This is a genomic window from Archangium violaceum Cb vi76, from assembly GCF_000733295.1.
Taxonomy (GTDB): Bacteria; Myxococcota; Myxococcia; order Myxococcales; family Myxococcaceae; genus Archangium; species Archangium violaceum.
In genome coordinates this window covers 1-42,799 of record NZ_JPMI01000389.1, presented here as the reverse complement: position 1 = coordinate 42,799, position 42,799 = coordinate 1, and the positions used below count along the sequence as shown (strand labels likewise).

The window sequence follows — 42,799 nt, the reverse complement described above, 5'->3', positions numbered from 1 at the left end:
GCGGTGTCATACCTGAATGCAATCAGGTCCATTCCGCTTGTCACCGGTGACAAGTGAAACCCGCCGAATCGGCGGCAACACCGGACTTTTGTGCCCCTGGCGGCAGGAAGACCCTCACCCCAGCCCTCTCCCAGAGGGAGAGGGTGTCTCAGCTCGCGACGCGCTTCTCTCCACCCGCTCCGGGTGGACCCATCCGCCGGGCGAGTTCCGCTTCCAGCCGCTTCGGCTCGATGGGCCTCTCCCGGTGCCCCACATACCCGTCCGGCCGGACCAGGTAGAAGCACTCCGCCCCCGCCCCGAAACGTCGATGCAGCGCCCCCTCCCCATCGGCCAGCACGAAGGGCCCCGGCTCTCCCTCCCCCGCCACCACCACGCGCGCCCTCAGCAGCGGCCCATACGCCTCCTCCAACCGCCTCGCGAGCGCCACCAGCCCGCTCCGCGCCTTCGCCTCGGGCTTCAGCCCGGTGAACAGCAGCAGCGTGTGCTGGGGGCCGCGCAGTACCTCGTGCAGGCGCTCGACCCCCTCCCCCTTCACCGGCAGCTCCGGCACGCGCTCCCCGGGCGCGGGGCCCTCCTCCAACCGCACACCGCCCACCTCCTCGCCCCAGATGCGCTCGGTGGACAGCGGGCTGCGCCTGTAATGGATGGCGAGCTGCGAGACGAAACGCGCCATGAGCCGCTGGGTGTAGGAGCCCCCCAGCAGTCTCTTCGCCACCCGGGGCACCACGTACGTCCGCAGCAACCGGGAAGGGGTCCCTCCCTGTGCCATGAGGCCGAAGAGCCGATCCGTCCCCCTCAACAACATCTGCCCCACCGGATGGCGCTCCAGCTCGTAGGTGTCGAGCAGCGACTCCGGCGCACGCCCCTTGTTCACGAGCGCCAGCTTCCAGGCGAGGTTGTACGCATCCTGGATGCCCGTGTTCATCCCCTGCCCTCCCGCCGGACTGTGGATGTGCGCCGCGTCCCCCGCGAGGAACACCCGGCCCTGCCGGTAGCGAGGCGCGCCCCGGCGGTGCAGCCGGTAGCGCGTCATCCAGCGAGGCTCGCTCACACGCACCGGCACGTTCGACATGCGCTCCAGGATGCGCTGCATCTCCTCCAGCGTGAGGGGCGTCGTCTCGTCGCCCTCCGGAAGCATGTCCCTCGGCATGACGCAGAACAGCCGGTAGCGGTACTCCCCCGGCATGGGGAAGGCCCCCACCACACCGTGCATGGACGGCATGAGGACCAGCTCACCCTGCCCCAGCGGCCACTCCACGCGCACGTCCGCCAGCACGCACGCGTCGTCATACGTCTCGCCCTCGAAGGGGATGCCCGCCCCCTTGCGCACCCGGCTGCGCGCGCCATCGCACCCCAACAGCCAACGCGCCTTCACCCGCTCCACTCCACCACCGGCCCGCTTCAGCGTGGCCTCCACGCCGTCCGCGTCCTGCCGGAAGTCCTCCAACGCCAGGCCCCGCTCCACCTTCACCCCCAACGTGTCCAGGTGTTCGGCGAGCAGCGCCTCGGTGGCGTCCTGCGGCAACATGAAGATGAAGGGGAAGCGCGTCTCCAACCACGAGAAGGCCTGCATGGGCACCCGCGTGTGCACGCCTCCCGCGCCCACCACGTTGAAGGCCTCGGTCTTGCGCCCCCGCGCGAGCGCCTGCTCGGCGATGCCGAAGTCATCGAAGACCTCGAGCGTGCGCGCCTGCACCGCCAACGCGCGCGACAGCACCGAGGGCGCCTCGAGTTGCTCTACCACCCGGCACCGCAGGCCATGCCGCACCAGCTCCGAGGCCATCGTCAGGCCCGTGGGCCCGGCTCCCACCACGAGTGCGTCCAACATGCCGTCTCCCCCTGCCCGGCTCACACCGCCGGTGTGAGCCACCCTGGCACAGGAGCCCGGCGCGCTCAATCCAGGTCCACGCCGTGGCCCGCCTGGACGTGGCCGATGTCCACCCGCCCGTCCCGCATGCGCAGGCCACCGCGGAAGGAGTGCTCGCGGATGAAGAGGTGCGTGTCCAGGTCCGCGTAGTCGAAGCCGCCCAACCCGGCGGCGAAGTGCGCCGCGCTGCTCATGGCCAGGGTGCTCTCCACCATGCCCCCCATCATCAGCTCCATGCCCGAGGCACGCGCCAGGTTCCACATGGCCAGCGACTCCACCACGCCACTCTTCATCAACTTGAGGTTGATGCCGTGCGCCCCCCCCTCGCGCGCCAGGCGCAGCACGTCCTTGGCCGAGCGCGCCGACTCGTCCGCGCAGATGGGCACCCGGGACGAGCGCGTCAGCTCCGCCATGCCCTCCCAGTCCTCGCGCGGCACCGGCTGCTCGAAGAGCGCCAGCGGCACGCCCTCGGCCTCCAGCCCCGCGAGGAAGGTCCGCGACTGCGCCACCGTGTAGCCCCCGTTGGCGTCCGCGAACAGCCGCGCGCCGGGCGCCTCGCGGCGGATGATGACCATGCGCCGCACGTCCTCCTCCGCCGACAGCGCCCCCACCTTCACCTTGATGGTGCGGATGCCCCTCGCGATGATCGCCCGGGCCGAGGACGCCGCGTGCGCCTCGTCACCCGCCGTCACCGTCATGTCGATGTCCAGCCCCGTGCCCGCCCCGCCGAAGAAGGCGAACAGCGGCATCCGGTGGTGCCGGCCCAGCGCGTCCAGCAGCGCCAGCTCCAGGCCACAACGCGCCGAGGGTGCTCCCGGCAGGGCCTCGCCCAGCAGCGCCGCGAGCGGACGCCAGCCGCGCGCGTCCTTCCCGAGCACCGCCTGACGCACGGAGTGGAGCGCCTCGAGCGTGCTCGCCTGCGTCTCGCCCGACACCGCCGTGAGGGGCGCGGACTCGCCCAGGCCCACCGTGCCGTCCGCCAGCGTCAGCCGGATGAGCACGTTGCTCGCCATGGTGGGCGCCCCGGTCGCGATGGCGAAGGGCTCGGTGAGCGCGAGATCCAACGGCTCGAAGTTCAGGTCGGTGATGAGGGTGGGGAGCATGGGCTTCCAGGGGGGATTCAACGCAGCAGGCGCTCGAAGGTGACCACCTTCATGGCCACGAAGGTGGCGGCCCCAGACCCTACCGCGAACAGCGCCGCGAGCAGTAGCGAGGAGAGATAGGGGCCCGGCACCACCAGCGTGACGACGAAGCAGACGAGGATGGTGGGGCCGATCAGCAGCCCGTTGATGTTGTTGGCCGTGCGGAAGTCACGCGCCAGCAGGCTGACGAGCAGCGCGCTGGTGGTGGAGAAGGTCAGCGACGTCAGCAGCACCGCCAGCAGGGCCAGCACGTAACCGGGCGAGCCGATGCCCAGCCCGAGGATGAGCACGGCGTCCACGGAGAAGAGCACCAGCGTGACGAGCGAGGCCAGCGCGAGCAGGGCCAGCAGCTTGGCGAGCAATATCTGCCCCACGCGCACGGGCAGCGCCACGAGCAACTCGAGCGTGCGGGACTCGCGCTCGGTGATGAGGATGTAGCTGGCCGTCACCGAGGGCACGATGAGCCCGCCGAGCGCGATGAAGGGGACCATCATGGCCCGCATCATCGCCACGGGATCGTCCACGAGCTCCCGCATCCCCGGGGGCAGCGTCACACCGGGAGGGAGGTTCACCGGCTTCGCGGCCCCCGTCTTCATCCCGAGCATCTGCAGCCCCGGGACGATGACCAGCAGGATGATGGGCAACAGCAGCGCCGTGAGCATCGCGCCGCGGCTGCGCACCAACTGGCGCCACTCCTTGCGGAAGAGGATGCGCACCTCACGCGCGAGCATCGTTCGCCCCCACCACATCCAGGAAGAGGTCCTCGAGGCTCGGCGTCACGACGCGGCACTCGTACACGTCCAGCCCCGCGCCGAGCAGGTGGCGCAGCAACCCGGGCGCCTGGGCCGCCGCGTCCGCCACATGCACGAGCACCGCCTCCGCCTCGTGCGTGAACGCGAGGCCCTGTCCCGTGAGTGCCTCGGCCAGCCGCTCGGGGCCCTGGGTGGCGCGCAGCACGAGCACGGGTTGGATGCGCTGGCGCAGCGTGGCGATGCGCTCGTGCAGCAGCACCTTGCCCTGACGGAGGATGACCGCGCTCTCGCAGAGCGCCTCGGCCTCGGCCAGGTTGTGCGTGCACAACAGCACCGTGCGGCCGGGCATCACCTTGCGCAGGAAGGTATGCACCTCGCGCGTGGCCACCGGATCCAACCCCACGGTGGGCTCGTCCAGCAGCAGCACCTCCGGCGAGGAGACGAGCGCGGCGGCCATGGACAACCGGCGCTGCATGCCGCCGGACAACTCCGCCATCCGCCGCGTGCGGAAGGGCGCCAGGCCAAAGGCCTCCACCACCTCGGGGATGTTCCCGCTGCCGTACAGGTCGCGCACCAGTTGGAGGAAGTCATCCACCGTGAGGTCCCGGTACATGCCCGGGGACTGGGGGACGATGCCCACGCGCCGCTTGGCCTGGAGGAAGCCGGGGTCCTCGACGCCGAGCCCGAAGAGGCTCACCCGGCCGGACGAGGGCCGCAGTGCGCCGGTGAGCAGGCGGATGAGGGTCGTCTTCCCCGCGCCATTGGGGCCGAGCAGGCACGCCCGCTCCCCGGGCGAAATCCGGAAGCTCACCTGGTCGAGCGCCTGGACGCCGCCGGGGTACACCTTGGTGACGCTGGAGACCTCCAGCGGTACGTGCTCGTTGGGCGCCAGGCGACCGTCCTCCCACTCACGGCGGACATACCACGCGGGCCCGGCCTTGCATCCCGCCCCGGGCATGGGCAAGAGCAGTCGAGGAGACTCACCGCGTCATGAATCCGTTCCCCTGGCCACGACAGCCTCCCGGAGCACGGTGGCTCAAGAAGGACAGCCCCGCCACTCCCGCCGAGGCCACGCCCGCCCGCCAGGCCGAGGACACGACGGAGACCCGTGAACCGGAGACGCCGCTGTGCTGCGCGCGCTGCGGCCACGTCATCACCCGCGAGCGGGACCGCACCACCGTCAACGGCCGCTCCACACACACCCGCGTCAATCCATCCGGGTTCGTCTTCCACTTCGGTTGCTTCGCGCGGGCCGAGGGTTGTCTCGTCGCCGGCCCGCCCACCGCCGAGGCGAGCTGGTTCCCCGGCTTCGTCTGGCAGTACGCCCTGTGCGCCGAATGCAAGACGCACCTGGGCTGGGCCTTCCATGGCGAGAGCGACTTCCTCGGCCTGGTGCTGGACAGACTCACCGCGCCGAACTGAGCGCCGCCAGCGTCCAGAGCGAATGCCGTTCCATCTCTGTACGATGCCCGCCCCATGAGAACAGAGCACAAACGAACAACGCCCCTCCCCAGGCCCACACACAGCTCGGAACTCATTGAGTCCAAGCACTCGAGATGGGCTCAGCGAGGTTTTCTGCCAACGGCACTCCTGCTCTTGTGTGCCGTCATGCTTGGAGGGCAGGGTCCATGGACCCACGGCGCTCTGCCACCGCTGCAATCAGACCCTGCTCCCACTGGAATACGCTGGGCTGGCAGGCCAAAAGCCGCGAAGAAGGCGGCGGCCCCCGTCACCACGAAAAGCGTCGAATCCCTCGATGAGTCTTCTGCCCGAACAGCCAGGAAGACCGGGGGAGAGACCGAGGCGACGAAGCGTGGGCGGCAGGTGCATACCGACTGGCAGCCGGGAGAGGGGTATGAAAAGGAAGTGCGGCTGCCGAGCGGTCGTCGTGCCGATGCCGTGAACGCCGAGAAGAAAGACGTCAAAGAGCTCAAGCCCAACAACCCTCGCGCCATCAAGCGTGGCGAGAAGCAGGTGGAGACGTATCGGCGCGAGTTGAAAGAATGGCGAGGAGGGGAATGGACAGGCCAGGTCGAGACCTACGAACCAGGTGAGAAGAAATGAAGGCAGCCTCCTCTCCAGTCCGGACAGCGATGGCCCACGAGCTGCGCGGAGCAGGTTTCAAGGCGCGTGGCACGAGTTGGTACAAACATGCGCCGGACTCCCTGCTGGTGGTCAACCTGCAGAAGTCGCTTTATGGGCCCCAGTACTACATCAACCTCGCGGCATGGGTGAAGCAGTTGGGAGAGGCCGAGGCTCCCAAGGAGCACCAATGCCATATCCGTGTGCGCGCGACGTCCCTGCCTACCTCCAATGCGGAAGCGTTGGGGCATGCCCTGAATCTCGAAGATGAGTCCATGGATACGAAGCAGCGCGAGTCCTTCATCGCCCGCTTCATGCGAGAGGACGCCATTCCGTTCCTGCAGTCCCTGGGGACCTGGGAGGGTATCCGCGCGGCGGTGAATGGCGGGAAGTTGAAGAAGGGGCTGATCTACAAAGAGGTCCAAGCCCTGCTGCAAACTCCCGCCTCTCCATAAGGACCGGAGAGGAGGTGCCTGACACCTGCGAGGCACCTCCTCGGAAAGCGACTACCCGCGGACCCGCACCGCGAAACCGCAGGAGTCATGCATGTTGCGGACACGTGCGGACACGCCCACCCGCTGCAGCGCGGCTGCGGCGATTCGCATGTGCCGATGGGGAACCTTGAGGACCTTCTGCGGAGCGCCACTTTCCGCAAGACGCTCGGCGGCACGCATCAACCGCACGAAGTCGCCCGAGGTTTCCACTTCAGTTGCCCAGACGCCATCTCGAGAGAGCGCGTCCAGACGGCTTCCGCTGGGGAGGCGAACCTCGACCTGGCCCCCAGGCCCTGCCGAGCGCCACTTCGTCTGACGGTGAGCCCACGATTCCGCCATGCAGTTCCATCCTTTCGATCAGCGATGCACCACGCACCGCCAGCGAGCGGAACCTATGCAGGAGGTCCGACACGAAGCTCCCGAGGCGGTTCATGGCGCCCCCCGGAGCTCGTCACAACCTCTCTGGTCTCACGAAGACGAACAACCACCGCGGCCCAAAACCACCATGATTTCAAAAGGTTGAGAGTAACCCCCTACATCTGAAGAAGAGCTCGGTAGCGAATCACATGAGGGGCGGCCTCAACAGTTCCGCGCCCACCCGCTCTCCTTCAGAAAGGAGGTACCTCAATGGATCCCGTGACGAAGAAGCTGCTCATTCACTGGGGACTCGGCGGCGGCTCCGCATTGCTGAGCTTCCTCTGGAACGTCTACAAGCTGTACACCACCCGGCCGTAATCACGCATGGAGGGAGGGCTGGAGGTTCAACCGCCTCACCGCCCTGAGCCGAGCGCCGCCAGTGCCGCCGCCATCACCTGCTTGAGCGGCACTCCGGCGGCCTCGGCCACCTTGCGGCAGTCCTCGAACTCGGGGTGGGCGTTGAGCACCACGCCGTTGCGCAGGCCGCGCTTCACCCGCACCTTGCCCCACGGCGTCTCCACCTCCACCCAGTCGCGCTCCAGCGCCGTGCGCTCCACCGCGTAGGAGCGCACCCCGAGCGTGGTGGACTCGCGCATCAGCGTGTCCACCACCGTCTCCTTCTTGCCCCCTTCCACCAGCACGCTCAGCACGTGCCCCGGCCTCGCCTTCTTCATCGTCGCCGGCACCACCCAGGCGTCCAGCGCGCCCTTCCCGAGCACGTACTCCAGCAGGTACCCGAGCAGCTGCGGTGTGCTGTCGTCCAGGTTGGCCTCCACCACCCAGAGGCCCTCGGCCCGTGCCTCCGCCCGGCCCATGGCCGCGCGCAGCACGTTGGGCCTGTCCTTGAAGTCCTTCGTCCCCACCCCGTAGCCGATGCGCTCCACGATGAAGTCCGGCGGCGGCTGGCCGATGCGCGCCAGCACCTTCAGCAGCGCCGCCCCCGTCGGCGTCGTCAGCTCGCCCACGCCCTCGAAGCGCACCGGCACGTCCCGGAGCAACTCCAGCGTCGCCGGCACCGGAATGGGCATGTTCCCGTGCGCCACCCGGATGGTTCCGCTCCCCAGCGGCGGCGGCGCCGCGTACACCTCCGGGTCTCCCAGCAGATCCAACACCACCGCCGCCCCGCAGATGTCCACGATGGAGTCCACCGCCCCCACCTCGTGGAAGTGGATGGCGTCGATGGACACCCCGTGCACCTTCGCCTCGGCCTCGCCAATGGCCCGGAACACCGCCAGCGCCCGCTCCTTCGCCCGCGGTGACAGCGTGTCCGCCGCCTCGATGAGCTGGCGGATGTCCGCGTACGCCCGGTGTGGGTGCGCCTCGCGCTCGTCCAGCACCACGTCCAGGTGCGTGCCGCTGATGGCATGCCGCACCGCCCGGCTCACCGCCAGCCTCCAGCCCGGCACCTTCAGCCCGCTCAGCGCCCGGGCAATGGCCTCCGGCGTCACGCCGAGGTCCACCCCCGCCGCCAGGAACATGTCCCCCGCGATGCCGCCCACTGGCTCCAGGTAGAGAATCTTGCGCACGGTTGGTTCTCCCACGGGGCCCGGATACCCTCACCCCGTCCCTCTCCCGGGGGGAGAGGGGATATTCGCTCAGGTTTGTTGGCTCAGCGCTGGCCCTTGGTGCGCGAGATGAGCGCCGCGTAGAAGCCGCCTCCGAAGCCGTTGTCGATGTTCATCGTCGCCACGTTGGAGGCGCACGAGTTCACCATCGTCAGCAGCGCGGACACGCCCCCGAAGTTGGCCCCGTAGCCCACCGAAGTGGGCACCGCCACCACCGGAATGCCCACCAGCCCGCCCACCACACTCGCCAACGCCCCTTCCATGCCCGCCACCACCACCACCGCGTGCGCGTCCTGAATCTCCTCGCGCCGCCGCAGCAGCCGGTGGAGGCCCGCCACCCCCACGTCGTATACGCGCTTCACCGTGGCCCCCATGGCCTCCGCGGTGATGGCCGCTTCCTCCGCCACGGGAAGGTCGCCCGTCCCCGCCGTCATCACCGCCACCTTCCCCGCCTTCTGCTTGCCCTGCTTCAGGTGGAAGATGCGCGCCAACGGGTGGTACTCGCCCTTGGGGAAGGCGGCCACGAGCGCCTCGGCCTTGTCCGGCTGCAGCCGCGTCACCAGCACCGTCTGCTTGCGCTCCACCAACTTGCCGACAATCCCCAGCACCTGCTCCGCCGTCTTCGGCTCGCCGAGCACCACCTCGGGAAAGCCGAAGCGCAGGCTTCGGTGGGTGTCCACGGTGGCATAGCCGAGCTCGGCGAACGGGAGGTCCTTGAGCTGGCCCACGGCGTCATCCACCGAGACCTTGCCGCCCTTCACCTGCTCGAGCAGTCGGGTAAGCGTCTTCTCATCCATGCCCGCCCCTCTACCCCACTGTGCGCGGCGGTGGAATCACGAGCGCACGGAACCAGGCCACGGGGGCCCGGCTCGAGCGAGCCAGGCCCCTGTGTCCCTGGGGTACTCCTACGGCCTACGCCCGGGCCTGGCGGCGCCGCGACCGCAGCACCCCGCCGAGCAGCATCGCCAGGGTGGCGAAGGCACCGCCGCTCGAGCCCGAGCAGCCGCAGCCCTGCGTGTCACCCTTGCTCGGGGTGTTCACGAACACCGCCGTGGTCCGGGCCGGCACGGTGAACACGCCCTGGGCCTCCTCGAAACCGGCCTCCTGGAGGCGCGCGTCACGCGAGCCCTTCTGCACCGGGTGCAGCTGCATCTTCTTGTCCTTGTACGAGGACAGGGGGAACGCCTGCTTCTCGTTGCTGGCGTTGAAGAGCACCACCACGCGGGTGCGGCCATCCTCGGCCTGCTCGTCGTTGAGCTCCATCACGATGAGGCCGGGGACCTGGCCCGGGCCCTCGTTGTGGAAGCGCAGCTTGGACTGGATGTCCTCGGCGGTGCGCTGGCGGAAGGCCGCGGTGCTCTTGCGGATGCGCAGCATCTCGTGGAAGTGGTCCAACGCCGAGACGATGTGCTCCTGGGACGGCTTGAGCGCCGGGTTGGCGAGCAGCGGGCCCATGGTGGGCCAGTGAGTCGAGTTGTCGCCGGCCGGCGGCAGGCCCACTCCCCAGTTGTTGGACGCGTAGGTGAAGTCGAGCTTGTTGAACCAGTCGCCCGAGTTGTAGCTGTTGCGGTCCAGCGACTTGGAGCGGAGCATCTCGTCACCCGCGTGGATGAAGGGAATGCCCTGGGCCAGCAGCACCAGGTCCAGCGCGAGGTTGTGCATGCGCACGCGCTCCTCGATGCTCGCCCCCGGAGCGGCCTTCAGCTGGATGGCGTCGAACAGCGTCTCGTTGTCGTGCGCCGAGACGTAGGTGATGACCTCCTGCGGGTCCATCGTGTAGCCGGCCGGCTGCCCGTTGTAGTCCACCTCCGAGCCCTTCACGGTCGCGCCCGCCTTGTTGACGTGCTGGAAGTCACGCAGGTTGCCGGCCAGGCCCACGCGAATCTGGTCCGCGTAGTGCAGCAGCTTGCCGCGCGTGTCCTCGGTGTCCTGGGGCGTACCGTTGGGGTCGTGGAAGAGGCCGCTGGCGAAACCCTGGTTCTGCAGGCCGCTGAAGGGGCCACCGCCGCGCACGGCGTCACGCAGGCGGTCGCTGAACGTGCCGATGCCCGTGCCCGCCATGTTCAGCTGCGTCGCGTTCACGCCGCGCTGGCCACCGGACACCTCGCCGAAGTCCCAGCCCTCGCCGTACAGGTAGATCTTCGAGCCATCCACCCCGTCCTTCTCCAGGGTGAGCGCGTCGAGGGCCTCGCGCACCTTCACCATGTTGGACTTCATGTGGTGGCCCATCAGGTCGAAGCGGAAGCCATCCACCTTGTAGTACTTCGCCCAGGTGACGATCGAGTCCACCATGAGCTTCTCGAACATGGCGTGCTCGGAGGCCGTGTTCTGGCAGCAGGTGCTCGTCTCGACGTTGCCGGTGTCCTTGCCGAGGCGGTGGTAGTAGCCGGGGACGATGCGGTCCAGCACCGAGCGCGAGTCCTGGCCCGAGGAGTTGGTGTGGTTGTAGACCACGTCCATCACCACGCGCAGGCCGGTCTCGGAGAGGCCCTTCACCATCTGGCGGAACTCGAGGATGCGGGCGCCGCCGTTGGGGTCCACCGCGTAGCTGCCCTCGGGCACGGTGTAGTGGTACGGGTCATAACCCCAGTTGAAGCCGTCCGCGTCGCGCACCGCGTCCACCGCGGCCTGCTGCTCCTGGGAGTCCGGAGGCAGGGAGACGAGGTCCCCCGCGGGCACGAGCTGATCCGCGCGGCTCTCGTTGATGGTGGCGATGTCGAACACGGGCAGCAGGTGCACGTGCGTCATGCCGGAGCCGGCCAGCCGCGCCAGGTGCTTCATGCCGTTGGAGCTCTTCTCGGCGAAGGCGGCGAAGGTGCCGCGCTTCTCCGCGGGCACGGTGCTGTCGTTGATGCTGAAGTCCCGCACGTGCAGCTCGTAGAGGACGATGTCCTCGGGCGCGTTCAGGAGGGGCTTCTTCAGCGTGCCCCAGCCCGTGGGCGCGAGCGCCGGGTCCTCCAGGTCCACGAGCTGGCTGCGCGTGCTGTTGAGCGCCAGGCTCAGCGAGTACGGATCCGTCACCAGGTTCTTCACCACCTTCTTCTCGGAGCGGACGAACACCTCCACCTCGTAGAGGTAGAACTTGTCCTTCCAGTCCGCCGCGCCGGTGACGCTCCAGACGCCCGTGTTGGCGTCATGCGACAGGTCCGCCACGTGGCTGGCGGTGGCCGCGTCCGCGGAGTCGAACACGTGCAGCCGCACGGAGCGCGCGGTGGGGGCCCAGAGGCGCAGGGTGGGCACACCGCCGCTCCACGTGCTGCCCAGCGGCCCGTTGTAGGTGTACAGCGCGTCCAGCACGCCCGGCATCTGCACCGAGGTGGCGTCCACCAGCTTGCCGTCCTTGTCCGCCAGCGAGAGGGCCAGCTGGCCCTGGAGCAGCTCGGGCACCTTCGACAGCTCCGCCGCGGGAATCCTCAGCGCCTTGTGCGTGGCGAGGTGCGGGAACTTCGCCTTGAGCTCGGCGCTCGGGCCGGCGGGGTCCACCTCGAGGGAGATGGACTGCCCACCCTCGATGCCCGTGGAGCTCAACACCATGGCGCCCGTGGCGTCGTAGTGCAGCTCGAGCCGCGGGGACTCGGGGAGCTCCGACGGCGCCCACAGCAGCGTGTCCTTCGTCACCCAGTGCGCGCGGGCCAGGTTGATGTCACCCGAGGGCGCGCTGTGCACCTTGACTGTCGGAACGAGGGTGTCCGCGTTGAACTGGAAGGTCACCAGGGAGCCCCCCTCCGGCACGCTGAAGGCGACGTCGCTGCCCGGGTAGGCGGTGTCCCAGCCCTCGTTGAGGGCCACCTTGAACGCATACCCGCCCGCGGGGATCGTCGCGGAGTAGACGTAGATGCCATCCCCATCCGGGTCCTGCATCATCGAGCGCAGGCACGACGGCGCCCAGTCACCAGGACATCCCACCTCACTCTGGAAGCTGCCCGCGACGGTGGCGATGACGGCCTTGGGCGTGCTGGACGGACGGCTCGTCGCCCAGTGGCTCTTCGTGTCGAAGTAGAACTTCACGCTGCCCGCCGAGGCGAGCGTCAGGGAGATCTCCGGCCCGTCGAGCGCGGCGCCCGCGCCGTAGATGCCGCCCGTGCCGCCGTCGATGGCCACGCGGTAGGTGTGGGTGCCCGCGGGCAGGTTGAAGGACTTCTGGAAGACGTCGTCCTCGGCCTCGTACGTCAGGTCCGTCGCGGCGCACGCCGCATCGCCATCGGCGCTGCAGCCGAGCTCGGACTGGAAGCTGCCCACGAGCGTGACGCGCGAGGGCTCGGCGGCCGAGGCCACCGTGCTCGACGACAGCAGGCCGAGCAGGCCGAGGGACAGGGGCCGGACCCATACCGGGAGCCGGGAAATGACAGCGAATCGCATCAGCACACCTTTCCTGGAGGCACGGGCCGGCCCTTTCGGGGGGCGAGCCAGTCCGCACCATCGGGTCTTGAGGAAGTGGGAGAAGCCTAGCAGAGCCCTGGCCCCTTCACCCGCGGCGGCTGGCCGGGATCACCGGGGCGCTGCTAAACCAGGGCGCCATGCCGCTCCCGCGCCCCCTCCGCTTCCTCCCCGCCTTGACAGTGCTGGCCTGTGCCCCGCAACCGCCCTCCACCGGCACCCCGCAGGCGCGGCCTCCCGTGGAGCTCGCCGCGCCCGCGGGCGACGAGTGGTACCGGCACGCCGTCTTCTACGAAATCTTCGTGCGCAGCTTCCAGGACTCCAACGGCGACGGCAAAGGCGATCTGCCCGGCCTCATCTCCCGCCTGGACTACCTCAACGACGGGGACCCGGGCACCACCACGGACCTGGGCGTGGACGCGCTGTGGCTGATGCCGGTGTTCGACTCGCCCAGCTACCACGGCTACGACGTGGTGGACTACGAGCGCATCCACCCGGACTACGGCACCGTGGAGGACTTCGAGCGGCTGTGCGCCGAGGCCCACCGCCGCGGCATGCGCGTCATCCTGGACCTGGTCCTCAACCACAGCAGCTCGCAGCACCCGTGGTTCGTGGAGTCCGCGTCCTCGCGCACCTCGGCGAAGCGGGACTGGTACCAGTGGAGCGACACGGACCCGGGCTGGAGGCAGCCGTGGGATCTCTTCTCCAAGGGCGCCACCTGGCACGAGCGCAACGGCGCGTACTACTACGGCGTCTTCTGGGGCGGCATGCCGGACCTCAACCTGAAGACGCCCGCGGTGCGCGAGGAGGTCAAACGCATCGCCTCCTTCTGGCTGGGCAAGGGCGCGGATGGCTTCCGGCTGGACGCGGCGCGCTACCTCATCGAAACCGGCGGTGGACTGTCGGGCCAGGCCGACACGCCGGAGACGCACGCCTTCTGGAAGGAGCTGGCCGCCCACGTGCGCAGCGTGAAGCCGGACGCGGTGCTGGTGGGGGAGAACTGGACCACCACCCCCCTCATCGCCACCTACTACGGCTCCACGGCCCGGGTGCCCGGCGGGGACGAGCTGCCGCTCAACTTCAACTTCCCCCTGGCCGAGGAGCTGCTCGAGGCGGCCCGGACGGGGGACGCGGCGGACGTCACCGTGAAGCTGGCGGAGATGCGCAGCCACTACCCCGCGGGCGTGGCGGACGCGCCCTTCCTCACCAACCATGACCAGGTGCGCGTGGCCACGCAGCTGGGCGGCAAGGCCGGGAGCCTGGCCACCGCCGCCTCGCTGCTGCTCACCCTGCCCGGCTCGCCCTTCCTCTACTACGGCGAGGAGCTGGGCATGGCCAACGGCACCACCCCCAACGACGAGGCCAAGCGCACCCCCATGGCCTGGGACGCCAGCGCGGGCGCCGGCTTCACCACCGGCACGCCCTGGTTCTCCTTCTCCCCGGGCGCCGAGCACACCCATGTGGCCGCGCAGGTGAACACCCCGGGCTCGCTCCTCTCGCGCTACCGCGAGCTCATCCGCGCCCGCCACGCCTCACCCGCCCTGGAGCGCGGTGGCCTCAAGCTGCTCACGCCCACCCAGGGCCGCGCCCCCACGCTCGCCTTCCTGCGCACGGTGGGAGACGAGCGGGTGCTCGTGGTGCACAACCTCGCGGATGTCGCGCTGACGGCGGGCCCCTTCGAGCTGGAGGGCGACTCCTCCGAGGTGCTCTTCGCGGACCCGTCCGTGGGCTCACCGCTGCGGAACGGAGGGGGCTGGAGCGTCACCCTGCCCGGCCGTTCCACCGGCATCTGGCGCCTGCGGTAGGCCGGGCGAGGCCGGCACCACCGCTGGCCAGGGGCGCGCCTGGAGCCCGAGCACCTCCTGCTGTCGCACGCCCTCGGGCACCAGCAGGTCCACCACCGGCGACTGGTTCGTGCCGCCCAGGCGCCCCCCGCCAAAACGCTCGTGCGAGGTGCCCGGACCGATGCCGAGCACCATCAACCCCCGCTGGGCCGGAGCCGTCACCGCGCCCAGGATGGCGGGCAGCTCCACCCGGCGCTCCAACGTGGCCCCGGTGACCGCCACCGCGTAGCCCCACGTGGGCCGCGCCTGGCCACCGAGGAAGGACTCCGGGACGAAGAAGGACACCGTGGGGCCCGAGACGCGCACCCGGGTGGGAAAGAAGACGCTCCGCTCGATGCGCTGCTCCACCTGCGTCTCCAGCGCCCGCGCCGTCGACTCACTCACCTCGCCCTGCTGCCGCTGCAACTCCGCCAGGGCCTCCTGCCGCCACAGCGCGCGCAGCACGTCACGCGCCTCGTAGGGACGCGGGGTGAGGAGGATGACCTTCTCCCACGCACTGCCCGGCGCGAGCGTGAGGTAGCGGCCGGGGAGCGTGTCCGTCCGGCCCGAGCCCTCCTGTCCGTCCTCGTCCACGTAGACGTCCAGGTTGAAGGTGTAGAAGCCGAAGCGGGCCATGTCCGCCAGCGTGGTCCCCGCCGCGTCCATCGTCCGCCGCGCGGGCACGGGAATGGGACGGGCGAAGGCCGCCTCGAAGCGGGTGCCTCCGCTCTCCGCGTACGCGCGGAAGGACAGCACATCCATGGAGCCCGGTCCCATGTCCTGGCGCAGCGGGTAGCGCAGCTCCCCATCCCCATGGTCATCCCCACGCGGGTCCTCCAGGGAGAAGAGCCGCGTGTCACCACGCGTGCCACGGCAGGCGCTGGCACACGTGGCCAGCAACAGGAGCAGGAAGAGACGGCGGAGCGGCACCATACGCGGGGACCTCGGAGCGGGAAAAAAGCGAGGGGCCCGGCGGGCGTCACCGCGCACCGGGCCCCCCTCGGACTGCCTTGGAAACGGTTAGAACTGCGCCTTCATGAACGCCTTGAGACGCACCTGCTCGAAGTTGCGCGTCACCAGCGGGTTCCACCCGTTGTTGCGGTTACGGAAGCCCAGCGAGCCCACCTCGACGCCAAAGTCCCGGGCGGTCGCCTCGTCGGCCGTCGTGGGCACGAAGCCCGTGCCGTAGTCCGGCGTGAAGGTGCCGAAGAGGTACTGGCCCTCGAGACCGAACTCCACACCGGCCAGGATGTACTTGGCCTTCAGGGACACCAGGTTCTTGTCGTGCTTGCCCGACACCATCTGGTGCAGGTTGTAGGACTGGAAGGCCGTGTTGCCGTCCTGCAGGTCCGCCAGGAACTTGGTGTAGCTCAGCGACGCGTACAGGTCGTCCGTCAGCTGGTAGCCGGCGCCGAGGTTGAAGCTGGTGTAGTTCAGCACGCGATCGTCATCGGAGATGTCGTCGAAGGGCTTCCACTGGTAGCCCGTCACGCCATCCTGGGTGATGGTTCCCGGGTTCCGGTAGAGGGTATCCGCGGTGGAGAGCGGGTTGCCGTTGGCGTCCGTGCCGTAGAAGCGCTTGTTGCCGGCGCAGGCCACGCCGCCGCCCGGGCAGTCCCCGTCCTGGTAGGGCAGGTACTTGCTGTCGTTCAGGCGCTTGTCGTTGTCGTGGATGTACTTCACCTTGCCGAACACGTCGATGCCGCGGCCCAGGTCGAGCACGTAGCGGGCCTTGGCCACCAGGATGTGCGTCTGCTTCTCCTGGAAGGGCTGATAGGCGCTGCGGAAGTTGTGCAGCACGCCCGAGTCCAGCTCGGCGCCCGGGTACTGGGTGTTGTCCAGGGCGCGGGAGTCGTTCCCCCAGGCCTGCCAGTTCTGGTTGTAGGTGATGTAGGAGTACTCACCGGCGATATCCAGCGCGCCGTTGCTGTACACCGGGTTGAACGTCACGCCCTTCCAGCCGATGGCCGTCTCGGCCATGGGCTCGTCGAAGTCGGTGAACTCGTTGTCCACGTTGATGGTGGCCAACTGCTGGGCCTCGCTCGTCCAACCGCCGTAGCCGATGACGGAGGGGTTGCCCGCGAAGACGCCGTACTTGGCGTTGTTGGGGCCAGGGAAGGCGAAGGTGGCGTCGTGGCCCTCGGTGAGCAGCACGTCCGACTCGCGGCGGGAGGCCATGATGGCCATGTAGTCCGCGCCGATGCTGAACGCCTGCACGTTGAGCGACAGGCCGATCTCCAGCGGATCGTTCAGCGTGGCGTCCACCCGCCAGGTGTTGTCCTCGTGCTTGCCCGCCATGGTGGGCGAGTAGCCGTTGAGGCCGAAGCTGCTGTGCACGAAGGCGGGGTTGTTGTCCGGGCTGGTCCCGAAGCGGTTGCTCGACTCCGCGTGCATGTACGAGCGGTAGAAGGCGCCGCGCACGTCCAGCACGGAGCCCAGGTGGAAGCCGGCCTTCACACCGCCCACGCCGTTGCGGAAGCGCGGGTAGAGATCCCTGCCGTTGTCCGGGTTGAGGTCCCCGGCGTTGAGCTCGTTGTCGATGGCGTACTGGAAGATGCCGCCGACGTCGAACATGTCATTGAGGGTGTACTTGCCCTGGAAGACGTAGGAGGCGTCCGTGGTGTGGAACGCGCCCGTGCTGTAGTTGGGGCCGGCCCAGAGGCGGGGAAGCGAGATGCCGGCCACGTCGTACGTCAGCTTGCGATCGAACGCCGAGCCCTGGACGAGCACGCCGGAGGCGTTGTCGCGGTCGATGTAGCGGACGCGGCCGACGACGAACGGATCGAACTGACCGAAGTCATTGGCGCCAATGGTGGCCGCGTCGATGAGGTAGCCCGGCGTCAGGGTGACGGCGACGCCACGCAGCTTGATGTACTGATTGGAGCGCGGATCGAACTCGCCGCAGTTGCCAGCGACACAGTCGTTGGTGACCTTGCCGAAACCACCGAAGTTCGACCAGAAGTTCTGGCTGAAGCGGCTGTGGATGCGGCCACGCACCTCGACGGCGCTGGACAGCCGCGCGTTGAGCAGCAGCTCGAGCTCGGTGCCGATACCGTTCTCGCCCGCGCCCTCACCCGGGATGGTGGTGAAGTTGAACATCGCGCCCTGGGAGCGCGAGTTGCCGTACAGCCACTTGGTGTAGGTGGTACCGCCAATCTGGAGCCTGGGACCCTCCTGGGCGAGCGAGGCGGTAGCGGGCAGCAGGGTGGCAGCGGCGGTCAGGGCGAATGCGCCCTTCCGCAGGGACTTCGTCTTCATGGGTGATTCCCCTCCGTTAGGCAGCCGAACCGGGAAGCGGGGGCTTCCCGGCCGCCGGCGCGGACGGCTCATCACCGTCCGCTCGAGCATCCGGCGGAAATGCGTGAACCTGGGTAGGACTACTTCTGCTCCGGAGCCGGAGCCGGGGCGGGAGCGGGAGCGGCCTTGGCCGTGCCACCCACCATCGTCAGCGTGGCCGGCTTCTTCGCCGCGCCATCCTCGGCGCACTCGTAGCTGAGCATGTCGTGCTGGGCCTTCACCTCGGACGCCTCGCCCTTGCCCTCGCCGGCGAGCACGTCGATGGCGTGCGGGTCACAGTCGTTGTCGTTGCCGCCGCCGAAGCGGTGCTGGCCCTCGTACTCGTTCACCTTGCGGGTGAGCAGATCACCGCCCGCGGGGAAGCCCTCGTTGGACTGCACCACCACCTGGAAGCCCCACTGAGAGGGGTCCCCCTCGAGGCCCTCCAGGTCCACGGTGGCGTTGATCTTCCGGCCCGAGCCCTTGGTGCGGGTGGGGACGATGATGTTGTCCTTGAGGGCGCTGGCCTTGTTGCCCACCTCGGCCTTCACGCGGCCGGAGTTCTGCGGGGAGATGATGATGACCTTCTCCCAGGCGTTGTGGGGGGCGAACTTCACGTTGAGGCCCGGGGGAGCGTCGGTGGAGCCGCTGCCCTCCTTGCCGTCCGTGTCGATGAAGATGAAGGCCATCTGCACGGAGAAGCCGCTGCCCATCTTCCAGGGGTCCTCGAGCGTGGTGTTGAAGCCCAGGGTGACGTCGGCCTTCTTGCCCTTCTTCTCGAAGGTGAAGTCCGTCAGGTCGAACGAGCCGCGCTTGTACACGGAGTCGGTCGGGTACTTGTAGGCGCCGGGACCGTTGTCGTCACCGGTGGGGTCCTTGAAGGACACCTTGTCCGCGGCGAGGGCGGGGGCGCCCAGGAGGGCGGCGGCCAGCGAGAGCACTGCGAGACGCGAGGTCTTCATTGCATTCTCCGGGTTGAGGGAACTGCGCTGAGGGACTGCGGACTACCCCTTGACGCTGCCGGCGGTGAGGCCGGAGACGAGGTACTTCTGGAGGAAGAGGAAGAGGACCACCACCGGGATGGACACGATGATGGAGCCGGCGGCGAAGTAGCCCCACTGCTGCGAGAAGCCGCCCACGAAGAAGCGCAAGCCCACCGGCGCCGTGTACATGGTCTCCTGGTCCATGAAGGTGGCGGCGAGGATGAACTCGTTCCACGCCGTCATGAAGGAGAAAAGCGCGGTGACGGCCACCGCGGGCCTGGCCAGCGGCAGGATGATGGTCCAGAAGATCTTCCCCGCCGAGGCGCCCTCCATGACGGCCGCCTCCTCCAGCTCCTTCGGAATGGTGTCGAAGTAGCCCTTGAGCATCCACACGCTGAAGGGGATGGAGGTGGTGGCGTAGACGATGATGAGGCCGAAGCGCGAGCTGCCCAGGCCCAGCCACTGCACGAGGATGATGTAGAGGGGGATGAGCATCAGCGTGCCCGGGAACATCTGGGACACGAGGAAGGCCATCATGCCGGCGCGCTGGCCGGCGAACTTGAAGCGGCTGAAGGCGTAGGCGGCGGTGCAGGCCAGGAAGACGCCCACCACCGTGGTGCCCAGCGCGATGATGGCACTGTTGAGCATCCACTGGGCGAAGGGTTGATCCGTCATCACCGAGCTGAAGTTGGAGAAGGACAGCGTCTCCGGCCACGGCGTGACGGCCCGGACGCGGTCCATCACCGACGGCGCCTCGGGGAGCGTGGTGATGGCCAGGCTCTGCTTGCCCGAGAGGGCGATCGTGATGACCCAGAGGATGGGGTAGAGGGTGAAGAGGGTGAAGAGCACCAGCAGCACGTGCAGCGGCCAGTGGGGAACCCCTTCGCGGCGCGAGAACATCAGGCGGCCTCCGTGGCGCGGGACACGCGATTCTGCACCACGCTGTAGAGCAGCAGGATGCCGAAGATGACGGTGGAGTACGCCGCCGCGTAGCCGTAGCGGTAGCGCTGGAAGGCGTACTTGTACGCCTGGGTGACGAGGATTTCCGTCGAGTTGCTCGGCTCGCCCTCCGTCACCAGGAAGATGACGTTGAACTGGTTGAACGTCCACACCACCGACAGGATGATGGCCGGGACGAGCGCGGGCTTGAGCGCGGGCAGCGTAATCGCGGTGAACTGCTGCCAGCGCGAGGCGCCGTCCACGCGGGCGGCCTCGTAGAGCTCGGCGGGGATGGAGGTGAGCGCGCCGAGCGACACCACCATCATGAAGGGGAAGCTCAACCAGCCGTTGGTGGCGAGCACCGTGAGGAAGGAGCTGACGGGGGTGTCGTACCAGGCGAGCCCCTGGCCGCCGAACATGCGGATGACATGGTTCACCACGCCGAACTGCTGGTGGAACATGCCCTTCCAGATGAGGGCGGTGATGTAGTTGGGCATGGCCCACGGCAGGATGAGCAGCACGCGGTACACCGGGCGCAGCGCCAGCCCCTGCACGTTGAGGATGAGGGCGAGCACCAGGCCCACCGTCACGCCGATGGTGACGTTGGTGACCGTCCACACCACGGTGAAGAAGAGCGTGTAATAGAAGTTGAGGTAGTTGAAGACGATGGAGCCGTCCTGCGCCCTCTTGGCGATGCTGAAGTCGCCGAGAATCTCCACGTAGTTGCGCAGGCCCACCCAGATGTCGGTGATCGACTGCCCCGTGTTGTAGAGGTTGGAGTCGGTGAAGGACAGGGTGATGCCGTAGAAGAACGGGAAGAAGACGAGCACCACCATGCCCACCATCGCCGGGGCGATGTAGGCGTACGCGGTGCGGTGCTCCACCACCGTCTCCACCGTGCGGGCCAGGCCGCCCATGCCGATGAAGAGCAGCACGGCGAGCGCCAGCGCGCCCAGGCCACCCAGGGCCCGGCTCGCGCCCGAGCGCAGCTCGGCGACGCGCGCCGCCACCGCCGCCTCGTTCACCGCGCCCGCGGGCGTGACGAGTCCGAGCGGACGGCGGAATTGATCCGCGTCCCAGTTGCCGGGCTGGAGCGCCGGCTCGGCGGCGAGCTGCCGCTCGGCCATCACCGCCTGGGCGCGCTCGGACATGGCGCGCAGTTGCCCGGCCACGAGCGTCTGCGTCTCACGCACCTGGGCGTCCAGCATGCCCAGTGAATACGAGGCGTAGCCGCCCACGCCGGCCACGAGCGCCACCACCGAGGCGATGACGAGCAGGCCCTGCTTGCGCACCACGAAGGAAGCGCCCGCGCACAGCGCCAGCGGCAGCAGCAGCCACATCGCCAGCGCGCCCTTGCTGGGGACGAGCGGTGCCTTCAGCGGGGGCGTGGCCAGCTCCACCAGGCCCACCACGGAGCCGTCCACCTCCACCGGAGCGCTCAGCAGACGCCCGCCGTTGGGCAGCGCCTCGGCTTCCACCTCCAGCTTGCGCGCGGTGCCCTCCTCGCGGTTGGTCTCCACCGCGGCGCGCAGCCGCTGGCCACGGTCGTAGAGGGGCTTCTCCTCGCGCGACAGCCGGCGCGGCGCCGCGCGGTCGTCCTTGTCCTCGGGGAAGGTGGAGGCCTCGAGCTGGATGCCCGAGAAGGCGATGACCCGCACCGCGCTGCCCGCCGGGAGCTGCTGCTGCCAGGCGGACACCACGGCGCGGACGGAATCACCCTTGCCCCCCGCGCGCTGGACGAGGTCCTCCAGCGCACGCAGGGACACGAAGGCCTGACGGTCCGCGCGCTCGGTGGCGACGGTCTCCAGGGCCTTGGCCAGCAGCCCCTGGGCGAGCACGAGGGACAGGCCGAGGGCGAGGGACAGCCCCACCAGCACCCGCATGCGGCGCGGTGCATGGCCCTGGGCACCCCCGGGGGGAGTGCCCGCGTGGTGAAGGGCATCGGTGGCACCGCGCCCGGAGGACGCGGGGGCGGCGGACTCACCGCCGGAACGCTGGGGGGCCGTCGTGCTCACTCAGTGCCTCACTTCTTGCGCAGACCGGCCACGTCCTTGGCCACGGCCTTCTGGGCCACGTCCAGGGCGGCCTTGGGGGTGGAAGCCTTCTTGAGGATGCCGTTCATCGCCGAGGTGGCCGGCGACCAGACCATCGTCATCTCCGGCACGTTGGGCATGGGCACCGCCACCTCCACCTGGTCGCGGAACGCCTTGAGCTGCGCGTCGCCGGCGATCTTCGGGTCCGAGTACACGCCCTGGTTGGCGGGGCTCTGGCGGCCCTCCAGCGCGAGCACCTTGGCGGCGGCGGAGTCGGTGAGGAACTTCGCCACCTCGAAGGCGGCGTCCTTGTTCTGCGACGGAGCGGAGATGTACACGCCCTCCACCGTCATCCACGGGCGCATGGGCTTGCCACCGGCCTCGTCCAGGGTGGGCAGCGGCGCGAGGCCGTAGTCCACGCTCTTGGCGATCTCCCCGAGGAACCAGGGGCCGGAGAACACCATGGCCGCCTTGCCCTCGTTGAAGAGCGAGGTGATGAGCGCGCTGGAGGGCTCGGCGGGCAGGATGCCGTCCTTCTCCGCCCACTTCATCATCAGCTCCACGGACTTCACGTTCTGCGGCGAGTTGAGCGTGGGCGTGGTGCCCGGGCCGAACACGCCGCCGCCGAAGCCGTTCATCAGCGCCGAGTGGTAGTAGAAGTCGCCGTACGAGTAGGCCAGCCCGAAGCGGCCCGCCTTCTTGTCGGTGAGCTTCTTGGCCATCGTCACCAGCTCGCCGCTCGTCTTGGGCGGCACGGGCACGAGCTTCTTGTTGTAGATGAGCGTGACGACCTTGTAGTTGAGCGGCAGGCCGTAGACGGTGCCGCGGTAGGTCATCGCCTCCATCGTGGTGGGGATGAAGCGCTTGCGGACGGCGTCATCCAGGTAGAAGTCGATGGGCTCCACCGTGTTGCCGGCCTCGATCCACCCCCCCAGACGGTCCTGGGCGAAGATGAAGAGGTCCGGGCCCTTGCCGCGCGGCACCGTGGCGGAAATCTTGTCCGCGTAGGCGTCATACGGCACGGCCAGCGGCTTCACCACGATGCCCTTGTTGGCGTCGTTGAACTGCTTGAGCACCTTCTCCAGCGCGGCCTTCTCCTCGGCGCGGTAGCCGTGCCACAGGACGAGCTCCTTGGGCTGGGCGGAGGCGGGCGTGGACAGCAGGCCGAGGGCACACAGGGCCATGGCCGCGATCATCAGTCGCAGGTTCTTCATGTCGGGAGCTCCTGAGGGGTAGGAGGGACTCGGACTAGACGGACAGACGTTGCTCGGTTTCGGCGTCGAAGAGGTGCAGCGACTCCAGCTCGATGACCACCGCCATCTTCGCGCCGGTCTCCGGAGTGTGCTGGGGCGGGAGCCGGAAGACCAGCGCGTTCTCCGCCAGGCGCGAGTGGACGATGACCTCGTTGCCGAGTGGCTCGACGAGCTCCACCTTCACTTCCAGGGAAGCCGTTTCACCGCGAGCGGTGGCCGAGGGGGAGAGGATGTGGTCGGGGCGGATGCCCACCTTGAGCTCGCGGCCGCCCTTGCCCGCCGTCACCGGGCGCAGGCTCTGGGGGACGGGCAGCTTGAAGCCGTCGCCCTCGAGCACCTCGCCATTGGCCGAGAGCGTGGCGGAGGTGAAGCTCATGGGCGGCGAGCCGATGAACTGGGCCACGAAGACGTTGGCCGGGCGCTCGTACACCTCCAGCGGGGTGCCGAGCTGCTGCAGCTTGCCGTCCTTCATCACCGCGATGCGGTGGCCCATCGTCATGGCCTCGATCTGGTCATGCGTCACGTAGACCGAGGTGACACCGAGGCGCTGCTGGAGCTTCTTGATCTCCGAGCGCATCTGCACGCGCAGCTTGGCGTCGAGGTTGGAGAGGGGCTCGTCGAAGAGGAACACCGCCGGCTTGCGCACGATGGCGCGGCCGAGCGCCACGCGCTGACGCTGGCCACCGGAGAGCTGCTTGGGCTTGCGCTCCAGCAGGTGGGTGATGCCGAGGATTTCCGCCGCCTCGTTCACCAGCCGGTCCATCTCCGGCTTGGGCGTCTTGCGAATCTTCAGGCCGAACTCGAGGTTCTCCCGGATGGTCATATGCGGGTAGAGCGCATAGTTCTGGAAGACCATCGCGACGTCGCGATCCTTGGGCGGCAGCTGGTTGACGACGCGCTCACCGATGGAGAGGTTGCCGCCGGAGATCTCCTCCAGGCCGGCGATCATCCGCAGCGCGGTGGACTTGCCGCAACCCGAGGGGCCCACCAGCACCATGAACTCGTGGTCGCGGATGTCGAGGTCCAACCCCTCGATGACGGACACGTCTCCGTACCGCTTGGCGACATTCTTGAAAACGACTCCGGCCATCTCAGGCTCTCTCCACTCGGGATTGCATCCAGTTCATCGCGCCCGGCCCAGGATGCGGACGGACAGTGGCTCGACGGAGACGTCCAGCGCCGGAGCGGCCGGGAGGCGGCCCCCGTCGAGCAGATCTTCCGCGTCCGCACCGCTCCAGGCCTCGGGCCAGGGGAACGAAGCGGACGCCTTCTTCACACCGCGGTTCACCGCCACCACCACCGCGTCACCCGACTCCGCGTCGTGCCGGAGGAAGGTGTAGACGTCGCCGTCGGTGGCGAGCCCCTTGTGGGTGCCACGCGAGAGCGCGGGGTGGGCCCGGCGCACGGCGATGAGCTTCTGGTAGAAGGCGCGCAGGGCCTCGTCGCGAGGCAGGCCCGCGCCGGGCTGCACGGCGCGCGAGCCCCACGGCATGTCACTGCGGTTGGCGGGCCAGTCACCGCCGGGGCGGCCCACCTCCTCGCCGTAGTAGATGACGGGGATGCCGGAGGTGGTGAGCTGCAACGCCGCCGCGAGCCGGAAGCGCGACGTGTCGCCCTGGAGCTGGAAGAGCAGGCCGGGCACGTCGTGCGAGGACAGGAAGTGCGACAGGTGGTAGCCCTTGCGCACCTTGTGCCGCGAGCGGAGGTACGCGTCGAAGGCCACGGTGCGCCCGCGCCCCAGCGCCCACGCGAGCGCGTTGCCCTGGAAGCCGAAGTCGAAGCCGGCATCCATCTCGTCGTTGACGAACCACGGGTCCAACGACTCGCGGTCCCCGCCCCACACCTCGCCGAGCAGGAAGAAGTCCTTGCCCAGCTCCTCGCGGGTGCGGCGGCGGTGCTCCTGCCAGAAGGGATGGTCGACGTGCTTCACCGTGTCCAGGCGGAAGCCGTCCACGCCCGAGCGCTTGCCCCACGCAATCTGCGCGTCGAGCAGGTACTTCGCCACCTCGGGCTGCTCCGTCTTGAAGTCGGGCAGGCCGGACACGCAGCTCGTCACATCATCCTGCCCGCAGGTGCCCTTCTCCTCCGAGCGCAGCCAGCCCTTCGTCTCGGGGGCCTCGAGGTAGCGCGAGTTGTAGCCGGGGTGGTTGTAGACCACGTCCAGCAGCACGCGGATGCCCCGCTCGTGGCATGCGTCCACCAGCGCCTTGAACTCCTGCTCGGTGCCGAAACGCGGATCGAGCTGGTGGAAGTCCTCCGCCCAGTAGCCGTGGTAGCCCCAGTCCGGGAAGCCGGCGCCGGTGACGAAGCCGTCGATGTTCTTCACCACCGGTGTGAGCCACAGCGCCGTGATGCCCAGGGAGGACAGCTCGTCGAGCTGCTCGCGCAGGCCCTTGAGGTCTCCGCCGTGGAAGGCACCCGGGGCCTTCTTGTCCACCTTGACGTTGTTGGTGGTGTCACCGTCGGCGAAGCGATCCAACACGACGAAGTAGAGGACCTCGTCGGCCCAGCGGCGCGCGGGCGGCTCGGGCGCGGCCACCGGGGCAGGAGCCGGAGCGGGCGGGGGAGCCTCGGGCGCGGCCGGAGCGGGCGCGGCCGTGCTCACCTCCGGGCTGGGCTCCCGGGGAGCCGGCTGCTGCGGGTGAGCGCAGCCCGCGAGCGCCAGCGGGAGGAGCAACAGGGAAGTGACGAGTGAATGACGACTGTTCGCGCGTCTGTCCGGGGGATGACGAGGCGACGACTCAACCATTGCGCGGGACTGTTTCACACCCGCTTTGGAAAGTGAACCCTTACTCCCCGTCACGTCACGTCATGTGCGGGTGACGGGAAGGAGGGTCCGGCGTTTACGGCGCACCGTGTCAATACGGGTTGGGGGTGGTGCGCTCCGGGAGCTGGAGGGGGTCCGCCGTGCCCACGTCGTTCACGACGGTGATCTCCTGGGCAATCATCTCGCGGTAGTTGTCGTCGAAGGAGGCGCGCACGGTGGAGCCGGGGGCCAGGTACTCGCGGCCAATCAGCTTCCCATCCTGGTAGTAGCGCGTCTGGTCGTTGAGGCGCAGGTAGCGGGGCTGGCCCCACTTGTCCTTGATGACGAGCACGTCCGCGTAGTCGCGGGTCACGGTGCCATCGATGGTCAAGCCGCGCTCGAACGAATAGGGATTCGACGCGACGGGGCCCTCGGCGCCCGAGCCGCTTCGCATCGCCACGGTGCTGTCCGTCCTGCAACCCGCGAGCACCAACGCGCCCGCCAACGCGCCCCAGACGATCTTCCTCATGCCCGCCTGCCTCCCCGGGGCGAGTGAAAGGGCGCCCCACGGAGGAAGGTGACGAGGGCCCCTGGGGTCCGCAAGCGGACACGGGAGGAACGGCTGCCCGGTTGCTCTACACGCCGAGGCGGGAGAGCAGCGCCCTGGAGCTCTCGCGCTCGAGCACCAGCAGCACCTGGCCGGACACGGAGGGCACGCCCACCGCGGAGAAGCGCGTCTCCAGCACCACCACGCGATCACCGCCCTGCGCCTCGGTGACGGCCCGCGACACCACCAGGCCCGCCGCGCCGCGCACCAGCTCCGGCACGGAGGGCAGCAGCCTCCAACCCGTCAGCGTCCCGATGGCCGAGAGGCACGCGCTCGCCACGATGTTGGCCGCTTCCGACAGCGCGCTCTCGCGCTCCTCGGCTGGCGCGTCCTGACGCCGGAGCAGCAGCGCTTCCAGGGCGGCGCTGTCCTCGCGGGGCAGCACCAGCAGCAGCACGCCGCGCAGCTGGCCTTCCATGCCCAGCTTCGCCGCCACCACGGGGGCCTCGGCGCCGCCCAGCATCTCGGCCACCTCCGCGGCCGCCGCCAGCAGGGCGCGGGGCACGGACAGGTTCACCGTGCGGCCTCCCACCAGCCGCGCGAGCGCGTTGACGGCGTGCCCGCAGCCGATGTTGGCCACCTCGCGGAGGGCGTCCAGCTGAATGTCGCTCGGGGAAGGGCTCACGCGGACAGTAACCTCGGCACGTCCAGGATGAAGACCGGGCGGCCACTTCCCAGGATGGTCACTCCCGAGAGGCCCGGCAGCAAGTCCAGAGGACGGGACAGCGGCTTGAGCACCGCCTCTTCCTGCCCCACCAATCCATCCACCGCGAGCGCGACCCGACCCGCGTCTCCTTCCATCACCACGAAGGGCCGGACGCCCTTGCGCGGCGGCGCCTGGACGCCGGTCAGCTCATCCAGCCCGTACACCGGCAGGAGTCCCTGTCCGTGGGGCAGCAGCGGCATCTCCCGGCTGCGGTCCAGCCGCTCGCTGTCCGCCTCCATGGCCCCCACCACCTTGGCGATGGGCAGGCCGAACACCTCGTCGCCCACGGCCACCAGCAGCAGGTGCACCACCGCCACCGTCAGCGGCAGCCGCAGCGTGAAGCGCGTGCCGCGGCCCAGCTCGCTTTCAATCTCCAGCGTCCCGCCCACGTTCTCCACCACCCGCTTCACCGCGTCCATGCCCACGCCGCGGCCGGAGATCTCCGACACGTCCTGGGCGGTGGACACGCCCGGCAGGCATGCGAGCATGAAGGCCTCGCGGTCCGTCATCCGCGCCGCCGCCTCCGCGCTGAGGGCGCCGCGGGCCACCGCCGCCGTCTTCAGCTTCGCCGCGTTCATGCCGCGGCCATCGTCCTCCATCTCCACCACGACGCGGTCTCGCGCGCGCCGCACCGACACCAGCACGCGGCCCCGCGCGCCCTTGCCCGCCGCCACGCGATCCTCCGGCGACTCCAGGCCGTGGTCGATGCAGTTGCGCAGCAGGTGCAGCAGCGGATCCGCCAGCTCGTCGAGAATGGCCCGGTCCAGTTCGATCTCCGCGCCGGTGATGACGAGGTCCACCTCGCGCTCGCGGCGCCGGGCGATGTCGCGCGCGGCGCGGGGCAGCCGGTCGGTGATGAGCGACAGCGGCGTCATGCGCGCGCTCATCACCTTGTCGTGCAGGTCCTTCACCAGCGTGTGCAGCCGGTAGACGCCTTCCTCGATGGGAGGACGGGAGTTCTCCGGCAGCACCTTGCCCAGCTCGCGCAGGCGCGCGGTGGCCAGCAGCAGCTCGCCCACGGTGTCCAGGAAGTAGTCCAGCAGCTCCGTGCGCACGCGCACCGTGCGAGCCGTCGCGTCCGCGCTGTTGGAAGCGCGCGGGGCCTCGGCGGGCACGAGGCCGGAAGCCGCGGGGACGGGCGCGGGCGGAGGCGCCACCACCGCCGGCTTGAGCGAGACGAGCTCCACCTCGGCCACGTTGCGCAGCGCCTTGCGGATGGCCTCCTCGCCCTCGGCCGTCTCCAGCTCCACCTGGATGTTGCCCTCGGGGATGCGGCCGGCCTTCAGGTCCTCCAGCGGGGGCTGCAGGCCGTGCAACGTGCCCAGGCCCGTCAGCCGCTTGTGCACCAGGAAGGCGCGCACGCCCGGCGTCTGGCAGGTGGGGGCGATGCGCAACCGGACCGCCCAGCGCTTCGCCGTCTTCGCGGCCCCCTCCTCGGACGGCGGCACCACGGCGGCCACCCGGGCCTCGGCGGCGGGCTCGGACGCGGGAGGAGGCGGGGCCTCGACGGCCTGGGGGCTCACACGCGCGGCGGCGGTCACCGGAGCGGGCGCGGCGGGAGGACTGGCCTTCGCCTGGTTGATGACCCGCGTGGCGCCGGGCGTGCGGCCGGTGACGGCACTCACCTTCTCCGCCAACTGGCCGAGCAGCGACGAGGCGTCATCCGGCGGCTTGCTCTCCGACACGGCGCGCACCTGGGCGAGCATCACGTCGGTGGCCGACAGCAGCAGGTCCACCAGCGAGCGCTCCAGCTTGGCGGGGTCCTGGCGGATGGCGTCCACCAGGTCTTCCACCCGGTGGGCCACCACGGCGATGGACTCGAAGCCCATGGACGAGGCCATGCCCTTCACCGAGTGGGCGTGGCGGAACATGGAGTCCACCACGGCGGGGGCTCCCTCGCGCTCCAGCTGCACGAGATCCCTGCCCAGCCCCTCCAGGTGCTCGCTCGCCTCGGTCAGGAACAGGCCGAGGTAGCGGGACATGTCCATCGTCATGTCCGGCCTCGGTGGCGCACGACAGCTCTCCGGGACGGGGCGCTAGCCCTCGCCCAATACCTTCTTCACGACGGCCAGCACGTCCTCGGCCCGGAAGGGCTTCACGATGAAGTCCGAGGCGCCCGCCTCGATGGCCTCCATCACCAGACTCTCCTGGCCCAGCGCCGAGCACATGATGACGACCGCGTTGGCGTCATACTTGATGATCTCCCGCGTGGCCTCGATGCCGCTCTTGAACGGCATGACGATATCCATCGTGGTGAGATCCGGCTTCAGATCCTTGTACTTCTCCACGGCCTCCAGCCCGTTGGCCGCCTCTCCGACGACCTCGAAGCCACCGGACGCGAAGATGTCCTTGATCATGTTGCGCATGAAGATGGCATCGTCGACGACCAGCACCCGCTTAGCCATGTGCAGCTCCGCCTCCGCGAAAGGCCCCGAGAGGGCCGCGGACACTACCATCCGCCCATTTCAGGCGGCTACTCACTTCTGTTGAGCCGCGGTGAAGAGTCCAACCACCGCGGAATCCAGCCCCTCTGGATCCAACACCGTCACCGCCACACCCTTCAAGCGAGCCACCCCACGCACCGCCGGCACCGCCTTGCCCGGAGCGGCGCTCACCCGCTCCACCGCCTCGATTCCATCCACATCCGTCACCAGCAGGCCCAGGTCCCTCCGCCCCCGCTCCAACAACACCACCCGGCCCGAGGGCGTGGGCCCATCCGGCAGGCCCAACAACTGGCGCAGCTCCACCACCGTCACCACCCGCCCCCGCAGGTTCATCACCCCCGTCACCGCCGCTGGCGCCCGGGGCACCCGGGTGAAGCGCTCCGGGGGCACCACCACTTCCTTCACCGCGGCCAGCGGTAGCCCGTAGCGCTCCTTCTCCACCCGGAAGATGACATGCCGCACAGAGCCGACTTTCTATCAGCAAGCCTGGGGTTCGGGGAAATTCATGGAGAAGGAGGATTCAGGCTGGACGACACTCAGGCGTTCAACCGGAAGCTGCGCACCACGCTCTGCAGCTCGATGGAGAGGTTGGTCAGCTCGCTGGCCAGCGAGGTCATCCGCACCATGGCGTCCGTCTGATCCTGGATGACGGCCTGGATGGCCTCGGTGGAGGCGGCGTTGTTGCGGGCCACCAGGGAGATTTCCTCGGTGGCGTTGACCATCTCCTGGCTGCCCTTGAGCTGCTCGCGGGCGCTCTCGGAGATGAGGTGCACCTTCTCGGCCACCTTGCGCACGGTGTCGGTGATGGCGCTCATGGAGCGGACAATCCCGGTGAGATCCTCACGGCCCTCGGCCAGCTCCTCGATGCCCTCCTTCATGGCGCTCACCACGGAGGTGGACTGGCCGGAGATGTCGCGCGCCAGCCGGGAGATCTGCTCGGCGGAGCGGCCCGCGCTCTCGGCCAGCTTGCGCACCTCGTCGGCCACCACCGCGAAGCCGCGGCCGTACTCGCCCGCGCGCGCCGCCTCGATGGTGGCGTTGAGCGCCAGCAGGTTCGTCTGCTGCGCCACCTGGGTGATGGCGTCGACAATCTTGGAGATTTCCTGCGTCTTCTCGCCGAAGGCGAACACCTGCTGGCTCGCGGCTTCAATCCGATTGAAGACCTTCTTCACCTTCTCGCCGGCCAGGAGCGCCGCCTTGCTGCCGTTCTCGGCCGCGCTGCTCGTCTCTGCGGCGGTGCGGGCGGCGTCCTCGGCGCTGGCCGCGGTGCGCTGGATGCTGCCGGCCATCTCCGTAATCACCTTGGACGTCTTGCCGACGAGCTGCGACTGCGTCTCGGCGCCCTGGGCGATCTTGTCCATGGACAAGCCCACCTCTTCGTTGGTCGCGTTGACGTTCTCGGCCGAGCCCTGCAGGTCCTTGGCGGTGTCGGCCACGCTCTTGGCGGTGTCCTGGATCTTGCCCACCAGGTCGCGCAGGTTCTCCTGCATGCGGCGGATGGCCATGGCCAGCTCGTCGATCTCATCGCGGCGCAGGGCGCGCGGCGGCTCGACGACGAGCGGCTTGGAGAGGTCGCCCTGGGAGATCTCGAAGGCCGAGCGCGACAGCACGCGCACGCGCGTCACGCGGGCCAGGTAGCGCGGGAGGATCAGCGCCAGCCCCAGCGTGAGGCCCAGCGCCATGCCGATGCGCCAGTAGAAGTCCAGCAGCGTCTCGGAGATGAGGAGCGCCGCCGTCAGCACGCAGCCCATCATCAGATAGCCGGTGAGGATCTTCAGCTGCAGGGAGACCTCGTGGCCCCCCGTGCCGGGCTGATCCACGGAGCGCAGCAGCCGCTGCACGGGATCACGGCGGGGAGTGAGGCCGGGAGATGGATCGTCGCGGAGAGGGCGGCGCACGGTTTGGCTTTTCCGGGGGGACGACGACAACGGTGTACGGGTTTAGCCCTCTCGTCCGGAACGGTCAATCCGCCCACCCCCCCGGAAGTGGTCGAAGCCAGCGGGCAGGCGCAGGCTTCGCCCGGCTGCGTCACGGATGTGTCCCGGCCCGCCCCGGGTGAGCCGGCCGATGCGCGTGATGGGCTCTTTCCCTCGGAGACAGGCCCGCTCGAAGGCCTGGGTGCGCTCAGGTGGGACGGCGAGGAGCAGCTCGTAATCCTCTCCTCCCGCGAGTGCCCCCTCGCTCCCCAGGGAGGCACGGACGGCCCGGGAGAGGGGCAGGCGCTCGAGCTCCAGCTCGGCGCTCACGCGCGAGGCGGTGCACAGGTGCCCGAGATCCTGCGCGAGGCCATCGGAGACGTCCAACCCCGCCGAGGCGAAGCGCGCGGCGATCAGACCCAGGGCCACCCTGGGCACGGGGCGCTTCTGGCGGAGGATGGCCGAGGAGCGGCGAGCGCCGGCCAGGAGTTGCTGGAGGCCCAGCCGTGCGTCTCCCAGCGTGCCCGAGATGTACAGCACGTCTCCGGGCCGGCCTCCCGCGCGGGTGATGGGCGCGGTGCCCGGGAGGAGCTCTCCCGCGGCGGTGAGGGTGATGGACAGCTCGCGCGCCGAGGTGAAGTTGCCGCCCACCAGGGTGATGGCGTGTTCGCGGGCGAGGGCGCTCATGCCCTTCGCGATGCCGGTGAGCGCGCGGCTCGGGAAGTCCCGGGGCAGTGCGAGCGCGCAGACGAACCAGCGCGGCACCGCCCCCATCGACGCCAGGTCCGACAGGTTCACCGCCAGCGCCTTGTGGCCGATGTCCTCCGGCGAGTACCAGGCCCGCTTGAAGTGCACGTCCTCCACCACCGCGTCCGTGGTGATGCACTGCGCGCCCCGGGAAGGAGCGAGGACCGCGCAGTCATCTCCCGGGCCCACGGGCACTCGCGCCCGTGGGAAGTGGGAGAGGAAGAGTTCGATGAGGGAGAATTCGCCCGCGGCCTTGGCACCCTTTGGACTCACGCGGCGCAGGGTAGACCCTTACCCCGGCCCTCTCCCAGGAGAGTGTGCGGCTCCCGGCTCCACTCCAGGGTAAAGCTCAGGCCTCCTCGTCAGGCAGCAGTGCAAGGAGCAACGCGTCATCCGGGCCGAGTGGGCGCCAGCCAGGCGGTGGTGGCGAGGCGAGGAGCGCATCGCCGGCCTGCTCGACGCGCTTCTCATGGGTTTCCGGAGTGTAGGTACTCCAACGGGCGAGTGCATGAGCGACATCGAAGCGATGGGCCTCATCCAGCACGGCTGGCCAGCCGTTCGGGAGATGGGCGGAGAGCTCGCGCACGAGCTGTCCGCGCACCAGGCGTGTGAGCCGATGGCTCCGCTCCGCTTCGGCCACCAGGCCGCTGAACACCTGCACCGCGTTGAGGTCGTTCTCGCCAAGCTCCTCGGCCAGTGCCAATAACGAAGCGGTGGGCCGGGCTTCGGCGAAGGCCGTGAGCGACTCGTAACCCCGCTCACGGACCCGCTCGTACAGCCGCACCTTCCAGTGACCATCCCAGGATCGTCCGTCGCTCATCGTCCGCCGCAGGAGGTGAAGTTCATCGAAATGCCGTAATCCGTCATGTACTCCGCGACGACCTTTAGAATCTCGCGCGGCGTCAACATCTGGCCCGCCCGGGTCTCGGCTCTTCGTAGCGCCTTCATGATCATCTGGTTCCATTCTCCGGGCCATGTGCGACCCAGACGCCAGTTGCCGCCGCCATGGATGGCCTGGTGTCTTGCCACCTCCAGCCTGACGCAGAACTTGTCGATCCTCATGTCCCCCGTGAAGCCGCGCTGCTCGAACCACTCACGGAACTCTTGCGGCAGGACATGGTGCCGAGGTGGCTCGGCCATGCCCGCTCCTGTTCTTCCAGTCTCGCGCATGGCCCCCACCTCGGGCCCATCGCCCAACGCCTGGCGTACGCCCCGCGGCAGGTCCCGCTTCGATTCAGACATCAGCAGCTGCCCGGCGTGAATCCGGACGGCGGCGCTGACAGCGGGCAGGGAGATGACTCCCGCCTGCACCAACCGACGCATCATCTCCACCCACTCGGCGGAGACAACCAGCCGTGTGCCCATCATCACCCCGTCAGCCCCCACCATGAGGCCCACGCCGAGCGTGGCGGAAGTGGCCGGCCCCCACATCCGTGGCAGTGCCATCTTCATCACCGAGGCCGTGGCGAGCGACTCGATGAGGTCTTTCACCAGCAGTATCTTCTGGAGATTCTCGCCAGACTTGAGCGCGCGCTCCCGGGTCACGGCGAATTCGCCGGTGAGGTGACCGACAAGCGCGGGAAGATCGGCGGCGGCGGCATCAACCTGCACCGGCTCCAGGGAGGCAAGCGCCGTCATGGCGGGCCCGAGCATCGTCCACAGTTGGTCCATCTCCCCAGCCAGCCGCTCCACACTGTAGGAAGGGCATTGCGTGAGCACCACGTCCGCCAGGAGGAGTAGGTCCAGCCAGACTGAAAGCAGCAGGGAGCCCAGCAGGGCGGATTGAAGCCGGGGGCCGCCCAGACGCAGCAGGGCCAGTCGCATGTCCGGGTCCTCCATCTCCGAGGCCAGGGTAGAGAGATGGGTGGCCATGGCGAGTCCGGTCTCCATCCAGCGCAGTTGCTGGCTGGCATGGTCCACGAAAGGGACGAACACGCGGCGATAATGGCCGACGAGCCCCGAGCTGGTCTTGAGCCGGGAGAGTTCCGAGGAGATGCGGCGGGTGGAGCGGGATACCTCGCCAAGGGCTCCGGCAAACGACAGGTGTGCCGCCAAGGCGCTCCGCCGAGCGAGCTCCGCTGCATCACCGACGTGTGCACTCCCCCCGGTGTCCCCAGAGCTGCGCGGGCTCCCCATCGTCACCGCCGCCCCGTGGGGCGAGTAGCGCAGGTGCGTCCCCCGACCGGGCGGTGGTGTCAACGACGCGCAGCCCGTGGACAACACGGACAGGGCGAACCACACCACCCAATGGCGAGTCCTCATCGTTCGCATCTCCTGGCATACCCTCACCCCGGCCCTCTCCCTCTGAGCCTGTCGCAAAAGAGGGCTCAAGAGGGGGGAGAAGGAGCGAGGACCGCGCAGTCATCTCCCGGACCCACGGGCACTCGCGCCCGTGGGAAGTGGGAGAGGAAGAGGTCGATGAGGGAGAATTCGCCCGCGCTACCCGACGCCCACCGCGCTCCAGCTCTCCAGCACCTTCCTGGCCTCCGTGGAGTCCTTGCCGTAGAGGTCCTGGGCGGCCTTGAAGGTGGCCTCGCGCGCCTGGGCGAAGTTGGTGGTCGGCGTCATGTAGAAGCTGAGCGCGCGGGAGTAGATCTTCAGGCTCTTCTCGATGCCGATGCCGTCCTTCACCTCGGTGCCGGAGGTGCGGTTCTTGCCGCCCTCGGACAGCAGGTAGAAGGCGTTGTTGGGGATGCCCGAGTTGATGTGCACGCCGCCGTTGTCCTGGGTGCCCTTGTATCTCTTCGAGTAGTGGTCCGGGGACTGGCCATCGCTCGTCGGGTCGCTCATGTCGCGCAGACCGTCGGTGGGGTCGCCGTTGTGCGGGGTGAAGGTGTCCTCGCCCACCGTCCAGTCGAACTTGACCGCCTCGTTCTTCTGGCTGGCGAACCACTCCACGCCGGTCCCCATGATGTCGCTGATCGCCTCGTTGAGGGCGCCGGACTCGTTGCGGTACTGGAGGCCCGCGGTGCGCTCGGTCAGGCCGTGGCTGATCTCATGGCCCGCGATGTCCAGCGTGGTGAGCGAGCCGAACGTCTGGCCGTCACCGTCGCCGTAGTTCATCTTCTCGCCGTCCCAGAAGGCGTTGGCGAAGTGGGTGCCCACGTGCACGTCGGAGATGAGCTTCTCGCCCTTGCCGTCGATGGAGTCGCGGCCGAGCACTTCCTTGTAGAAGTCGTAGGTGGTCTGCGCGCCGTACTGGGCGTCCACCGCGTCCTTGTTGCGCGCCGGGTCGGTCGCCTCGCCCCAGATGTCGTTGTCGTCGGTGATGGGGGCGTTCTTGGTCGAGGTGGTGTCCGGGTTCCGGTTGAGCGCGTCGCGGGTCACCACCCCCTCGCCACGGGACTCGTCCGCCAGGGTGTACGTGCCGTCGGCGTTCTTCGTGCTGTCGAGCTGCACCTTGCCGCTGTACTGCGAGGTGTCATCCGCCAGGCCGTTGGTGGGGACGTCCGTCGGGGTGGCGGGCGCGCTGCCCGGGGTCTTCGTACCGGAAGCATGCGCGTGCGCGTGCTCGTGCTCGAAGCCGCCCATCTGGTTGTACTTCTCGAGGAGCTCTCCGCTGTTGGCGTCGACCAGGTAGTTCATCCGGCGGGGCTGCTTGCCCTCACCGACGTCCGTCGTGTTGCTCAACTGCACGTGGTACGCGGCGCGGTACTGGCCGTCGTCCCCCTTGAAGATGACGCGCTCGGAGGTGGGCTGACGGTCCGTCCTGCCCGCGAAGTCCTGCTGCGCGACAGCCAGCGCCGCCTCGGCGGACAGCTTCGTCGGTGCGCTGCCCAGGCCGGGGGGGATGGGGGCGACATCGCCGGTGACGCTGTCCATCTTCCCGGAGGAGTTGATGTGGCCGACGACCTGCTCGCCGAACACGCGGGTGCCCTCGCTCACGCGGTCCATGCGCACGTGCGTCATGCCCAGGCCGTCCTGCTCCACGGTGCGCGGCGCGAAGTCCGAGGCGGCGACGCCCGGGCTGGCCATCAGGCCGCGGGCGCTCGCGGCGGCGGGGCCCTGCTGCTGGAGGAAGTCCACGGTCTTCTGGATGGCGGCCTGGCCCGCGGCGCTGTCGAGGGCCACCGGACCGGTCTTCCGCGGCTCACGCAGCGCCCCGGTCAGGTTCACGGGGGCATTGGTCTGCGACGCGAAGCTCGACGCCGGGTCGAAGCCGGTGGACGGGGTGGCGGTGGGCTGGGAGAGCTCGTTGCTCTTCACCTCCGCCGCGACAGGGGGCTTCGCATCGGGAAGACGGGAGACGGCGGTCCGGGAGAAGTCGTTCTGGATCTTCATGATCGGGGCCCAGGGTGTGGCGGGGGGGTTACTTCCATTCTCGATTCCAGAATCAAAGTGTTGCGTCCGCCCGGAATGTAAGTGCCGAATCCCCCCCCAACGCCCATCCAACCCATTGGAATCGTTGGACCGGATGGGCCGAGGCGGCTCAGAAGCGCTCGGGATCCGTGTCGATCGGCGGCGGAATGTAGGCCGGCCCGTGCCCCGACAACGGCGGCTCCTTCGGCAACACCACCCGGAAGCACGAGCCCTGCCCCACTTCGCTCGTCACCGACACCTGCCCGCCGTGCCCTTCCACGTAGCTCTTCACGATCGCCAGCCCCAACCCCGCTCCGCCGTACTCGCGCGTCGGGCTGTCGTCCACCTGGTAGAAGCTCTGGAAGATGCGCTCGCGCTGGTCCAGGGGAATCCCCACCCCGGTGTCCTCCACCTCGATGCGGTAGCCCTCGCCCACCAGGCCCGGCTGCGGACCATGCGCCGACAACCTCACCTCCACCTGCCCACCGCCCGGCGTGAACTTCACCGCGTTGGCCAGCAGGTTCACCACCACCTGACTCAGCTTCTCCCGGTCCGCCACCACCCGCGGCTGAGCGACCTCCGGCAGATGCACCTTCACCGTCAGGCCCTTGCGCTGCGCTTGCGGCATCACGCTCGTCAGCGAGCTCTCCACCAGCTCCTGCACGTCCACCCACTCGAAGGCGAGCCGCACCTTGCCCGCCTCGATTTGACTCATGTCCAGGATGGAGGAGATGAGCTTGAGCAGCGTGTTGCCCTTCTCGATGATGGTGCGCACGAACTGCATCTGCTCCGCGTTCAGCGCGCCCACCAGCCCCTCGGCCAGCATCTCCGAGTAGCCGATGATGGACGACAGCGGCGTGCGCAGCTCGTGGCTCACCGTCCCCAGGAAGCTCGACTTGATGCGGTCCGCCTCCTTCAACCGCTGGTTGAGCCGCATCAACTGCGCGTTCTGCGCCTCCAGGTCGCGCTGCGTCTCCAGCATCGCCTCGAGGTGCAGCTGCCCCGTCAGGTACGCCTTCTGACCGGACGCCAGCAGCGCCGCCAGCACCTGGGCCACGTGCGCCAGCATCTTCACCACCCGGTGCTCGCTCTGCCGCCCCACGTGCGCCAGCAGCTCGCGAGCCCGCTCCAGCTCCAGCCCCTCCAGCTCGGCCAGCGCCACCGGCACGTCCGCCAGCTCCTCCGGCGCGAACGGCCCGAACACCACCCGCCCCAGCACGTCCCCTTCCCACTGCACCGGCAGCACCACGTAGCGCAGGCCGGTGAAGCACGGCTGCCCCAGCAGCTCGCCCCCCAACGGGCTCGTCCCGGGCAGCACCTGCGCGCCCTGCGTGGGCGTCAGCGGCCCCTCGTTCAACCGCGCCACCAGCGCGGTGCAGCGCGCGCGGCCCTGCGCGGTGGTGTTCACGAAACCGCAGAAGTCCCCGTTGCTCCCCTTGGCGTCCGCCAGCGTCCGGCCCCGCTCGTCCAGCACCCGGATGCCCACCCGGTACAGCTCCCCGAGGCTGTCCACCACGTCCCCGAAGCTGAGGGGATCCAACATGTCCACCAACGAGGCCTTCCGCTGGAGCACCGAGCCGGCGTGCTCTGGCCCGCTGCCCACGGCGCCTGGTTTGTCGGCGCTCATCGCGGCCTCCCTGCTGCAGTCGGATAGAGGGACTCGAGGCTGGTGCCCGTCAGGTCCATCTGCTGAAAGATGTGGGTGAGGAACTCCTTCTCCGTCAGGCTGATGTTGCGCGACAGCCGCGCGCGCTCGTCCAGGTTGCGCCACGCCGACTGCAGCAGCACGTGCAGCGTCTCCATCACGCCCTCACCCCGGAGCGCCACCGCCCCCACCACCGGCTCCCCACCCTTCTTGCGGGCCTCGTCCAGCTCCGCGTCCGTCTGCGCGTCCGGCAGGTCCCGCTTGTTGAACTGGATGACCACCGGCACCTGTGTCGCGTCCAGACCGATCTCCCTCATGTTGGCCCGGAGCTTGCGCCAGTAGGCGTTGTTCTCCGCGGAGGCGCTGCGGCGGCTGTCGGCGATGAAGGCCACCGCGTCCGCGTTCTGCAGCACCACCCGCCGCGTGGCGTCGTGCACCACCTGTCCCGGCACGGTGAAGAGCTTGAGCTTCACCTTGAAGCCCGAGCTGCTGGTGAAGAACACCGGAAGCAGATCGAAGAAGAGCGTACGGTCCTCGTGCGTCTCCACGCTGAGCAGCCGGCCGCGAGCCTCCGGCCGGGCCCGCGCGTGGATGGCACGCAGGTTCGTCGTCTTCCCACTCAGCCCTGGGCCGTAGTAGACGATCTTCAGGGTGAGTTCGCGCTGGGCGTGGTTGAGTTGCACGTGCGGAGCTCAGGCTGCCGAGTGGGAGGAGGAAGGGTGGGCCATCCCGCCCCAGGCGGACGGTTTTTTATAGTGAAAGGTGTTCAGCATTGAAAGCCGCCCCCCACCATACCCGAGCGAAAACCCCCGGATGAGGCGGGAGCGGGCGGCCTTGGAATGCCGGCAGCCCATGCGCAGTTTGGAAAAGTCCGGCTCTCCCCCTTATGGGGGGAAATGTGCGCCGCACCCAGCGCGTGCATGGGCCCCGGTGAAGCGGTTAGGATCGTATCGCAATGGAGGAGCAAGGCATGACGATGAAGCGGGTGGACCCGGGCGTGGAGGTGGCCGCGATACCAGTGCCGGACATGGCCAACCTGCCCAACGATCTGGCGCCGGCGGTGAAGTTTTCCGTCCCGACCGATGAGGACATGGCGTCCGTGGCCGCCCTGCGCTCCAGCTCGGAGCCCTGGAAGAGCCGCGGCGAGACGATGGAGGACAGCCTCAAGTCGCTGACGGCGCTGCGGCCGTTCATCCACGTGGCCAAGGTGCAGAGCCAGGTGGTGGGCTACGTGACGGTGGAGCGGGACGGTCCGGTGCCCGGCGCCGCCTACATGCGCAACATCGTGGTACGCCCCGAGCTGCGCCGGCGCGGCCTGGGCCAGGCGGTGCTCAACCAGGGGCTGCAGGTGGCGCGGGACATGTTCCGCAAGACGATCGCCCTGCGCGTGGACCCGGCCAACGCCCCGGCGGTGAGCTTCTACCGCAACGCGGGCTTCACCACCGTGGCCACCGTGGTGTCCAAGAAGTCCGGCAAGCTGCGCCTCCTCATGTCTCGCGAGCTGTGAGCGGAGGAGTGCCCCGGGAGGGGAAGAGGGCCGCGTCCTCCAGGGCCCCTTCCCTCTCCTGAAAGCGCCCGGCCTGGACCCTCCCCGAGGGCCCGAGCCGGGCGCTTCCTTATTGTAAGGCCCCTCGTGCCGCCCCCTCGCCCGCTCCAGGGCCCGGCGGCGCGCCGGTCGTCCTCTTTCCAGAATTCGTGGCAATTCGCGGCTATGCTGCACCGCGCTCCCGGGGGGGGCCATCGCCCCGGGACTGGAAGAAGGAGGAGCCGGGCATGAAGACCCTCACGGAGTTGATGCGCCACCTGACCCGCCCGGGCGCGGTGGAGCTCGCCCTGATCTCCGGGCGGAACCCCATGGTGAAGCTGGCGACCGGTGCCTTCGAGGCGCTGGCGCCCACCCCCCTCACGGTGGAGGGGGTGCAGGGGATGTTGAGCACCCTGGTGGGAGAGGCCCGGGCCACCACCGTCTCCGACAAGCCCAGCCAGTGGGCGCTGCGCCTGGAGGGCCTGGGCCCCGTCGTCGTCGGAGCCCTGCGCCGGGGAGACGTGCTCAACGTGCGCGTCGTGCGGACCGAGCCCGCCCAGGCCGGAGCGCCCACGCCCCGGCCTCCCGCTCCCGCCACGTCGGCGCCCAGCGCCCCGCGCCCCGCGTCCCCCAAGCCGTCCAAGGGCGTGCAGATCCTCCCCACCGAGAAGCAGACGCCCGCGCCCGCGGCACCGCCCGCCGAGCCCCCTCCGCCCGCGCCCGAGCCCGTGGCCGAGGTGCCCCCGGCCCCGCGCCTCGTCGTGCGGCCGGAGTCCGCGCGCAACCTGACGATGCTGCTGGAGGACGCGCGCACCGTGGGCGCGAGCGACCTGCACGTCGTCGCCGGCCGCCCTCCCCTCTTCCGCCTCGTCGGCGAGCTGCTGCCCCACGGAGACCCGCTGCTCCCCGAGACGGTGGAGACGATGCTGCTGCCGCACATCCCCGAGCGCCTGCGCCCGGTGCTGGACCGCGAGGGGAGCTGTGACTTCTCGCTGGACCTGGGGCAGTCCGGCCGCTTCCGCGTCAACGTCTCGCGCCAGCGCACCGGCTACAAGGGCTGCTTCCGCCTCATCCCCCGCGAGATTCCCACCCTCGAGTCGCTCGGCCTGCCCGTCGACATCGCCAAGGCCACCCACCACCACCAGGGCCTCATCGTCGTCACCGGCCCCTCCGGCCACGGCAAGACGAGCACCCTGGCGGCCATCGTCAACCGCATCAACTGCGAGACGTCCCACCACGTGCTCACCGTGGAGGACCCCGTGGAGTACCTCCACCCGCGCAGGAGGGCGCTGCTGAGCCAGCGCGAGGTGGGCACCCACACCAAGACGTTCGCCACCGCCCTCAAGGGCAGCCTGCGCGAGGACCCGGACGTCATCCTCGTGGGCGAGCTGCGCGACACCGAGACGGTGCGCATGGCGCTGTCCGCCAGCGAGACGGGCCACCTGCTCGTCTCCACGATGAACACGCCCAGCGCGGCGAAAACCATCGACCGGCTCATCGACCTCTTCCCGCCGGGGGACCAGGCCCAGGTGCGCATGACGCTCGCCAGCAGCCTGCGCCTCATCGTCAGCCAGCGGCTGCTGCCCAGCGCGGACCGCCAGAGCATGGTGGTCGCCGCCGAGCTGCTCCCGGGCTCGGTGGCCCTGGGCAACCTCATCCGCGACAACAAGACGTACCAGATTCCCTCCCTGCAGCAGCGCGGCAAGTCGCTGGGCATCGTCCGCTTCGACGACTCGCTCGCCGACCTGGTGCGCTCCGGGAAGACGACGCTGGAGATCGCCAGGGCCTATGCCGAGAGCCCCGACGAGCTGGAGGCCGTGGTGACGGGCAAGCGGCCCGGCGCGCCTCCCGAGGGCCCGCCCTCGCCGGACGGGGGCAAGCTGCTGTCCAAGATGGGCAACCTCCTCAACCGGAAGAGCGCCTGACCATGAGCACCGCGCCGCGCATCGCCGCCCTCTTCGACAAGCTCCTGGAGAACAAGGGGAGCGACCTGCACCTGAGCATCGGCCACCCGCCCCTGGGGCGCATCCGCGGCGAGCTCACCGCCCTGCGCGAGGCCCTGCTCACCCAGCCGGAGCTGGAGGCGATGCTCTTCGAGCTCACCAGCCCCGAGCAGAAGCGGCAGATAACGGAGGACCTCGACCTCGACTTCGCCTACAGCTACGGCACCCGGGCGCGCTTCCGCGCCAACTACTTCTACAAGACGACGGGCATCGCGGCCGTCTTCCGCACCATTCCGAGCAAGGTGCTGTCGCTGGCGGAGCTCAACACCCCCGAGGTGGTGCGCAAGCTGGCCGAGCGCCGCAGCGGCCTGGTGCTCGTCACCGGCCCCACCGGCAGCGGCAAGTCCACCACCCTGGCGGGGATGATCAACCACATCAACCACACCCGCCCGGCGCACATCCTCACCATCGAGGACCCGGTGGAGTTCGTGCACGAGTCGGCGAAGTCCCAGGTGACGCACCGCGAGGTGGGCATCCACGCCTCCAACTTCGCCACCGCCATCCGCTCGGCGGGCCGCGAGGACCCCAACGTCATCCTCATCGGCGAGCTGCGCACCAACGAGACGATGAAGCTGGCGCTGCAGCTGGCCAGCTTCGGCGTGCTGGTGATGGCCACGGTGCACACCAACAGCGCGCCGGCCACCATCGACCGCATCATCAACTCGTTCCCCGCCGAGGAGCAGCCCCAGGTGCGCGGCATGCTCGCCGAGGGCCTCGCCGGCATCGTCGCCCAGCAGCTCATCCGCACCGCGGACGGCAAGAGCCGCGTGGCCGCGCTGGAGATCCTCATCGGCACCAGCGCCATCGCGGCGATGATCCGCGAGGGGAAGGTGTTTCAAATCGCGAGCAAGATGCAGGCGAGCCAGAACCTGGGCATGCAGACGCTGGACATGCACCTGGAGAAGCTGGTGGCCGCCAACACGATTACTCCGGAGGCGGCGATGGAGAAGGCGCAGGACAAGGAGGCCTTCGCCAAGGTGCTGCAGCGGCTCAAGCCGGAGTTCGAGGTGCCCGAGTTCGACCTCGGAGAGGCCGGCGGCTCACACTGATGGATATCCCCTCTCCCTCCGGGAGAGGGACGGGGTGAGGGTGCCACGCATCCCGGGTTGAACCCACTGCCCACACTGAGGGCCACAGGTTGAAGAACGGGCCCGGATA

At 69.2% G+C, this 42,799-nt stretch carries 34 protein-coding genes; 7 read left to right on the top strand and 27 right to left on the bottom strand.

Features of this window, described 5'->3' with window-relative positions:
- Positions 1-148 precede the first annotated feature (148 nt).
- The 4 genes from Q664_RS47655 to Q664_RS53755 all read right to left on the bottom strand — a co-directional run bounded on the left by Q664_RS47655 (position 149) and on the right by Q664_RS53755 (position 4,719).
- Positions 149-1,828 carry an FAD-dependent monooxygenase gene (locus tag Q664_RS47655; RefSeq protein WP_043412933.1) on the bottom strand — a complete coding sequence of 560 codons (1,680 nt, stop codon included), beginning with the start codon at positions 1,826-1,828 and terminating at the stop codon, positions 149-151.
- Between the two features lie 65 nt (positions 1,829-1,893).
- Entirely contained in the window at positions 1,894-2,970 is a 1,077-nt protein-coding gene (locus tag Q664_RS47650; RefSeq protein ID WP_043412931.1) for a dipeptide epimerase, read from the bottom strand.
- A 17-nt stretch (positions 2,971-2,987) separates the two neighbouring features.
- Positions 2,988-3,740 carry an ABC transporter permease gene (locus Q664_RS47645; protein ID WP_043412929.1) on the bottom strand — a complete coding sequence of 251 codons (753 nt, stop codon included), beginning with the start codon at positions 3,738-3,740 and terminating at the stop codon, positions 2,988-2,990.
- The gene (locus Q664_RS53755) at positions 3,727-4,719 is read right to left on the bottom strand and encodes an ABC transporter ATP-binding protein (protein ID WP_052519604.1); all 993 of its coding nucleotides are present in this window, start codon (positions 4,717-4,719) and stop codon (positions 3,727-3,729) included. The genes Q664_RS47645 and Q664_RS53755 overlap by 14 nt, the downstream gene beginning before the upstream one ends.
- A 32-nt stretch (positions 4,720-4,751) precedes the next feature.
- On the opposite strand from Q664_RS53755, the gene Q664_RS53750 reads away from it, so the two are divergent.
- Genes Q664_RS53750 through Q664_RS53745 form a run of 3 tightly spaced genes read left to right on the top strand, consistent with a single transcriptional unit; the run spans position 4,752 to position 6,298 of the window.
- On the top strand, positions 4,752-5,183 hold the full coding sequence (locus Q664_RS53750; protein ID WP_052519603.1) for a cereblon family protein: 432 nt from the start codon (positions 4,752-4,754) through the stop codon (positions 5,181-5,183).
- A 54-nt stretch (positions 5,184-5,237) separates the two neighbouring features.
- Positions 5,238-5,825, top strand: a complete 588-nt coding sequence (locus Q664_RS62505; RefSeq protein WP_084610951.1) for a hypothetical protein — start codon at positions 5,238-5,240, stop codon at positions 5,823-5,825.
- Positions 5,826-5,854: 29 nt separating this feature from the next.
- Complete coding sequence (locus tag Q664_RS53745; RefSeq protein ID WP_052519602.1) at positions 5,855-6,298, top strand: DUF4304 domain-containing protein; 444 nt, start codon at positions 5,855-5,857, stop codon at positions 6,296-6,298.
- A gap of 809 nt (positions 6,299-7,107) precedes the next feature.
- Here the strand turns inward: Q664_RS53745 and larC are convergent.
- The 3 genes from larC to pulA all read right to left on the bottom strand — a co-directional run bounded on the left by larC (position 7,108) and on the right by pulA (position 12,678).
- Positions 7,108-8,280: a nickel pincer cofactor biosynthesis protein LarC gene (larC, locus tag Q664_RS47625; RefSeq protein WP_043412926.1), complete on the bottom strand. Its 1,173-nt coding sequence runs from the start codon at positions 8,278-8,280 to the stop codon at positions 7,108-7,110.
- Positions 8,281-8,363: 83 nt separating this feature from the next.
- Entirely contained in the window at positions 8,364-9,116 is a 753-nt protein-coding gene (larB, locus tag Q664_RS47620; protein WP_043412923.1) for a nickel pincer cofactor biosynthesis protein LarB, read from the bottom strand.
- Between the two features lie 115 nt (positions 9,117-9,231).
- Positions 9,232-12,678 (bottom strand): pullulanase-type alpha-1,6-glucosidase, encoded by a 3,447-nt coding sequence (pulA, locus tag Q664_RS47615; protein ID WP_052519601.1) that lies wholly within the window; start codon positions 12,676-12,678, stop codon positions 9,232-9,234.
- Between the two features lie 158 nt (positions 12,679-12,836).
- Between pulA and Q664_RS47610 the strand changes: the two genes are divergently transcribed.
- Positions 12,837-14,501, top strand: a complete 1,665-nt coding sequence (locus tag Q664_RS47610) for an alpha-amylase family glycosyl hydrolase (protein WP_043412921.1) — start codon at positions 12,837-12,839, stop codon at positions 14,499-14,501.
- Here Q664_RS47610 and Q664_RS47605 read toward each other — a convergent pair.
- The 20 genes from Q664_RS47605 to Q664_RS47510 form a co-directional block, all read right to left on the bottom strand.
- Positions 14,427-15,452, bottom strand: coding sequence for a glucodextranase DOMON-like domain-containing protein (locus Q664_RS47605; RefSeq protein ID WP_043412919.1), 1,026 nt, complete (start codon positions 15,450-15,452; stop codon positions 14,427-14,429). The two genes, Q664_RS47610 and Q664_RS47605, sit on opposite strands and share 75 nt — an antisense overlap.
- A gap of 87 nt (positions 15,453-15,539) precedes the next feature.
- A complete protein-coding gene (locus tag Q664_RS47600; protein WP_043412916.1) occupies positions 15,540-17,777 on the bottom strand; it encodes a hypothetical protein in 2,238 nt (745 codons plus the stop codon).
- A 119-nt stretch (positions 17,778-17,896) separates the two neighbouring features.
- Positions 17,897-18,757 (bottom strand): glucodextranase DOMON-like domain-containing protein, encoded by an 861-nt coding sequence (locus Q664_RS47595; RefSeq protein WP_052519600.1) that lies wholly within the window; start codon positions 18,755-18,757, stop codon positions 17,897-17,899.
- Between the two features lie 42 nt (positions 18,758-18,799).
- Positions 18,800-19,678 (bottom strand): sugar ABC transporter permease, encoded by an 879-nt coding sequence (locus Q664_RS47590; protein WP_043412914.1) that lies wholly within the window; start codon positions 19,676-19,678, stop codon positions 18,800-18,802.
- Positions 19,678-21,732 (bottom strand): carbohydrate ABC transporter permease, encoded by a 2,055-nt coding sequence (locus Q664_RS47585; protein WP_235217162.1) that lies wholly within the window; start codon positions 21,730-21,732, stop codon positions 19,678-19,680. Before Q664_RS47585 ends, Q664_RS47590 begins: the two co-directional genes overlap by 1 nt.
- An 8-nt stretch (positions 21,733-21,740) precedes the next feature.
- Positions 21,741-22,964: an extracellular solute-binding protein gene (locus Q664_RS47580; RefSeq protein WP_052519599.1), complete on the bottom strand. Its 1,224-nt coding sequence runs from the start codon at positions 22,962-22,964 to the stop codon at positions 21,741-21,743.
- Between the two features lie 34 nt (positions 22,965-22,998).
- On the bottom strand, positions 22,999-24,093 hold the full coding sequence (locus tag Q664_RS47575; protein ID WP_043412910.1) for an ABC transporter ATP-binding protein: 1,095 nt from the start codon (positions 24,091-24,093) through the stop codon (positions 22,999-23,001).
- A gap of 33 nt (positions 24,094-24,126) precedes the next feature.
- Complete coding sequence (locus Q664_RS47570; RefSeq protein ID WP_043412944.1) at positions 24,127-25,608, bottom strand: alpha-amylase family glycosyl hydrolase; 1,482 nt, start codon at positions 25,606-25,608, stop codon at positions 24,127-24,129.
- A gap of 253 nt (positions 25,609-25,861) precedes the next feature.
- Positions 25,862-26,278, bottom strand: a complete 417-nt coding sequence (locus Q664_RS47565; protein WP_043412907.1) for a hypothetical protein — start codon at positions 26,276-26,278, stop codon at positions 25,862-25,864.
- A gap of 106 nt (positions 26,279-26,384) precedes the next feature.
- Positions 26,385-26,981, bottom strand: coding sequence for a chemotaxis protein CheC (locus Q664_RS47560; RefSeq protein WP_043412905.1), 597 nt, complete (start codon positions 26,979-26,981; stop codon positions 26,385-26,387).
- Positions 26,978-29,056: a chemotaxis protein CheA gene (locus Q664_RS47555; RefSeq protein WP_043412902.1), complete on the bottom strand. Its 2,079-nt coding sequence runs from the start codon at positions 29,054-29,056 to the stop codon at positions 26,978-26,980. Before Q664_RS47555 ends, Q664_RS47560 begins: the two co-directional genes overlap by 4 nt.
- A gap of 42 nt (positions 29,057-29,098) precedes the next feature.
- Positions 29,099-29,467, bottom strand: a complete 369-nt coding sequence (locus Q664_RS47550) for a response regulator (protein ID WP_043412942.1) — start codon at positions 29,465-29,467, stop codon at positions 29,099-29,101.
- A 72-nt stretch (positions 29,468-29,539) separates the two neighbouring features.
- Positions 29,540-29,968: a chemotaxis protein CheW gene (locus Q664_RS47545; RefSeq protein WP_043412900.1), complete on the bottom strand. Its 429-nt coding sequence runs from the start codon at positions 29,966-29,968 to the stop codon at positions 29,540-29,542.
- A gap of 74 nt (positions 29,969-30,042) precedes the next feature.
- On the bottom strand, positions 30,043-31,404 hold the full coding sequence (locus Q664_RS47540; RefSeq protein WP_043412898.1) for a methyl-accepting chemotaxis protein: 1,362 nt from the start codon (positions 31,402-31,404) through the stop codon (positions 30,043-30,045).
- A gap of 42 nt (positions 31,405-31,446) precedes the next feature.
- Positions 31,447-32,442, bottom strand: a complete 996-nt coding sequence (gene thiL / locus Q664_RS47535; RefSeq protein ID WP_043412896.1) for a thiamine-phosphate kinase — start codon at positions 32,440-32,442, stop codon at positions 31,447-31,449.
- A 76-nt stretch (positions 32,443-32,518) separates the two neighbouring features.
- Positions 32,519-32,989 (bottom strand): hypothetical protein, encoded by a 471-nt coding sequence (locus Q664_RS47530; protein ID WP_043412893.1) that lies wholly within the window; start codon positions 32,987-32,989, stop codon positions 32,519-32,521.
- On the bottom strand, positions 32,986-34,431 hold the full coding sequence (locus Q664_RS47525) for a DUF2380 domain-containing protein (RefSeq protein ID WP_235217161.1): 1,446 nt from the start codon (positions 34,429-34,431) through the stop codon (positions 32,986-32,988). The genes Q664_RS47530 and Q664_RS47525 overlap by 4 nt, the downstream gene beginning before the upstream one ends.
- 177 nt (positions 34,432-34,608) lie before the next feature.
- Positions 34,609-36,450: a M4 family metallopeptidase gene (locus Q664_RS47520; RefSeq protein ID WP_043412892.1), complete on the bottom strand. Its 1,842-nt coding sequence runs from the start codon at positions 36,448-36,450 to the stop codon at positions 34,609-34,611.
- A 148-nt stretch (positions 36,451-36,598) separates the two neighbouring features.
- Positions 36,599-38,095: an ATP-binding protein gene (locus Q664_RS47515; protein WP_043412889.1), complete on the bottom strand. Its 1,497-nt coding sequence runs from the start codon at positions 38,093-38,095 to the stop codon at positions 36,599-36,601.
- Positions 38,092-38,796: a GTP-binding protein gene (locus tag Q664_RS47510; protein ID WP_043412887.1), complete on the bottom strand. Its 705-nt coding sequence runs from the start codon at positions 38,794-38,796 to the stop codon at positions 38,092-38,094. The genes Q664_RS47515 and Q664_RS47510 overlap by 4 nt, the downstream gene beginning before the upstream one ends.
- 287 nt (positions 38,797-39,083) lie before the next feature.
- On the opposite strand from Q664_RS47510, the gene Q664_RS47505 reads away from it, so the two are divergent.
- The 3 genes from Q664_RS47505 (at position 39,084) to Q664_RS47495 (ending at position 42,690) form a co-directional block, all read left to right on the top strand.
- Entirely contained in the window at positions 39,084-39,620 is a 537-nt protein-coding gene (locus tag Q664_RS47505; RefSeq protein ID WP_043412936.1) for a GNAT family N-acetyltransferase, read from the top strand.
- A 266-nt stretch (positions 39,621-39,886) separates the two neighbouring features.
- Positions 39,887-41,563, top strand: a complete 1,677-nt coding sequence (locus tag Q664_RS47500) for a type IV pilus twitching motility protein PilT (protein WP_043412885.1) — start codon at positions 39,887-39,889, stop codon at positions 41,561-41,563.
- A 2-nt stretch (positions 41,564-41,565) separates the two neighbouring features.
- The gene (locus tag Q664_RS47495) at positions 41,566-42,690 is read left to right on the top strand and encodes a type IV pilus twitching motility protein PilT (RefSeq protein WP_043412883.1); all 1,125 of its coding nucleotides are present in this window, start codon (positions 41,566-41,568) and stop codon (positions 42,688-42,690) included.
- Positions 42,691-42,799 lie beyond the last annotated feature (109 nt).

Excerpts from the sequence above, each read along its gene's own strand:
- Q664_RS47655 (WP_043412933.1), bottom strand. The coding sequence starts at position 1,828 with ATGTTGGACGCACTCGTGGTGGGAGCCGGGCCCACGGGCCTGACGATG.
- Q664_RS47650 (WP_043412931.1), bottom strand. The coding sequence starts at position 2,970 with ATGCTCCCCACCCTCATCACCGACCTGAACTTCGAGCCGTTGGATCTC.
- Q664_RS47645 (WP_043412929.1), bottom strand. The coding sequence starts at position 3,740 with ATGCTCGCGCGTGAGGTGCGCATCCTCTTCCGCAAGGAGTGGCGCCAG.
- Q664_RS53755 (WP_052519604.1), bottom strand. The coding sequence starts at position 4,719 with ATGCCCGGGGCGGGATGCAAGGCCGGGCCCGCGTGGTATGTCCGCCGT.
- Q664_RS53750 (WP_052519603.1), top strand. The coding sequence starts at position 4,752 with ATGAATCCGTTCCCCTGGCCACGACAGCCTCCCGGAGCACGGTGGCTC.
- Q664_RS62505 (WP_084610951.1), top strand. The coding sequence starts at position 5,238 with ATGAGAACAGAGCACAAACGAACAACGCCCCTCCCCAGGCCCACACAC.
- Q664_RS53745 (WP_052519602.1), top strand. The coding sequence starts at position 5,855 with ATGGCCCACGAGCTGCGCGGAGCAGGTTTCAAGGCGCGTGGCACGAGT.
- larB (WP_043412923.1), bottom strand. The coding sequence starts at position 9,116 with ATGGATGAGAAGACGCTTACCCGACTGCTCGAGCAGGTGAAGGGCGGC.
- pulA (WP_052519601.1), bottom strand. The coding sequence starts at position 12,678 with ATGCGATTCGCTGTCATTTCCCGGCTCCCGGTATGGGTCCGGCCCCTG.
- Q664_RS47610 (WP_043412921.1), top strand. The coding sequence starts at position 12,837 with ATGCCGCTCCCGCGCCCCCTCCGCTTCCTCCCCGCCTTGACAGTGCTG.
- Q664_RS47605 (WP_043412919.1), bottom strand. The coding sequence starts at position 15,452 with ATGGTGCCGCTCCGCCGTCTCTTCCTGCTCCTGTTGCTGGCCACGTGT.
- Q664_RS47600 (WP_043412916.1), bottom strand. The coding sequence starts at position 17,777 with ATGAAGACGAAGTCCCTGCGGAAGGGCGCATTCGCCCTGACCGCCGCT.
- Q664_RS47595 (WP_052519600.1), bottom strand. The coding sequence starts at position 18,757 with ATGAAGACCTCGCGTCTCGCAGTGCTCTCGCTGGCCGCCGCCCTCCTG.
- Q664_RS47590 (WP_043412914.1), bottom strand. The coding sequence starts at position 19,678 with ATGTTCTCGCGCCGCGAAGGGGTTCCCCACTGGCCGCTGCACGTGCTG.
- Q664_RS47580 (WP_052519599.1), bottom strand. The coding sequence starts at position 22,964 with ATGAAGAACCTGCGACTGATGATCGCGGCCATGGCCCTGTGTGCCCTC.
- Q664_RS47575 (WP_043412910.1), bottom strand. The coding sequence starts at position 24,093 with ATGGCCGGAGTCGTTTTCAAGAATGTCGCCAAGCGGTACGGAGACGTG.
- Q664_RS47565 (WP_043412907.1), bottom strand. The coding sequence starts at position 26,278 with ATGAGGAAGATCGTCTGGGGCGCGTTGGCGGGCGCGTTGGTGCTCGCG.
- Q664_RS47555 (WP_043412902.1), bottom strand. The coding sequence starts at position 29,056 with ATGACGATGGACATGTCCCGCTACCTCGGCCTGTTCCTGACCGAGGCG.
- Q664_RS47550 (WP_043412942.1), bottom strand. The coding sequence starts at position 29,467 with ATGGCTAAGCGGGTGCTGGTCGTCGACGATGCCATCTTCATGCGCAAC.
- Q664_RS47530 (WP_043412893.1), bottom strand. The coding sequence starts at position 32,989 with ATGAGCGACGGACGATCCTGGGATGGTCACTGGAAGGTGCGGCTGTAC.
- Q664_RS47525 (WP_235217161.1), bottom strand. The coding sequence starts at position 34,431 with ATGAGGACTCGCCATTGGGTGGTGTGGTTCGCCCTGTCCGTGTTGTCC.
- Q664_RS47520 (WP_043412892.1), bottom strand. The coding sequence starts at position 36,450 with ATGAAGATCCAGAACGACTTCTCCCGGACCGCCGTCTCCCGTCTTCCC.
- Q664_RS47515 (WP_043412889.1), bottom strand. The coding sequence starts at position 38,095 with ATGAGCGCCGACAAACCAGGCGCCGTGGGCAGCGGGCCAGAGCACGCC.
- Q664_RS47505 (WP_043412936.1), top strand. The coding sequence starts at position 39,084 with ATGACGATGAAGCGGGTGGACCCGGGCGTGGAGGTGGCCGCGATACCA.
- Q664_RS47500 (WP_043412885.1), top strand. The coding sequence starts at position 39,887 with ATGAAGACCCTCACGGAGTTGATGCGCCACCTGACCCGCCCGGGCGCG.
- Q664_RS47495 (WP_043412883.1), top strand. The coding sequence starts at position 41,566 with ATGAGCACCGCGCCGCGCATCGCCGCCCTCTTCGACAAGCTCCTGGAG.